This window comes from Pseudomonas sp. SHLD1 (genome assembly GCF_028640935.1).
GTDB lineage: Bacteria > Pseudomonadota > Gammaproteobacteria > Pseudomonadales > Pseudomonadaceae > Chryseomonas > Chryseomonas aestiva.
This window is the reverse complement of sequence record NZ_JAQZAD010000023.1, coordinates 508443-564200: the sequence shown is the minus strand read 5'-3', so window position 1 is coordinate 564200 and position 55758 is coordinate 508443. Positions and strand designations below refer to the sequence as shown.

Genomic DNA, 55758 nt, shown 5'->3' with positions numbered 1-55758 from the left:
GCACCGAGCATGCGCCACTGGTAGTAGCCGTTGCCACTGCCGACGTCCAGGACGCGCTTGCCCTGCAGATCCAGGTGGGGGGCGACCCGGTCCCACTTCCAGTCGGAGCGCCACTCGGTGTCCAGATGGAGATCGAACAACTGGAAGGGCCCCTTGCGCCAGGGCCGCAGTTGCAGCAGTGCCTCGCGCAGGGCCTGGTGCTGCTCAGCGGTAGGCGCGCCGGCGAGGCGCACGGCATACCGCAGATCGACAGCTGCTACAGCGATTTCAGGGAGCGCATCGATACCCGCTTGCCAGCGCTGCAGATCGCCATGGCCACGGGCGTACTTGGCGGCCAGGACGGCTTCGAGGGACTGGGACCAGGTAGCCAGCGAGGTAGCCGCCAGCGCCTGTTGCAGGGCTGCGAGGTAAGGATGCTGGGTCATGGCAGGGCGATCAGGGAGGTGAAGTTGAGGCATTGGAACCAGGGCACGACGGTGGTGAAGCCAGCGGCCTGCAGGCGTGCCCGGTGTTCGTCCAGGGTGTCGGTGAGCATGACGTTTTCCAGCGCGGTGCGTTTCTGGGCGATTTCCAGTTCGCTGTAGCCGTTGGCTCTCTTGAAGTCCAGGTGCAGGCCGTTGAGCAGTGCCTGGGTTTGAGCGTCCGGGAAACGGATCTTTTCCGATAGCAGCAGGGCTCCTCCTGGCAGCAGGCTGTTGCGCAGACGGCTGAGCAGGTCCAGGCGCTGTTCCGGAGCAATGAACTGCAGGGTGAAGTTGAGCGCGATCACCGAAGCCGATGCGAGCGGAACCTCGAGGATGTCGCCTTCCACGACTTCGACTGGCAGCAACTCCTCGTGCATCGAATCCTGGGCGCTGAGGTATTCGCGGCAGCGGGTGACCATGGCAGTGGAGTTGTCGATGGCTACCACCCGGGTACCCTCGGCGCGGACATGACGGCGCAGGGCCTGGGTCACGGCGCCGAGGGAGCAGCCGAGGTCATAGAGGCGGCTATGAGGCTGGGCGAAACGCGCAGCGATGACGCCGAGATTTTCGACGATGGTGGGATAGCCCGGCACGGATCTCTTGATCATGTCGGGAAAGACGCGCACCACGTCTTCGTTGAAGGTGAAGTCGGCAGGAGGTTGCGGCGACGCGAACAGGCGGTCGGCTTCGCTCATGGGCGGTACCTGGAAAATCGAAAGGGAGCATTGTACCCCCGGCAGGCATTGCAGGACGTGGCGTCAACGGATTTCGATACGGCAGTCGAAGCGCGCCTGGGGCTCGGCTTCGGCATCCCAGGGCTGGCGGGCCTGGAGTTCGAGATGGGCGCTGCCGGCGCTCTGGGCGCGGAAGCGCCAGAGGGACTGACCGGCGCTGCCGATGCCGCCCTGATCCTGGCGCTGTTCGCGGAAGACTTCCGGGCCGAGTTGCCTGAGATTGTCGCTGCGCTGGAGGACAGCCCAGCGATAGCCGCTGGTGGGATCGCTGGGCAGGGTCAGGGTCAGTTCCTGGCCCGTGTGCATGGCCAGCGGGGTGCAGTCGCTGTCGTCGCCCAGGATGAGGTTGCCACTCGGCTGGGTACTGCTGCAGCCGGCCAGGAGCAGACAGCCGCAGAACAATAGACGGTTGGACATGAAAACCTCCGGGGTATGACGGCAAAACGCAGAGCATACCCCAAGAGATTGGCCGGTCGGACTAGAAGAGCACCTTGGCCACGTCGGCGAAGCGCTTGGCGAAGTGGACGGTCAGCCCTTCCCTGAGATAGGCGGGCAGCTCTTCGAAGTCACCACGATTGGGCTCCGGCAGGATCAGTTCGCTGATCTTCTGCCGCCGCGCCGCTATGACCTTTTCCCGTACCCCGCCGATGGGCAGTACCTGACCGGTGAGGGTCAGTTCGCCGGTCATGGCCACGTTCTTCTTCGGCGCCTGGTTGCGGGCCAGCGACAGCAGGGCGGAGGCCATGGTGACGCCGGCGCTGGGACCGTCCTTGGGCGTGGCGCCTTCGGGGACGTGCAGGTGGACGAAGGCCTGGTCGAAGAAATTCGGATCGCCCTTGAAGTCCTTGAGGTGCGCGGTGACGTAGCTGTAAGCGATCTCGGCGGATTCCTTCATGACGTCACCCAGCTTGCCGGTGAGCTTGAAGCCGCGATTCAGGGTATGAATGCGCGTCGCCTCGATCGGCAGGGTGGCGCCGCCCATGCTGGTCCAGGCCAGGCCGGTGATGATGCCGACTCCGGACAGCACCTGCTCCTTGCGGAAAGGCGGTATGCCCAGGTAGTCCTCGAGATCCGAGGCACCAATCTTCACCTTGAGCTTGGGATCCTCGATGAGCCTGACCACCGCCTTGCGCACCAGCTTGCCCAGCTGCTTCTCCAGCTGGCGCACGCCGGCTTCGCGGGCATAGCCCTCCACCAGGGCCTTTAGGGCGCTGTCGGTGAGTGTCAGACGATCCTTGGGCACCCCGGCCTTGTCCAGCTGCTTGGGCCAGAGGTGGCGCTTGGCAATGGCCTGCTTCTCCTCGGCGATGTAGCCGGAGAGGCGGATGACCTCCATGCGGTCCAGCAGGGGGCCGGGGATGGAATCGAGGGTGTTGGCGGTACAGACGAACAGCACCTTGGACAGGTCCAGGCGCAGATCCAGGTAGTGGTCGAGGAAGTCGACGTTCTGTTCCGGATCCAGGGTCTCCAGCAGCGCCGAGGCCGGATCGCCCTGGTAGCTCTGGCCCATCTTGTCGATCTCGTCGAGCATGATGACCGGATTCATCACCTTGACGTCGCGCAGCGCCTGGACGAGCTTGCCGGGCATGGCACCGATATAGGTGCGCCGGTGCCCCTTGATCTCGGCTTCGTCCCTCATGCCGCCGACGCTGAAGCGATAGAAGGGACGGCCGAGGGATTCGGCGATGGACTTGCCGATGCTGGTCTTGCCCACCCCGGGCGGGCCCACCAGCAGCACTATGGAGCCAGTCACCTCACCCTTGAAGGCGCCCACGGCGAGGAATTCGAGGATGCGATTCTTGATGTCGTCGAGCCCGGCGTGATGGCGGTCGAGTACCTTGCGCGCGTGCTTGAGGTCCAGTTTGTCCTGGCCGTGGACGCCCCAGGGCAGGTCGGTGGCCCAATCCAGGTAGTTGCGGGTGACACCGTATTCCGGCGAGCCGGTCTCGAGGATGGACAGCTTGTTCAGCTCGTCCTCGATACGCTTCTGGGCGGCTTCGGGCAGGATCTTGCCTTCCAGGCGCTGGCGGAAGCTTTCGATGTCGCTGCTGCGATCATCCTTGGTGATGCCCAGTTCCTGCTGGATCAGCTTGAGCTGCTCCTTGAGGAAGAATTCGCGCTGGCGCTCGTTGATCTTGCGATTGACCTCGGCGGACAGCTCCTTCTGCAGGCGGGCGACCTCGACCTCCTTACGCAGCAGCGGCAGGACCTTTTCCATGCGCTGCAGCATGGGCACGGTATCGAGCACCTGCTGCAGTTCGTCGCCCGGCGCGGTGGTGAGGGCGGCGGCGAAGTCGGTCAGCGGCGAGGGATCATTGGGGCTGAAGCGATTGAGATAGTTCTTCAGCTCTTCGCTGTAGAGCGGATTGAGCGGCAGGAGCTCCTTGATGGCGTTGATCAGCGCCATGCCGTAGGCCTTCACCTCGTCGCTGGGATCGGGGTTTGGGCGCAGGTGCTCGACCTCCACCAGGTAGGGCGGCCGCTGCCGGCGCAGCCAGCTGCGGATACGCACCCGCGACAGGCCCTGGGCGACGAACTGCAGCTTGCCGTCCTGACGGGTGGCATGGTGGATGCGCACCAGGGTGCCGTGCTGCGGCAGCTGGTCGGGATCGAAACCCTCGGCATCGCCGGGCTGCTGCTCCATGTAGAACAGCGCCAGGCAGTGGTGGTCGGTCTTGGCCACCAGTTCCAGGGTTTCCGCCCAGGGCTCTTCATTGACGATGACGGGCAGGACCTGGGCCGGGAAGAAGGGCCGGTTGTGGATGGGAATGACGTAGAGCTTGTCGGGAAGATTCTGTCCAGGCAGGACCAGGCCGGTCTGGCCGGCTTCTTCGCTGAGAATATCCGCTTGATTGTCCTGATCGCTCATTGGCGTACCTTGGGCTTGGATGTGAGGCCAACATGGGGCGAGGGCGGCGCTTTTTCAACGCAGGCAAAGACCTGTCCTTCTTGACCGCCGGGTACCGCTCGAAGTGCGACGACCGGAACGAAGCCTGGCCACCGCGACGATAAAGATTCCCCCGGCACTGCCGCTAAAGCTGAAGTCACGCCGCGAAGCCGGCGGGAGTTTCCAAGGGCGCGTGGTGGAGAGCAGCGGGTGAACAAGCATTGGTTTGTGGCGGGATGGCTGGCTTTGGGCCTGGGAGCTGCGCAAGCGGCCGAGGTCGCGGTGCAGGTGGTCGACGGTCAGGGGGCACCTCTGGCCGATGCCGTGGTGATGCTGTCGGGCCAGGGCCTGGTGCCCGAGCGACAGCCCGCGGCGATCGATCAGCAGAATCGGCGGTTCGTCCCCCATGTCCTGGTGGTGGCCACCGGCACGGCGGTGAGCTTTCCCAATACCGATGACATTCGCCATCAGGTGTATTCCTTTTCCAGTCCCAAGCGCTTCGAGCTGCCGCTCTACCACGGGCTGCCCAGCACGCCGGTGGTGTTCGACCAGCCCGGCGTGGTGGTGGTGGGCTGCAACATCCACGACTGGATGGTGGGTTACGTCTACGTGACCACCGCCGGGCGCTCCGCGGTGACCGACAGTCAGGGCCGGGTCCGACTGGAGGCGCCGGACGGTCATTATCAGCTGGCACTGTGGCACCCCGACCTCAGCGACAAGCAGGAGGTTGCCCAGCCTGCGCTGGATGTGGCGGGCAAGCCGGTGACCCTGAAACTCCAGCTGGCGGTCCAGCCGAAGCCGCAGCCTGCGGAACCGGCGAGCTCGGCTTTCGAGGATGCCTTCCACAAGGCCACGCACGATGAAGCTCATCCATAGTTTCCAGACCCGCATCGCCGGCAGCCTCTTCCTGCTGATGCTGGTGGTCATCACCCTGGTCTATCTGACGGTCAAGGCTGCCACCGAGGCCAGTGCCGTGCGCCAGTCCTATGACCAGCTCGACACTGGGGCGCGGGTATTCCGCCAGGTGCTGGACGGCCGCTGCCGCCGGCTGAACGATGCCGTGCGGGTGCTCGCCGCCGATTTCGGCTTTCGCGATGCCGTGGCCAGTGGCGATGTGCCGACGCTGAGGTCGGTGCTGGCCAACCATGGCGCCCGGGTGGGCGCGGGCGATACCTACCTGCTGGACCTGGACGGCCGGCTGATCGCCAGCACCGTGGCGGCGCATAGCGAAGGCGAGCGTCTGCCCGTCGCGATGGCATCGGGCAATGACGGCAGTTGCGTGCAGGCCGGTACCGGCCTGCCGCAGTTGCGGGTCACGGTGCAGGTCCGTGCCCCCGTGCCCATCGCCCAGGTGGTGATGAGTTTCGCCATGGATCAGGCCATGGCCGAGGAATTTCGCTCGCTGATCAATCTGGACGTGGTGTTTCTCGGCGAAGCCGCGCTGATGGCCAGTACCCTGCCGGAGGAGCAGGGACGGCTGCTGCTGCATGGGCTGGCGACCTCACCCCAGGGCAGCGACATCTGGCAGCTGACCCTGGACGGCCGGCTCTATCAGGTCAAGCGGCTGACCCTCGGGACCGCCGATCATCCGGTACAGGTCTATCTGCTGCGTTCGCTGGACGTCGCTATGGCGGAGTTCGAACCCCTGCTCGGGCAACTGGCGCTGATCGCCGGCGGTGCCCTGCTGGCGGCCCTGCTAGGTGCCCTCTGGCTTGCGCGCAACCTGGCCCAGCCGCTGCGGCAGCTGTCGCTGATGTCCTGGCGCATCGGCCAGGGGGACTATGGGGTCAAGGTGGAGGTCCAGCGCCGCGATGAATTCGGCCGGCTGGCACAGGTGCTCGAGGAGATGCGCCAGGGGATCGCCGAGCGCGAGCAGCGGCTCAACCACAATGCCCTGCACGACGCCCTGACCGGACTGCCCAATCGCATCCTGGCCGAGGAGCGGCTGCGGGTCTTTATCGCCACCCAGTCCCAGGTGTCGCTGCTGTACCTGGGGCTGGATGGCTTCCAGGCGATCAATGAAAGCGCCGGGGTCGCCGGGGGCGATCGCATCCTCCGGATGGTGGCCGAGCGGGCCCAGGTGCTGCTGGCCGGGCGCGGCTGCGTGTCGCGCCCGGTGGGCGACGAATTTCTCGTGCAGTTCTGCCGTGTCGGCCTGGAAGGCGCGGTGGGTCTGGCTGAGCAACTGCGCCTGTCACTGGCCGAACCGATCGAATGGGAAGGTCAGCTGTTTCGTCTGAGTTGCCGGATCGGCGTCGTCGAGTATCCCCGCCATGGCGACGACCCGACCCTGCTGATCGAGCGCGCGCGCAGTGCCATGCTCGATGCCGGCCAGGTGCCGGATCGCCTGCGGGTCTATGATGAGGGTCGGGATGCGGCCCAGCAGCGGCGTCTGCAACTGGTTCACGATCTGCCGCTGGCGGGCGAGCGGGGTGAATTGATGCTGGTGTTCCAACCCAAGGTGGCCCTGCAGGGCAGTGGGCCGCACCAGGCCGAGGTGCTGCTGCGCTGGCGCCATGCCGAGCTGGGCATGGTCTCGCCGGGTGAATTCATTCCACTGGCCGAGCGCAGTGGCAGCATGGCCGGACTCACCCGCTGGGTGATCCAGGCGACCATCCGGCAACTGGCGCTCTGGCAGACCCAGGACCGCGAGGTAAAGGTGTCGGTGAACGTCTCGGCGGTCGACCTGGCCGATGCCCGGTTGCCCGAGCGCGTCATGGGCTGGCTCGATGACGCCGGCGTCTCGGCGCGGCAGTTGACCTTCGAGATCACCGAGAGCGCCATCATGGACGATCCCGAGGCGGCCATCGCGTTGCTGACGCAGCTGTCCGTGCTGGGCATCCGGCTGTCGGTGGACGACTACGGTACCGGGCATGCCTCGCTGGCGCACCTGAAGCGGCTGCCGGTGGACGAATTGAAGATCGACCAGTCCTTCGTGAAGGAACTGGCGCCAGGCAACGATGACGCCGTCATCGTCCGCTCGACCATCGAGATGGGCCACAACCTGGGTCTGGAGGTGGTCGCCGAGGGGGTCGAGGAAGCCCGGGCCCTGGCGCTGTTGCGCAGTTGGGGCTGCGATGTGATCCAGGGTTACTACATCAGCCGCCCGGTACCGGCCGCGGAATTCGAGGCCTGGATGGAGCGGCAGAGCCAGCCGGTGCTGGAGGCGTTGTCATGAATCACGGCTGGCTGCTGGCTGGCCTGCTGCTGGCGACCGGTGCCCAGGCCGACGGCGGCAAGCTGCTGGCCACCGGCGGCGCCAGCAGTCTGGAAGGCGCGGCGGGCGGCGGTATCACGCCCTGGGCGGTGATCGGTGGCTATGGCGAAAGCGGCCAGCCCGGCGCCACGGCCTTTGCCACCCGGGTGTGGACCGGTGACTACCGGCTCGATGCGGCCGGCGTGGCGGTGGCCTACGACAATCGGGTGGAAGTCTCCTATGCCCGCCAGCGCCTGGACATGCCGACCCTGCGCCGCTTGATGAAGCTCGAGGAAGACAGCCTGAGCCAGGACATCGTCGGCGCCAAGGTGCGCCTGGCGGGTGACCTGATCTACGACCGGATGCCGCAGATAGCCGTGGGGGTGCAGTACAAGCATCAACGGGATTTCGACATACCTGCCGCCGTGGGCGCGCGGCGCGACAGCGATGTCGAGGGCTACCTGGGCGCCAGTCGGCTGTTGCTGGGCGGTGCCTTCGGCTACAACCTCCTGGTCAACGTCGGTCTCAGGTACAGCCGCGCCAACGAGATGGGGCTGCTGGGCTTCGGTGGCGACCGCAACGACAGCCGTCAATGGCTCAAGGAAGGCTCGGCCGCGGTGTTCTTCAATCCTCGCTGGGCGGTAGGCATGGAGTACCGCGAGAAGCCGCGGAATCTGTCCTTCACCCGGGAGAGCGACTGGATGGATACCTTCGTCGGTTACTTCCCCAACAAGCACCTGTCGCTGGTGCTGGCCTATGCCTGGCTGGGCGAGATCGCCACCCTGGACGATCAGCAGGGTCTCTATCTGTCGCTGCAGGGGAGCTACTGATGCAGGGGAAAACACTGGTACTGGCGGCGCTGCTGCTGATACTGGGGTGCGCGCCCCAGCCGCCGGCGGGTGATCGGCTCTATCAGGAGCTGGGTGGCCAGCCCGGCATCACCCGGATCGTCGAGGGGATGCTGCTCAATGTGGCGCGTGACGGGCGGATCCGGCACTACTTCGCCAACGTCGACATCGCGCGCCTGCGCAGTCTGCTCATCCAGAAATTCTGCGTCGATGCAGGCGGTCCCTGTCGCTATGGAGGGGCGAGCATGGCAGAAAGTCATCGCGGTCTGAATCTGCAACCCGCCGACTTCAATGCCCTGGTGGAAGACCTGCAGCTGGCCATGCGGCGTGAGGGCGTCCCGGAGCGGGCGCAGAATGCCCTGCTGGCACGCCTGGCCCCGCAACGCGGCGAGGTGATCCGCCAGTAGCCTGCCGGCTGTCGCTGCTTTCGAACCTCAGCCGTGCGAGAGCCTCCCTAGGCAAGACGCCTGACGCGAGGGATACGGCTTGAGCAAGACGACTTCAGCGGCCGATCTCGGCCTGACGCTAACGGTGGACGACGAACCGGCACTGTTCGGTTGGTTCCTGGCGAGCTACCTGTTCGGCAAGCGCATCTCCCAGTCCATCGCTGCCCAGGCCTGGAAGGTGCTCTATCGCAAATACGGTCGCGACACGCCGCGCAAGCTGCTCAATCTGGGCCGGCAGCAATTGGTCGACTACCTTGGTGAGGGGCATTACCGACGTTATGACGAGAGCACGGCCATGCGCCTGCTGGACGTCTGCCGCCACCTGCAGGAGGACTATGGTGGCAGCTTTCTCCGCCTGCGCGAGGCCAGCGTCGATCGTGCAGAGTTCGAGCGGCGTTTGCAGACCCTGAAGGGGGTAGGCCCCAAGACCTGCGAGATCTTCATGCGCGAGGCGGGTCCCTTGCTGTTTCCAGGATGACTGCATACCGCCGGCGCGGAGCCGGCGGTATGCAGAACGAACAAGCTGTGGTTACTTGCCCAGATCGGCCTTGAGACGGCTGCCGGCATAGGCCTGGGCGTCCTTGGCCTTCTGCACTACGGCAGCGGTGCCAAAGAACTCGTGGGTTACGCCCGGATAGACCTTGCGCTCCACCTGGACGCCGGCCTGACGCAGGGCAGTCTCCAGGAAGCCGCCGTCATCACGCAGGGGATCGATCTCGGCATTGACGATGGTCACCGGCGGCAGGCCGGCGAGGTCGGCACGGGTCAGGTCCAGGCGCGGATCCTTGAGGTCGGTAGGCGTACGGGTCACCTGCTCGACGAACCACAGCATCATCGGCCGATTGAGCGGCTTGGCGTCGTCATACTGTTCGTAGGACTGGGTATGGGTGTTGGTCTGGGCCACCGGATAGACCGACAGCACGTGCTTGGGCGCGGTGAGACCGGCCTTGCGCGCCGCCACGGCGGTCGCCACCGCCAGGTTGCCCCCGGCGCTTTCGCCGGCCAGGGCCAGGCGCTGCGGATCACCATTCAGCGAGCCGGCATGGGTGGTCACCCAGCGATAGGCCGCCAGGGCATCGTCATGGGCGGCCGGAAACTTGTATTCGGGCGCCTGGCGATAGTCCACCGACACCACGATGGCATTGGCCTGCTTGGCCAGACCACGGGCGCCACCGTCGTAGACGTTGCGATCGGCGAACACCCAGCCGCCGCCATGGAAATACAGGATGACCGGGAAGGGACCCTGGCCTTCGGGGGTGTAGATACGGGCGGGCAATACCCCGGCGGCACCGTCGACGGCGCGGTCGACGCTGGTCACGCCGGGCACCAGGGCCTCGGGCTGGGTGGGACGACCTTCGTCCTGCAGGACGCCCTTGACCGCATCGGCGATGGTAGGCTGCTTGCGGGCCTGCTGGGCGGTGAGCTTTTCCACGGCCTTGGGATCGAAGCTGGCGTACTTGTCGAGCACCTTCTGCATGTCGGCATCGGTACGCGCCATGCTCTTGGCATTGCTGACCGCTTCGGCACCCAGCGAGCGTTTTTCCGGATCGCGGGCGCAGCCGGTCAGGGCGAGGCCGGCGCCAACCAGGGCCAGGGCGAGGAGGGTGGGTTTGCTACGCAAGACGGACAGCGGCATGGCGAAAATCCTGTGCGAATTCGAGGGGACTACCCTCAAACCGACATGCTTATCGCGCGAGAGGTTCCGGCGAGCCGCCGGCAGGACCCTGATGATCGTCCTGCTGGGGCTGCTGGGGCTGCTGGGTACCCACGCCTTCGCCGAGCCGGCGGCCTACTGGCGCTGGCGCAGCAACACGGATGGCCAGGAGTTCTGTACCCAGACGCCGCCGGGCGCGGGCTGGGTGCGGGTCGCGGGGCCCTTTCGCGATCTGCAGTGCCGCGAGCCGGGCAACCTGCCCTTGCGCCGCTGGGCCGTACCGCCGCAACAGCGCTTCTAGTTGGAGGTCTCGGCGGCCTTGAGCAGGGAGGCGCCGAGCTCGCCTTCGTAGCGTTGCCACACCGGGCGCATGGCCTCGCGCCAGCGTGTCCGTTGCTCGGGGGTAAGGGTGATGATCTCGCTGCCGCCCGCGGCGGCGATGCGCGCGCGATCGTGCTGGTTTTCCGCCTCGGATTGCTTCTTCACCTCGAAGGTCACCTGGTCGATGATTTCCTCCAGGGTGCTACGTATGGCGAAGGGCAGGGTGCGCCAGCGATCCGCCTTGACGATCAGCATGTAGTCCAGGGCGCCGTGATTGCTTTCGGTGAAATAGCGCTGCTGCTGATCGAGGCGCTGGCTCCAGTAGTTGGACCAGGTGTTCTCGGTGGCATTGACGGTGCCCGTGGTGAGCGCCTGCAGGGTCTGGTTGAAGGGCAGCCTGACCGCGGTGGCGCCGAGGGCCTCGAACTGGCTCTGGAGGACGTCGGAATTCTGGATGCGGAATACCAGCCCCCTGGCATCGCCGGGTTCGCGCAAGGGCTTGCGCGCCGCCAGCTGCTTGAGGCCGTTGGGCCAGTAGGCCAGGCCGATGATGCCGGCCGGCTCCAGACTGTGCAGCAGCTGGCGACCACTGGGGCGCGCCTGGAAGTGATCGAGGGCCGCGCGACTCTCGAACAGGAAGGGCAGGTCGAACAGCTTGAGTTTGGGACTGAGTTCGGTGAGCTTGCTGATCGCCGGCGCCAGGATGTCGACCTTGCCGTCCTGCAGCGCCTGGAGTTCGTCGGCATCGGTGAAGGCCGTGCCGCTGGGCATCACCTCCAGCTGGACCTGCTCGGCGAGGCGCTGCGCCACCAGTTGCTGGAACAGTTGAGCGCCCTTGCCCTTGGGGGTCTCCGGTGCCACCACATGGGAAAACCTCAGAGTAATGACATCAGCGTAGCTGGACGTCATGGGCAGGGCAGCAGAGAGCAGGGCGCAAAGGCCCAGGATCGACGGTTTCATGGCAGGTCCTGGTGGTTATTCTTGGAATCCTTATAGGCGTACTTTACCAGTGCGACGTCAGGTCGCAGGCCTGTGGGAAGGCGTGGGCTGCCGTTTGGCGGATCACCGGGAGAATCGGCGTCGCGCTGGCGTTCCAACGTCCACACCCAAGAGAAGGATGCGTCCATGAATACCGCTCAAACCGTTCGTTTGCCCGATGGCACTACCGTTCCGGCGCTGGGCCAGGGAACCTGGCGCATGGGCGAGAACGCCGATCTGCATCGCCAGGAGGTCAGCGCCCTGCGCCAGGGCCTGGACCTGGGACTCACCCTGATCGACACCGCCGAGATGTATGGCGAAGGCCGCGCCGAGGAACTGGTTGGCGAAGCCATCGCCGGACGGCGCGACGAAGTGTTCCTGGTGAGCAAGTTCTATCCGAAGAATGCCACCGAAGCCGGCGTGCCCCTGGCGTGCGAACGCAGCCTGAAACGCCTGGGTACCGATGTCATCGACCTCTATCTGCTGCACTGGCGCGGCCAGGTGCCGCTGATCGAGACGGTCATGGCGCTGGAGAAGCTGCGTGACGAAGGCAAGATCCGCCACTGGGGCGTGTCCAATCTCGACACCAGCGACATGCTCGAATTGAACGATGATCGCTGCAGCGCCAACCAGGTGCTCTACAACCTGGAGCAGCGCGGCATCGAGCATGACCTGCTGCCCTGGAGTCAGCGTCAGCAGATGCCGGTGATGGCCTATTGTCCGCTGGGGCAGGGTGGCGATCTCTTGCGGCACCCCACCCTGGCAACCCTGGCCGAGCGGCATCAGGCCACCCCGGCGCAGATCGCCCTGGCCTGGGTGCTGCGTCAGCCGGGCGTGATCGCCATTCCCAAGGCAGGCGATGCCGGACATCTCGAAGAGAATGCGCGGGCCCTGGATCTGCGCTTGAGCGAAGAAGACTTCGCCCTGCTCGACGGTGCCTTTCCGCCGCCGCAAAGCAAGACGCCGCTGGCGATCATCTAGCCGCCGCGGATCAGCCGGCGCAGGGGAAAGCGAGTGGGGTGGCAGGCTTCGGCCACCCGGCGGGCCACCGGCAGGGGTTCGTCCTCCAGCCAGGCCGCCAGCAGTTCGGCGGCCAGCGGGGTGGTGACCAGGCCGCGCGAACCGTGCGCCAGATTCACGTAGAGCCCCGTACGCCAGGGCGCCGCCCGCTCGGGCACCTGGCGGGCGTCGTAGGCCAGCGCCTGATACTGCCGGGCGAAGGCGACTTCATCCACGACCGGCCCGACCAGGGGCAGATAGTCCGGCGAGGTGCAGCGAAAGGCCACGCGGCCGTCGAGTGCCTCGGCCTGGTAGCGGGTGGCCAGCTCGGGCGACAGCTCGGCGAGCAGCTGCAGATTGCTCTGGTGTTCCGCCTGGCTGGGCTCGGTGTCGTCCCGGTCGAAGACGAAGCTGGCGCCCAGGCAATGCCGCCCGTCACGGGCCGGCGCGAGATAGCCTTCGCCGCACACCACGGTCGCCAGCACCTGGCTGTCGGGGGTTTCCGGCAGCGCGGACAATTGCCCACGGATCGCCTTGAGTGGCAGCTCAGGTAGCAGCGTCCTGGCCTGGGCGGCACTGGCCACCACGACCACCGTCGCCGCCAGCGGCGCACTCTGGGTGCTGGCCTGCCAGCCCTGCTCGGTTCGCTGCAGGGCGGTCACCTCGGTATGGGTGACCAGCTCGATATTGGGATGGGTCAGCCAGTGCGCGCACAGGGCAGGCGGATGCACCCAGCCCCCTTCCGGAAAGAACAGGCCGCCCGCCGTCAGGCCGATTCCGGCCTTGTCGCTGGCGGCTTCCCTGTCCAGCGGGTGCAGCAGATCGGCGGGGAAGTGCGCCGCCAATTGCGCCTGCCGCTGGGCGTCCTTGTCCGTCGGCGCCAGTTGCAGCACCCCGCAGGGTGACCAGGCCGCGCCCGTCGGCAGGGCCTGCAATTCGCGCAGGGTCAGGCCGAAGCCATCGAGGATCAGCCGGCTGAGCGGGGTGTCATGGGCCGACAGCTTGAGATAGAGCACCCCCTGGGGATTGCCGGAGGCTTCCTGGGCGGGCGCCCCGTGGCGCTCGACGACCCTGACCTGCCAGCCGCGACGCGCGAGACTGGCAGCGGTGGCGCAACCGGCCAGGCCGGCGCCTATGACCAGCGCCGTGCGCGGGCCCTGGGGACGCGGGGGGCGGGCATACCAGGGCACGGCGGCCGGGATGACCGGGCGTTCCAGGGCGCCGGCCAGCATCTCCCGCTTGTGGCCGAAGCCGGGCACCTTGGCCATGGCGAAGCCGGCCTCGTTCAGGCCGCGGCGGACGAAGCCGGCGCAGGTGAAGGTCGCCAGGGTGGTACCGGCGCGGGACAGCCGCGCCAGTTCGGCAAACAGCGCGGGCGTCCACATCTCGGGATTCTTGGCCGGGGCGAAGCCGTCCAAGAACCAGGCATCGCAACGGGCATCCAGTTCGGGCAGGCGCTCCAGCACATCACCGACCAGCAGGGTCAGGGTGACGCGCCCGTCGTCCAGAATCAGCCGCTGGAAACCCGGGTGGATGGCCTGGTACTGCCGCTGCAGCGCCGCGCTGTAGGGGGCGAGTTCCGGCCAGAGGGTCAGCGCCTGAGCGAGATCGGTGGCGGTCAAGGGGAAGCGCTCGACACTGACGAAATGCAGGCGCGCAGCCCTGGGTGCCTGGACGGCGAAGAGTTGCCAGGCGCAGAGGAAATTGAGGCCGGTGCCGAAGCCCGTCTCGCCTATGGTGAAGACTTCTCCTGCCGCCAGCGCGGCGAAGCGTTCGGCCAGGCGATTCTGCTGCAGGAAGACGTAGCGCGTCTCTTCCAGGCCGCTGGCGCGGGAAAAGTAGACATCGCCAAAGGTACGGGAGAGGGGTTGCCCGGAGGCATCCCAGTCGAGCTGGGCGTGCTGGAAGTCGGTCATGAGCGGCGCGGCCTGGAGATCAGGGCGCGCAGTCTAATGGATCAGGGGCAGCCGGTCAGACGTTGCTGACGGATTGGCGCATCAGGCCCTCGGAGGTTTGCAGCCGCTCGACATAGCGATCGATCTGGTTGAGGGCTTCCTCGCGGCTGAAGAAGGGGCCTTCCAGGGTGCCTTCGCGGGTGGTGAAGAAAAACTGGCCGTTGACCACGCTGACGCGCTCGCTACGGAAATGGGTGCTGGCACCCGGGTCGTCATTGCGTTTGCCGAACATGAGAATCTCCTCCTCGTCTTGCCTACAGACCATGGCGAGCGCTGCGGGTTGCCCCGCTCGGCCGAATTGCGGTCCGTCGATCTTCCTTAGGTGTAGCACCCTAGCGGGCGCTGCGCCCGGGTGGAAAAAGCGCGACGGAATTGTGAGGGTGATCACGCGGCACATGGCGTCGCGATCGTGGGATGGCCCAGGAGGGGTCGGCTTTCGCGTTATAACCACAGCGTGATCCGATCTTTCCCGCCCACTCTGGTGGGCGGCATAGTGCCGCTATCCCTACCTGCATCAGGAGAACTGCCAATGACCATCCGTCTGGGCGACATCGCCCCCGATTTCCAACAGGATTCCAGCCTGGGTCGCATCCGCTTCCACGAGTGGCTGGGCGACAGCTGGGGCGTGCTCTTCTCCCATCCGGCCGACTTCACCCCGGTCTGCACCACCGAACTGGGCCTCACCGCCAAGCTCAAGGACGAATTCGCCAAGCGCGACGTCAAGGTGATCGCCCTCTCGGTGGACGGCCTGGAATCGCACCAGGGCTGGATCAAGGACATCGAGGAAACCCAGGCCACCGCCGTGGGCTTTCCGATCCTGGCCGACGCCGATCGCAGCGTCTCGACCCTCTACGACATGATTCACCCCAACGCCAACGACACCCTCACCGTGCGCTCGCTGTTCATCATCGATCCGCAGAAGAAGGTGCGGCTGTCGATCACCTATCCGGCCAGCACCGGGCGCAACTTCGACGAGATCCTGCGGGTGATCGATTCCCTGCAGCTCACCGACAACCACAAGGTAGCGACCCCGGGCAACTGGAAGGATGGCGACGACGTGGTCATCGTGCCGTCGCTCAAGGACGAGGAAGAACTCAAGCGGCGCTTCCCCAAGGGCTACACCGCGGTGAAACCCTATCTGCGCCTGACGCCCCAGCCGAATCGCTGAAATCTCCTGCGACAACCAGACCCCGGCCCAGGCCGGGGTTTTGTTTTTCTGGTTATAACCAAGTGCCGAAAGGGTATTTTTAGGGAATAAACACCCGCTGCTAAGGTCCGCTCATTCCTTTTTCGAGCGGCGCGACACCGCTCTTTTTTCTCTAGGAGACGGCGATGCAGGTGGTGACTTTGGCGGGCAGTCCGGCAGCGCGGTCGCGCTCCAGCGGCGTGCTGGATCTGGCAGCGAACTGGCTGCAGGGGCGCGGCGTGGAACTGTCCCGCTGGCGCATCCAGGACTTTCCCGCCGCCGACCTCATCGGCGCCCGTTTCGACAGCCCGCCAGTGGTGGAACTGATCGCCCAGCTGCAGGCCGCCGATGGCCTGGTGATCGCCACCCCGGTGTACAAGGCCTCCCTGGCCGGCGCCCTCAAGACGCTGCTGGACCTGCTGCCCGAACGCGCCCTGGCACTCAAGGTGGTGCTGCCGCTGGCCACCGCCGGCTCCAGCGGTCACCTGCTGGCCATCGACTACGCGCTGAAGCCGGTGCTCTCGGCGCTCAAGGCCCAGGAAATCCTTAACGGCGTCTTCGCCGACGACAGCCAGGTCAGCTACACCGAGACCGGGGTCGCCCTGACCCCGGCGCTGGAGCAGCGCCTGCACGAATCCCTCGAACAATTTCACGCGGCCCTGGTGCGGCGTCCCCAACCCCTGACCCCCGAGCTGCTGGCCGATCGCATCGGCCAGGCGCGCTGGGGCATCTGACCAGGAGCGTTAGTCATGCAGTTCTCCTTCACGCGTTCGCTGCTCGCCGTTTCCATGCTGACACTGGCCGCCGGCCTGGCCCAGGCGCAAGAGACGGTACGCATCGGCTACCAGAAGTACGGCACCCTGATCACCCTCAAGGCCCGCGGCACCCTGGAGCAGCGCCTGGCCAAGGACGGCGTCAAGGTGCAGTGGACCGAATTCCCCGGCGGCCCGCAGCTGCTGGAAGGCCTCAACGTCGGCAGCATCGACTTCGGCGTGACCGGGGAGACCCCGCCGGTGTTCGCCCAGGCCGCCGGCGCCGACCTGGTCTATGTGGCCCACGAGCCGCCGGCGCCCACCAGCGAAGCCATCCTGGTGCCCAAGGATTCACCCATCCAGTCGCTGAATGATCTCAAGGGCAAGAAGATCGCCCTGAACAAGGGCTCCAACGTCCACTACCTGCTGGTGCAGGCGCTGGCCAAGGCCGGCATCGCCTACAAGGACATCCAGCCGGTCTACCTGCCGCCCGCCGATGCCCGCGCCGCCTTCGAACGCGGCGCGGTGGATGCCTGGGTGATCTGGGATCCCTACCAGGCCGCCGCCGAGACCCAGTTGCAGGCGCGCACCCTGACCGATGCCACCGGCCTGGCCGACAACCACCAGTTCTATCTGGCCACCCGAAGCTTCGCCACGGCCCATCCCGAACAGGTCGGTGCCATCGTCGACGAGGTGCGTTCGGTGGGTGAGTGGGCCAAGGCCCACCCGGATGAAGTCGCCGCCCAGGTGGCGCCGCTGCTGAACCTGCCGCTGGACACCGCCGAGCGGGTGGTCAAGCGCCAGGGCTATGGCGCCCGGTTCATCAGTCCCGAGGTGGCCGCGCAGCAGCAGAAGATCGCCGACGCCTTCGCCGCCCTCAAGTTGATTCCCAAGCCGTTGGTCATCCGCGACGTGGTGTGGACCCCACCCGCCGGTCTGCGGACCGCTGCCGCCCAACCCTGATTTCGCCTGCTGGAGAAAGTCCCCATGAGTCTCGATATCTTCTGGTTCCTGCCGACCCACGGCGATGGCCACTACCTGGGTACCGCCGAAGGCGCCCGCGCCGTCGACCACGGCTACCTGGCCCAGGTCGCCCAGGCCGCCGACCGCCTGGGCTTCGGCGGGGTGCTGATCCCCACCGGCCGCAGTTGCGAGGATTCCTGGCTGGTGGCCGCCTCGCTGATCCCGGTCACCCAGAAACTCAAGTTCCTGGTGGCCTTGCGCCCCGGGATCATCTCGCCCACCGTGGCAGCGCGGCAGGCGGCCACCCTGGATCGCCTCTCCGGCGGCCGGGCGCTGTTCAACCTGGTCACCGGCGGCGATCCGGACGAACTGGCCGGTGATGGCCTGCACCTGTCCCACAGCGAAAGATACGAAGCCTCGGTGGAGTTCACCCGCATCTGGCGTCGCGTGCTGGAAGGCGAGACGGTGGACTACGACGGCAAGCACATCCAGGTGAAGGGCGCCAAGCTGCTCTATCCGCCGCTGCAGCAACCGCGCCCGCCGCTGTACTTCGGCGGTTCCTCCGATGCCGCCCAGGACCTGGCCGCCGAGCAGGTGGAGCTCTACCTGACCTGGGGCGAGCCCCTGGACGCGGTGCGCGAGAAGATCGAGGCGGTCAGGGCCAAGGCCGCCGCCCAGGGCCGCACGGTACGCTTCGGCATCCGTCTGCACGTGATCGTCCGCGAGACCAATGAAGAGGCCTGGCGGGCCGCCGACCGGCTGATCGCCAACCTGGACGATGCCACCATCGAAAAGGCCCAGGCCGCCTTCGCCCGCTTCGATTCCGTCGGCCAGCAGCGCATGGCGGCCCTGCACGGGGGCCGTCGCGACAAGCTGGAGATCGCTCCCAACCTCTGGGCCGGTGTCGGCCTGGTGCGGGGCGGTGCCGGGACCGCGCTGGTCGGCGACGGTCCCACCGTGGCCGCGCGGGTCAAGGAATACGCCGCCCTGGGCATCGATACCTTCATCTTTTCCGGCTACCCGCACCTGGAGGAGTCCTATCGGGTGGCGGAGCTGCTGTTCCCGCACCTGCCGGTCAAGCGACCGACCCAGGTGGAAGGCGCCAACTACGTGAGTCCCTTCGGCGAGATGGTGGCCAACGACATCCTGCCGCAGAAAGCGGCGCAGAGCTGAGGGGGCCGACATGAACAGCACGACCGAACGTCAACTGCAGCGCCTGGCGCCCTGGGTGGTGCCAGTGGCCCTGATCGTCGCCTGGCAGCTGGCGGTCAGCAGCGGCCTGCTGTCCAGTCGCATCCTGCCGTCGCCGGCGGCGGTACTGGAAGCGGGGTGGAGCCTGGTCAAGAGCGGTGAACTCTGGCAACACCTGGCCATCAGCGGCTGGCGCGCCGGCATCGGCTTCGCCATCGGCGGCAGCATCGGCCTGGCGCTGGGCTTCATCACCGGGCTGTCGAAATGGGGCGAGCGGCTGCTCGACAGCACCTTGCAGATGGTGCGCAACGTGCCGCACCTGGCGCTGATCCCGCTGGTGATCCTCTGGTTCGGCATCGACGAGTCGGCCAAGCTGTTCCTGGTGGCCCTGGGGGTGTTCTTCCCCATCTACCTCAACACCTACCATGGCATCCGCAACGTCGATCCGGCGCTGGTGGAGATGGCCCGCAGCTACGGCCTCTCCGGGGCGCGGCTGTTCTGGCACGTGGTGCTGCCGGGCGCCTTGCCGGCCATCCTGGTGGGGGTGCGCTTCGCCCTCGGCCTGATGTGGCTGACGCTGATCGTCGCCGAGACCATTTCCGCCAGTTCCGGCATCGGCTACCTGGCAATGAACGCCCGGGAATTCCTGCAAACCGACATCGTGGTGCTGGCCATCCTGCTCTACGCCATCCTCGGCAAGCTGGCGGATCTCGCCGCCCGCGGCCTGGAGCGTGCCTGGCTGCGCTGGCACCCGGCCTATCAGAAGGGAGCCCGCGCATGACCAGTCTGCAAGCCGTTCCGCCGCTCTCGCGCGGCATCGCCCTGAAGCTGCAACAGGTGGTCAAGACCTTTGGCGAGCGCACCGTGCTCCATGGGATCGATCTGGAGATCCCGGCCGGCCAGTTCGTCGCCGTGGTGGGCCGCAGTGGCTGCGGCAAGAGCACCCTGCTGCGCCTGGTGGCCGGTCTCGACCGCGCCAGTGGCGGCACCCTGCTGGGGCAGGACGAGCCCCTGGCGGAGCACCGCGAAGACACCCGGCTGATGTTCCAGGACGCACGCCTGCTGCCCTGGAAACGCATCATCGACAACGTTGGCCTGGGCCTCAGGGGTGACTGGAAACCGCGGGCGCTGGAAGCCCTGGCGGCGGTCGGCCTGGCCGATCGCGCGCAGGAGTGGCCCTCGGCGCTGTCCGGCGGCCAGAAGCAGCGGGTGGCCCTGGCCCGCGCCCTGATCCACCAGCCGCGCCTGCTGCTGCTGGACGAACCGCTGGGCGCCCTGGATGCCCTGACCCGCATCGAGATGCAGCAGCTCATCGAAGGCCTCTGGCAGCGTCATGGCTTCACAGTGCTGCTGGTGACCCATGACGTGGGCGAGGCGGTGGCCCTGGCCGACCGCGTGGTACTCATCGAAGACGGCCATGTCGGCCTAGATCTCGACGTCAACCTGGCACGCCCCCGGGCCGCCGGCGACGCCCAGCTGGCCCGCCTGGAAGCCGAGGTGCTGGCCCGGGTGCTGCAGCAACCGCTCAACCCCGATCTACCCGAAATCGTGCAACCCCTGCCCACGCAACTGCGCTGGGCCTACTGATCGTACATCCGAGGAGTTCTGCCATGACCATCAAGGCCATCAACGTTCGCAACCAGTTCAAGGGCACCATCAAGGAAATCATCGAGGGCTCGGTGCTCTCCGAGATCGACGTCCAGACCGCCGCCGGCATCGTCACCTCCGTCATCACCACCCGCTCGGTCAAGGAGCTGGAGCTGGTGGTGGGCAGCGAGGTGATCGCCTTCGTCAAATCCACCGAGGTGTCCATCGCCAAGCTGTGATGGGATCTGGTGGTGAGCAAACCCGCCCTGGTGGCGGGTTTTTTGTTGGGGCCTCGGGGCGTTGGGCTTCGCTGGCGCTCAACCAACCTACGGGTGAGCGCGAGGGCGCGGATTGGGTTGAGCGCAGCTAAGCCCAGGGTATTCCAGGTTCGAGAGGGCAAAAACGCCAACGCCCCGACTGAGCCAGGGAAGCGCCTGGGGCCGGGGCGTCGTGAAAGATTCGGAAGGGCAGGGATCAGGCGACGCGCAGGCCCTGGCTCGACCCCAGCTTCGCCAGATGGATCAGGCCTTCTTCCCACTGCCGGTGCCCGGAGCGGGTGTTGATATGGCCGGCACCCGGGAGGATGTCCAACTCGCTGCCCCAGGCCTGGGCCAGGACTTCGGCCCGGAGGAGGCTGATGGCGTGGTCGTTGTCCGAGGTCACTATTCTGGAAGGGAAGGGCAGTGGCTGCCGCGGCAAGGGCGCAAAACCCATGAGTTCCGCCGGGCAACCCGGGCGCTCGACGTCGGCCGGTGCCACCAGCAAGGCCGCCAGCACCCGCTGCCGGCGCGCCACCGGGGCAACGGCCGCCCAACGGGCGACGGTCACGCAGCCCAGGCTATGGGCGATCAGCACCACCGGGGCGCCGGCCTGGGCGATGGCCGCATCCAGGGCGGCGACCCAGCGCTGCGGATCGGGATGTTGCCAGTCCTCCTGTTCGACCCGCCGGGCATCCGGCAAGCGGCGCTGCCAGTGGCTCTGCCAGTGATCGGGGCCGGAGCCTTGCCAGCCGGGAAGGATGAGATAGCGGGTCATGGCGGTGCTCCGCGGGAGAAAGGGGAGCGTTGATAGTGCCGGCGGTTGATCCGCGGGAGAAAGAATAAAAGGCGCTTTGGTTATGCCCGGAGCTCAGGCCTTGACTGGCCGCGGTAGACCCGTAGGTTGGGTTGAGACAGCTCTATCGCCGAAGCCCAACAAGGCCGGTATCGAGTTGCTGTTGGGCTTCGCTGGCGCTCCACCCAACTTGCAAAGGCGCCTGGCTGGACTACTCGTTGCGCCCCAACCGCTCCACTTCCTGCAACCAGCGCAGCCGCTGTTCCTCGTCCGCCGCCCGCACCGGCGAGTACTCATGAACCTGCAGCACCTGGATGCCACAGGCCTCGAGGCCTTCCTGAATGCCCTGGCGATGGGGGGCCTGGTTGCGCAGGCGCTGCCAGGGAGAAGGTGGGGTGTCGGAGGTGACCAGCAACTCGGCGCTGCGGCCGGTCAGCAGAGGCTCGCCGCCCCAGGTCTGGTCGCGCTGGGCAAAGGCGAAGCCCGGTTGCAGGACGCGTTCGAGAAAGCCCGCCAGCACCGCTGGCAGGCCGTTCCACCACACTGGGTAGATGAATACCAGGTGCTCCGCCCAGTGGATCTGGCGCTGGGCTTCCAGCAGGTCCGGCTCCAGCGTCTGGGAGAGGTCATAGCCCTCGCGCAGCACCGGATCGAACTGGGCGTCGGCCAGTTTGAGCTGGCGCACCACCTGGCCGCTGGCCTGGGCGCCCAGGACATAGGCGTCTGCCAGCGACTGGCAGAAACTGGTGCGCTTGGGATTGCCCTGGATGACCAGCAGGCGCCGGCCATCTCCCTCTAGCGGCGTGGCGCCGCGGGCCTCACCCACGGCCACCGGCTTCCAGCATGGTTTCCGGGCGTACCCACTGATCGAACTGCTCGTCGGTCAGATAGCCAAGCTCCAGCGCGGCGGCGCGCAGGGTCTTGTTCTCGGCATAGGCCTTCTTGGCGATCTCGGCGGCCTTGTCGTAGCCGATGTGCGGATTGAGCGCCGTCACCAGCATCAGCCCCTGTTCCAGGTGCTCGGCCATCTTGTGCTCGTCCGGCTCCATGCCGGTGACGCAGTGGGTGTTGAAGTTGCGGCTGCCATCGGCCAGCAGGCGGATGGATTCCAGCACGTTGTGGGCGATCACCGGCTTGTAGACGTTGAGCTGCAGATGGCCCTGGCTGGCTGCGAAGCCGACGGTGACATCGTTGCCGATCACCTGGCAGGCCAGCATCGACAGGGCCTCGCACTGGGTCGGGTTGACCTTGCCCGGCATGATGGAGCTGCCCGGTTCGTTGGCCGGCAGCTTCACCTCGGCGAAACCGGCGCGCGGACCGGAGCCCAGCAGGCGCAGGTCGTTGGCGATCTTCATCAGCGCCACGGCCAGGGTCTTGAGACCACCGTGCAGGGCCACCAGCGGTTCATGGCCGGCGAGGGCGGCGAACTTGTTCGGTGCGGTGACGAAGGGCAGGCCGGTGAGTTCGGCGATTTCCTTGGCGATGGCTTCGTCGAAGCCCTTGGGCGCATTGAGACCGGTGCCCACGGCGGTGCCGCCCTGGGCCAGTTCCATGACCGCCGGCAGGGCGTTGCGGATGGCGCGCTCGGCCAGATCCAGCTGGGCGACGAAGGCCGACAGCTCCTGGCCGAAGGTCACCGGGGTGGCATCCATCATGTGGGTACGACCGGTCTTGACCAGGTTCTGGTAGCGCGCCGATTGCAGCGCCAGGCCGCCCGACAGCTCGGCGATGGCCGGCAGCAGGTCGTTCTGTACCGCCAGGGCGGTGGCAATGTGCATGGCGGTGGGAAAGCAGTCATTGGAGCTCTGGCCGCGATTGACGTGATCGTTGGGATGGACCGGCTGCTTGCCGCCCATGCCGTTGCCGGCCAGTTCGTTGCTGCGCCCGGCGATGACCTCGTTGACGTTCATGTTGCTCTGGGTGCCGCTGCCGGTCTGCCAGACCACCAGGGGAAACTGGTCATCGTGGAAGCCGTCGAGGATCTCGCTGCTGGCCTTCTCGATCAGGGTGGCGACGTCTTCCGGCAGTTCGCCAAGGCGCAGGTTGACCCGTGCGGCCGCCTTCTTCACCGTCGCCAGGGCATGCACCACCGCCAGCGGCATCTGCTGGTTGCCGATGGCGAAGTTCTCCAGCGATCTCTGGGTCTGGGCACCCCAGTAGACGTCGTCGGCTACTTCGATGGGGCCGATGCTATCGGTTTCGGTACGGCTCATGGCGGTCTCCGCATATAGAAGTGTGGGTCCAGCTAACTTGGGCAGCAGGTTAGCGCCAGGGTTCCCAAATGGGAAGTATTCTCAACTTTACGGCGGTCCTCGATAAGTTCAGGCCAGGTTCAGCCGCTCTGTGGCACACTCGCGGTCCATTTTCAGCCTCCTGAAGGATGCCCATGAAGAAGACCCTCCGTACGCTTGGCGCCGTCGTTGTGCTCGCCAGCGCCAGCAGCTTCGCCCTGGCCGATGCCAAGAGCCACGCGGCCGACGCGGAGCGCTTTCTCAAGCTGGCCAACGCCGACAAGCTGACCACGCCGGTCTACGCCCAGGTCCAGCAGCTCTTCGCCCAGCACTTCGAGCAGGCCAAGTCGCCGGCCAAGAAAGCCGTGCTGGAAAGCTACACCGCCCGCGCCAACCAGGCGCTGGACAGCACCATCGGCTGGGAAAAGATCAAGCCCGAGATGGTCAAGCTGTACACCGACAACTTCACCGAAGACGAGCTGGAGGGCCTGATCAAGTTCTACCAGTCCGATCTGGGCAAGAAGATGATCGCCACCCTGCCGCGCCTGTCGGCGCAGTCCGCCCAGCTGACCCAGGCCAAGCTGGAGCAGGCGGTACCCAAGGTCAACGGCATCCTCGCCGAGATGGACAAGGAGCTGGGCGTGAAGCCGCCGGCCGGTGCCGAGAACGCACCCCCGCCCGCCAAGCGCTGATTCAGCCTTGCCCCAAGGCCCGGACCCGTTCCGGGCTTTGTCGTTTCCGGGCGGCGCCCAGGCTCGCTAGAATGACCCCTCTCACAGTCGAGGTATCCCCATGAGCATGCGCGAACGTATCCAGTCCAGCCTGGGCCTGTTGCAACCCGAGCACCTGGAGGTGCTGGACGAGAGCCACATGCACAGCCGCGGTCAGGAGACCCACTACAAGGCGGTGGTGGTCAGCGAGCACTTCGCCAGCCTCAACGCGGTGAAGCGCCACCAGAAGGTCTATGGCACCTTGGGCGAACTCATGGGCCAGTTCCATGCCCTGGCGCTGCACACCTATACCCCCGAAGAGTGGGCGGCCCAGGGCCAGGCACCGGATTCGCCCACCTGCCGCGGCGGCAGCAAGCACGACCTGGCGGGCTGATCTCAGGGCGCCATTGTTCAGCACCGCGCTAATTGGTTAAAATTTGACCGCGCCGGCACCCTTGCCGGCGTTTTCGTCTAACCGGTCCGCCCTTTGCGAGGGCGACCCCTGGGAACTCGAAGATGACCGACAAGATTGTCGTGGCGGCCTTGTACAAGTTCGTCACCCTGGACGACTACGTCCAATTGCGTGAACCCCTCCTGCAGACCCTCCTGGCCCATGACGTCAAGGGCACTCTGCTGCTGGCCCAGGAAGGCATCAACGGCACCGTCTCCGGCAGCCGCGAAGGCATCGATGCCGTGCTCGCCTGGCTGCGCGCCGACGCGCGCCTGGTCGACATCGACCACAAGGAATCTTACTGCGCCGAGCAGCCCTTCTATCGCACCAAGGTCAAGCTGAAGAAGGAGATCGTCACCCTGGGCGTGCCCGGCGTCGATCCCAACCGCCGCGTGGGTACCTATGTCGAACCCCGGGACTGGAACGCCCTGGTGGACGATCCCGAGGTGCTGGTGATCGACACCCGCAACGACTACGAGGTGGGCATCGGCAGCTTCAAGGGTGCCATCGATCCCCAGACCAAGAGCTTTCGCGATTTCCCGGCCTATGTTCGCGAGCACTTCGATCCGGCCCGGCACAGGAAGGTCGCCATGTTCTGCACCGGCGGCATCCGCTGCGAGAAGGCGTCGAGCTTCATGCTGCAGGAAGGCTTTCCCGAGGTCTTCCACCTCAAGGGCGGCATCCTCAAGTACCTCGAAGAGGTGCCCGCGGCCGAGTCGCGCTGGGAAGGCGAGTGCTTCGTCTTCGACAACCGGGTGACCGTGACCCATGATCTCGCCGAAGGGGTCTATGACCAGTGCCATGCCTGCCGCACGCCGGTCTCGCCGGAAGACATGCAGTCAGCGCATTACAGCCCCGGCATCAGTTGCCCGCACTGCTGGGATTCGCTGTCGGAAAAGACCCGCGCCGGCGCCCGCGAGCGGCAGAAGCAGATCGAGCTCGCGCGCCTGCGCAACGAACCCCATCCCATCGGCCGCGATCCGCGGCTGAACGCCCTGCCCAGCCCCGAGGAGGCCTAGGATGTCCGGTCGCCTGCTCTATGTGATGGACCCCATGTGCTCCTGGTGCTGGGGCTTCGCGCCGGTGGTCGAGCGCCTGGCCGAGCGAGCGGCCGCCCAGGGCATTCCCCTGCACCTGGTCGTGGGCGGCCTGCGTCGCGAGCGGGTGGCCCAGGACACCGCCAGCCGGGTGCGCACCCTGGCCTACTGGCAGGCGGTGCAGGAGACCACTGGCCAGCCCTTCGCCCTGGACCAGGGGCCGCCGGAAGGCCTGGTGTACGACACCGAGCCGGCCTGCCGCGCCCTGGTCGCCGCCCGCCAGCTCGACGAAGAGGCCGTCTGGCCACTGGCCAAGCGTATCCAGCGGGCCTTCTATGTCGAGGCCCGCGACGTTACCCAGCCGGCGCTGCTGGTGGAGCTGGCCGAAGCCTGTGGCCTGCCGCGCATCGAATTCGCGCCGCTGTTCGACGGCGAGCCGGCGCACCAGGCGACCCAGGCCGACTTCGACTGGGCCTTGAATCTGGGTATCGCCGGCTTCCCCACGCTGCTGGCCGAGCGTGACGGCCAACTGGCGCTGGTCACCAACGGCTACCAGCCGCTGGAGGAACTGGAACCGCTGCTGGACGCCTGGCTCAGCCGCGGCGCGCACCCGGCGTGAGTCTGGTCATCGACGAGCATCTGACGCTGCCCGAGCAGGAAATCCAGCTCACTGCGGTTCGCGCCCAGGGCGCGGGCGGGCAGAACGTCAACAAGGTCTCCAGCGCCGTCCACCTGAGATTCGACATCCAGGCCTCGTCGCTGCCGGAAGCGCTCAAGGAGCGGCTGCTGGGGCTGCGCGACGGCCGTATCAGCCGCGACGGCGTGGTGGTGATCAAGGCACAGCAATACCGCACCCAGGAACAGAATCGCGCCGACGCCCTGGAACGCCTGGCCGCGCTGATCGCCACGGCCAATGTCCAGGAAAAGCCGCGGCGTCCGACCAAGCCCACCTACGGCTCCAAGCAGCGCCGCCTGGAAGGCAAGTCGCGCCGCAGCGGCCTCAAGGCCAGTCGCGGGCGGGTGGATTTCTAGGCGGCGCAGCCTGCGCTAGCGCACCACGATCAGCGCACTGCCGGCGGCTTCCAGCATGTTGCGGGTGTTGCTGCCCATGAAGAAGTGGCGCAGGCGGGAGTGGCCGAAGGCGCCCATCACCACCAGTTCCAGGCCGTGCTGCTTGCGATAGCGCTCGAGGCCCAGTTCCACGTCGCCGTCGGTAATGGCGGTGGTGACCGTGCGGCCCCGGGCCCTGAGTTCGTCGGCGGCGCGGGCGAGGGCGGCGCGGCGTTCTTCGCGGTCGCGGCCGACGGTCACCAGATGGCAGGCCAGGCCGTCGAACAGCCGGCAGGTGGCCACCCAGGTCACCGCCTTGCGCGCGCTGTTGCTGTCATCGTAGGCCAGCAGCACGCCGCTGGGTTTGACGAACAGGTGGCCGGCCACCAGCAGGGGGCGATGCAGGAGGCGGATGGCGCTTTCCAGGTGGCGGCCGATCAGTCGCTTGGGCGGACTGTCCTCGCCCTGGCGGCCCAGCACGATGAGGTCGAAATCCTCCTGCAGACTTTCCAGCGAACCTATCAGGTCACCATGCTGCAGCACGGCCCCGGCGCAGCGCGCCTGCTGCTCCTCCACCCGCAGCTGGGCCGCATCGAGCAGCAGCCGACCCTGGTCTTCCGCCAGGGTGCCGCGCTGGGCATCCAGCGCCGCCAGCTCGGTCAGCAGGTGCTCGCGGTTGACCAGCAGGGGCGGCGTGGCCTGGCCCGGTCGCGGAAAGCGGCGCTGATCCAGCACGTGCAGCAGGGTGAGCGGGGCATCCAGGGTGGTGCCGGCCCAGGCGGCGAAGTCGCAGACGGCGGCGCTGACGGCCGAGCCGTCGAGGCAGGCGAGGATCTTGGACATGGCCGCGGGTCTCCAGGAGCAGGACATTGCTGGGAGAGACCCGGGCGCGCCGTTGCGGGTTCAATCGTCGAGGGCGAGCTCGTCCGTCATGCCGCCGCGGCGCAGCAACTGCTTGCAGCGCTGGGACAGGTGCAGCACCCGCACCCGCTTGCCGGCCTTGGCATAGCGTTCGTGCAGGGTGCGCAGCGCGGCCACGGCGGAGTAGTCGACGAAACTCAGGTGGCGGCAGTCCACCACGACCCTGGCGGGGTCGCCGGCCGGATCGAACTGGTTCAAGAAGGTGGCGGTGGAAGCGAAGAACAGGGTGCCGTGTACCTGGTACCTCTTGCTGCCGTCGGCTTCCAGGTGGCTGTCGGCATAGAGCCGGCGGGCGTGCTGCCAGGCGAAGTTGAGCGCGGCCAGGACGATGCCGCAGAGCACCGCGGTGGCGAGGTCGGCGAAGACGGTGATCACGGTGACGGCAATGATCATCAGCATGTCGCTGCGCGGCACCCGGTGCAGCACCCGCAGCGAGGCCCAGGCGAAGGTCTGCTGGGCGACCACGAACATGGTACCGACCAGTGCCGCGAGCGGAATGCGCTCGATCAGTGGCGAGAGAAACAGCACGAACAGCAACATCAGCATGCCGGCGACCACCCCCGACAGCCGGCCGCGGCCACCCGAACTCAGGTTGATCATGGTCTGGCCGATCATGGCGCAACCGCCCATGCCGCCGAACAGCCCCGAGGCCATGTTGGCCGCGCCGAGGGCCACGCACTCGCGATTGGGCAGGCCGCGGCTCTCGGTGATCTCGTCGGTGAGATTCAGCGTCAGCAGGGTCTCCAGCAGGCCGACCAGGGCCATCAGCACTGCATAGGGCAGGATGATCTGCAGCGTTTCCAGATTCCAGGGGATGTCGGGCAGCGCCAGTTGCGGCAGGCCACCGGCGATATGGGCCATGTCACCCAGGGTGCGGGTGGGCAGGTCGAGGAAATGCACCGCCAGCCCCACGCCGAGGATGGCGGCCAGGGCCGGCGGCACGGCGCGGGTCAGCCGCGGCAAGAGCCAGATGATGGCCATGGTCACGGCGGTCAGACCGATCATCAGGTACAGCGGCGTGCCGCTGCGCCAGGTCTCGCCCTGCTTGAAGTGTTCCAGCTGGGCCAGGGCGATGACGATGGCCAGGCCGTTGACGAACCCCAGCATGACCGGATGCGGCACCATGCGGATCAGCTTGCCCAGGCGCAGCAGGCCGAAGCCGATCATCAGCAGGCCGCCGAGCACCACCGTGGCCAGCAGGTACTGCACACCGTGCTGTACCACCAGGGCGATGATGACCACCGCCATGGAGCCGGCGGCGCCGGAGACCATGCCGGGGCGGCCACCGAAGAGGGCCGTGAGGGTACAGATGAAGAAGGCGCCATAGAGACCCATCAGCGGATTGAGGTGGGCGACCAGGGCGAAGGCGATGCACTCGGGCACCAGCGCGAAGGACGTGGTGAGACCGGCCAGGAGGTCGGCGCGGGGAGAGACACTTTTCATGGCGTATCCAGAACGGGCGACCGCACGGCGGGGCGCGATCGCGGAGAGACGACAGGGCAGCAGGACTCGGGTACAGGCCGCAGCGGCAGTACCAGGGGAGGGGTGGCGCTATGGCGGCGTCGGCAGGTGCTTGGACATGGTGAGGGGTCCGCAGGCAGCGCGAGGAAAGTTAGCGAGCTTAGCATGACTTTCCCGGGCTGCCGAGTCGCCGGGATCGCCGGACCGCTCTACTGGATACCTTTCGCCGGGCCCTGGCCTTGCGCACCCGCTCACCGAGTGGCGGCTGGCCGGCGCTGATCCGCTGCCAACGGCAGGGTACCCGTTAGTGCTGGATCCCAGGCCATGCGTCAGGCCACGGCGGCTCAGGGGACGGAAGGCCGACTTCCATTGATCGGCGACAACAGCTGAGCGCTCGATAAGCCAGGCGGTTGGGTTACTCTCTGTGCAGGGTTCGGCTACGCACCGGACCCAGCCTGAACGAGGATAAGAATCGTGGATATGAACCGTCGGCAATTCTTCAAGGTCGCTGGAGTCGGCCTTGCGGGATCCAGCCTGGCGGCGTTAGGCATGGCTCCCACAGCCGCCTTTGCCGACCAGGTGCGCCATTTCAAACTGGCGCACACCGTGGAAACCCGTAACACCTGTCCCTACTGCTCGGTCGGCTGCGGCCTGATCATGTACAGCATGGGCGACCGGGCCAAGAACGTGGCCCAGAACATCATTCACATCGAGGGCGACGCCGACCATCCGGTCAATCGCGGCACCCTTTGCCCGAAGGGCGCCGGCCTGCTGGATTTCATCCACAGCCCCAATCGCCTCAAGTACCCTGAAGTCCGCAAGCCCGGCAGCAACGAGTGGACCCGCATCAGCTGGGACGAGGCGCTCGGGCGCATCGCCACCCTGATGAAGGAAGACCGCGACGCCAACTTCATCGCCACCAACGACAAGGGCCAGACGGTCAATCGCTGGTTGACCACGGGCTTCCTGGCCGCCTCGGCGTCCTCCAATGAAACCGGTTATCTGACGCACAAGATCGCACGGAGTCTGGGCCTGCTGGCCTTCGACAACCAGGCGCGCGTTTGACACGGCCCGACGGTGGCAGGTCTTGCCCCGACGTTTGGCCGTGGTGCGATGACGAATCATTGGAGCGACATCAAGAACGCCAATCTCGTCCTCATCATGGGCGGCAATGCCGCTGAAGCCCATCCGTGCGGCTTCAAATGGGTCACCGAGGCCAAGGCGCACAACAACGCCCGGCTGATCGTGGTCGATCCGCGTTTCACCCGTTCCGCCTCGGTGGCGGATTACTATGCGCCGATCCGCACCGGCAGCGACATCGCCTTCCTCGGCGGGCTGATCAATTACCTGATCACCCACGACAAGATCCAGCAGGAGTACGTCCGCAACTACACCGACGCCGGCTTCCTGGTGAAGGAAGGCTTTACCTTCGAGGACGGCCTGTACAACGGCTACGACGCCGAGAAACGGACCTACACCGACAAGGTGAACTGGGGCTATCAGATCGGCGACGACGGCTTCGTCAAGATCGATCCGACCCTGCAGGATCCGCGCTGCGTCTTCCAGCTGATGAAGCAGCACTACAGCCGCTACACCCTGGAAGTGGCCAGCCAGACCTGCGGCACGCCGCCCGACGCGATCCAGAAGGTCTGGGCCGAAATCGCCGAGACCTCGGCGCCCGGTCGCGTCATGACCATCCTCTATGCCCTGGGCTGGACCCAGCACTCCATCGGGGCGCAGATCATCCGCTGCGGCGCCATGGTGCAGTTGCTGCTGGGCAACATCGGCCTGCCGGGTGGCGGCATGAACGCCCTGCGCGGCCACTCCAACATCCAGGGCCTCACCGACCTGGGCCTGCTGTCGATCCAGCTGCCCGGCTACCTGACCATCGGTGGCGACGGCGAGCAGGATTACAACGCCTTCATTGCCCGCCGCGCCAGCAAGCCGCTGCGCCCGGGACAGATGAGCTACTGGCAGAACTACGGCAAGTTCCACGTCAGCCTGATGAAGGCCTGGTACGGCGACAAGGCCACCAAGGACAACGACTGGTGCTACCACTGGTTGCCCAAGGTCGACGTCACCGGTGCCGGCTATGACGTCCTGCGCTACTTCGACATGATGGGCAAGGGCCAGGTCAACGGCTATGTCTGCCAGGGCTTCAACCCCATCGCCGCCTTCCCCAACAAGGCCAAGGTGATGCGCGGGCTGTCCAAGCTCAAGTGGCTGGTGATCATGGACCCGCTAGCCACCGAGACCTCCGAGTTCTGGCGCAACCACGGCGATCACAATGATGTGAACACCGCGGAAATCCAGACCGAGGTGTTCCGCCTGCCCACCACCTGCTTCGCCGAGGAAGACGGCTCCCTGGTCAACTCCAGCCGCTGGCTGCAGTGGCACTTCAAGGGCGCCGAGGCACCCGGGGAAGGGCGTAGCGACATCGCCATCATGTCCGAACTGTTCCTCAAGCTGCGCGAGGCCTATGCGAAGGAAGGCGGGGCCTTCCCCGATCCGATCCTGGGGCTGTCCTGGCCCTACGCCAAGCCCGAGGAGCCGGCGCCGGAAGAACTCGCCAAGGAGTTCAACGGCTACGCCGTCACCGATGTGCTGGACGCCAAGGGCGCGGTCTCGGCCAAGGCCGGTCAGCAGCTCGCCGGCTTCGGCCAGTTGATGGACGACGGCAGCACGGCGTCGGGTTGCTGGATCTTCTGCGGCGCCTGGACCGAGCAGGGCAACCAGATGGCGCGGCGCGACAACAGCGATCCGTTCCACATGGGGCAGACCCTGGGCTGGGCCTGGTCGTGGCCGAACAACAGACGCATCCTCTACAACCGCGCCTCCTCGGATCTCAGCGGCAAGCCCTGGGACCCGAGCAAGAAGCTGGTGTGGTGGAACGACAAGGCGCAGAAGTGGGGCGGCACCGACGTGCCCGACTACAAGATCGACGCCAAGCCGGCCGACGGCATGAGTCCCTTCATCATGAACCCCGAAGGGGTGGCGCGCTTCTTCGCCCTGGACAAGATGGCCGAAGGGCCCTTCCCGGAGCATTACGAGCCGTTCGAGACGCCCATCGGCGTCAACCCGCTGCATCCCAACAACCGCAAGGCGCTCAACAGCCCGGCGGCGCGGGTGCTCAAGGACGACTGGGCGGACTTCGGCGATCGCAAGGACTTCCCCTATGCGGCCACCACCTACCGCCTGACCGAGCACTTCCACTACTGGAGCAAGCACTGCCGCCTCAACGCCATCATCCAGCCGGAGCAGTTCGTCGAGATCGGCGAGGTGCTGGCCAAGCAGAAGGGCATCGCCGCGGGTGATCTCGTGCGCGTCACCTCCAAGCGCGGCCACATCGTCTGCAAGGCGGTAGTGACCAAGCGGATCCGTCCGCTGCAGGTCAACGGCGAGACGGTGCACCACGTCGGCATCCCCATCCACTGGGGTTTCTCCGGTGTGGCGCGGATGGGTTACCTGGCCAACACCCTGACCCCCTTCGTGGGTGACGGGAATACCCAGACGCCCGAGTTCAAGTCGTTCCTCGTCAACGTGGAGAAAGCGTGATGGCCAGCCAAGATATCTACGCCCGCTCCGCGACCACCACGACCTATACGTCGGTGCGCACCCAGGCGGAAGTGGCCAAGCTGATCGATGTGTCCAAGTGCATCGGCTGCAAGGCCTGCCAGGTCGCCTGTTCGGAATGGAACGAGTTGCGCGACGAGGTGGGCCACACCCACGGCACCTACGACAACCCGGCGGACCTCACCGCGGACTCCTGGACGCTGATGCGTTTCACCGAGCACGAGGACGAGGCCGGCAAGCTGGAGTGGCTGATCCGCAAGGACGGCTGCATGCACTGCGCCGAGCCGGGTTGCCTGAAGGCCTGTCCGAGTCCGGGGGCCATCGTCAAGTACGCCAACGGCATCGTCGACTTCAACCAGGACCACTGCATCGGTTGCGGCTACTGCATCGCCGGTTGCCCCTTCGACATCCCGCGGATCTCGAAGAAGGACAACAAGGCCTACAAGTGCTCCCTGTGTTCGGACCGGGTCGGGGTCGGCCTGGAGCCGGCCTGCGTGAAGACCTGCCCGACCGGCGCCATCGTGTTCGGCACCAAGGACGCCATGAAGGAGCACGCCGCCGAGCGCATCGTCGATCTCAAGAGCCGCGGCTACGAGAATGCCGGCCTGTACGACCCGGTTGGGGTAGGGGGCACCCACGTCATGTACGTGCTGCACCATGCCGACCAGCCGCAGCTGTACAACCACCTGCCCAAGGATCCCACCATCAGCCCCACCGTGGGCCTGTGGAAGGGCTTCACCAAACCCCTGGCGCTGTTCGCCATGGGCGCGGCGGTGCTGGCCGGTTTCTTCCACTACGTGCGTGTCGGCCCCAACCGGACCGATGACGACGACGAAGTGGTCGAGGCGCCGCCCCGTCACGAGGGCGATGCGCCCAGGGGCGAGGTCAAGCAGCTGAGTCCGTCCGTGCAGATCTTCGATCCGCACGACAAGCAGCCCTAGCAGGGGCACGCCCCCGGTTTGGCCGGGGGCGTCCTGGGAGATCGAGATGAAACCTGAAATCCAGCGTTACAACGCCAACGAGCGGACCAACCACTGGATCGTGGCGATCCTGTTCTTCATGGCCGGGCTGTCGGGGCTGGCGCTGTTCCACCCGGCGCTGTTTCCCCTGTCGAACCTGTTCGGCGGCGGCACCTGGACGCGCATCCTGCATCCCTTCATGGGCGTGGCGATGTTCGTGTTCTTCGCCTTCCTGGTGATCCGCTTCTGGCGGCACAACAAGATCGGTCGCGAAGACGCCCAGTGGCTCAAGCAGATCAACGACGTGCTGAACAACCGCGAGGAGAAGCTGCCGCCGATCGACAAGTACAACCCCGGGCAGAAGATCCTGTTCTGGGTACTGCTGGCCTGCATGCTGGTCCTGCTGGTCAGCGGCGTGGTCATCTGGCGGCAGTACTTCGCCCACCTGTTCCCCATCCCGGTGATCCGCCTGGGCGCCCTGGCCCATGCCGTCGCCGCCTTCGTGCTGGTGCTGTCGATCATCGTGCACATCTATGCCGGGATCTGGATCAAGGGTTCGGTGACCGCGATGATGACCGGCTGGGTGAGCCGGGCCTGGGCCAAGAAGCACCACTCGCTGTGGTACGAGAAGGTCACCCGCGAGAAGAAGTGAGGTGTCTCTGCTGTTGGGCTTCGCTGCGCTCAACCCAACCTACGGATGAGGGGCGCGGGCTTTCTCCCGCGCACCGATCTGACCCCCTCTCCCTCCGGGAGAGGGGGTGGGGTGAGGGCAGCGGAGCCCAACCTCCCGACCCGCCCGCTATCCTGAATCCTCTATCTTCCACCGTTCTGCTAAGGAGCCCTGCCATGGCGGGCCAGATCCTCGAGCCCGGCGAAATCGAAGCCGCGGCCGTCAATCCCGATTTCATCCTGCTGCCCGGTGGCGAGCTGTTCGGCTATCGCGCCGACCGCCTGCGCCTGCTGGCCGCCGGCAATGCGCTGAGTGACTACCTGCTGCTGATGGCCGAGCTTTGCGAAGCCCAGCAAGGGGTCTTCGACCGCCTCGCCCCCCTGCCGCTGGACGAGGCGCGCAGCGCCCAGAGTCTGCAGCATGGTCTGCCACCCCTGGGTTACGACACCCTGGTCCGCGAAGGCGACTGGTTGCCCGCGCTGGATGCCCTGCTGGAGACCCTCACGCTCGCCCAGGCGCCGGTGCGGGCCGCCCTGGACGAGTTGCGCCAGGCCGATGCCGGCCAGCGCAAGGCCTGGGCCATCGCCCTGCTGGCCGGCAGCTACGAGCTGGTGCCCGCTGGCGTGGTGCCCTTTCTCGGCGCCGCCCTGCAGGTGGCCTGGACCCACTGGCTGCAGCGCAGTGACTTCACCGCCCTGCGCGAACAGGGTAGCCAGACGTCCTGCCCCTGCTGCGGTGCGCCGCCCATGGCCGGCATCATCCATCACCTGGGCAAGGCCAATGGCCTACGGTATCTCACCTGCTCGCTGTGCGCCTGCGAGTGGCACTTCGTGCGGGTCAAGTGCAGCCACTGCGAGACTGGCAAGGGCCTGGGCTACTACTCCCTGAGCACCGACGACGCCAACGCCCAGAAGGCCCCGTTGCGCGCCGAGACCTGTGCCCACTGCAAGACCTACCTCAAGCACCTCTATCGCGACCATGACGCCCGCAGCGAACCCCTGTCCGCCGATCTCGCCAGCCTGGCGCTGGACGTGCGCCTGGCAGAAGAGGGTTACGAGCGCCACGCGCCCAATCTGCTGTTCGCCCCGGGCTAGACCGGGCAGGGCGACCGCCCGGGGCAGGGCGGTCGCTGCCTCTGTTTCCGCCTAGGGCGGTCTGCTCCGCCCGGGCCTCTTTAGGCGCGCGCTCCCCGGTTGCGCTTCGTGAAGCCAAGCCGCGCGAACCTCGGCGAAGCGGTCGCCAACGTTGCTTATCGCGCCAAGAGTCGCTCGAGGATGCCTTGTCACCTCCGGGTCATCTTGCAGAGCCAGTCTATCGCGGGGCACAAAACCTTCTATCACGCCGGGCAGCGAAGCCGTCTAGTATGGAGATTGCGCCGATTCGTCGGTGTGCCCATCTGATGAGGGGATAACAATGACCGCAACGTCCGCTTCGCCCATGGTGGGGCTCTACCCGGAGCCGGCTCGACGCCGGCTTCGGCGCCTGTCGAGCCCCTAGGCCGACGCGACCGGAACCACGCCTTCTGCAGGCCGTGCTGCTGTCGCGGCTGACAACCGGATGAACAAGACCCTGAGGTAGCCAAGAAGATGTCGACCGAATCCAAGTGCCCGTTCAATCACGCCGCCGGCGGTGGTACCACCAACAAGGATTGGTGGCCGAATCAGCTCAATCTCAACTTCCTGCACCAGCATTCCTCGCTCTCCGATCCCATGGGCGAGGAGTTCGACTACGCCACCGAATTCAAGAGCCTGGACCTCGAAGCGGTAAAGGCCGACCTGCGCGCCGTGATGACCGATTCCCAGGACTGGTGGCCGGCCGACTTCGGCCACTACGGCCCGCTGTTCGTGCGCATGGCCTGGCACAGCGCCGGCACCTATCGCGTCGGTGATGGCCGTGGCGGCGCCGGTCAGGGTCAGCAGCGCTTCGCGCCGCTCAACAGCTGGCCGGACAACGTCAGCCTGGACAAGGCGCGCCGGCTGATCTGGCCGGTCAAGCAGAAGTACGGCCGCAAGATCTCCTGGGCCGACCTCATCGTCCTCACCGGCAACGTCGCCCTGGAATCCATGGGCTTCAAGACCTTCGGCTTCTCCGGCGGGCGCCAGGACGTCTGGGAACCGGACGATGCGGTGTTCTGGGGTTCGGAAACCGTCTGGCTGGGTGGCGACGTCCGCTACGGCGCCCACAAGAAGATGGAGCAGCCCGGTGACGGTGTGCTGACCGCCCAGCCCGAGCAGCATCCGGTGGAGCACAGTCGCAACGACAATCCGCAGCGCACCCTGGAAAATCCTCTGGGCGCGGTGCAGATGGGCCTGATCTACGTGAACCCCGAAGGCCCGGACGGCAATCCCGATCCGGTGGCCTCGGCCCACGACATCCGCGAAACCTTTGGCCGCATGGCCATGAACGATGAGGAAACCGTCGCCCTCATCGCCGGCGGCCACGCCTTCGGCAAGACCCATGGCGCCGGGCCCGCCACCAGCGTCGGTGCCGAGCCGGAAGCGGCCGACCTCGAACAGCAGGGCCTCGGCTGGCACAACAGCTATGGCACCGGCAAGGGCGCCGACACCATCACCAGCGGCCTCGAAGTGACCTGGACCTCCACGCCCACCCGCTGGAGCAACGAGTACTTCGAGAACATGTTCAAGTTCGAGTGGGAGCTGTTCAAGAGTCCGGCCGGCGCCCACCAGTGGCGACCGAAGGACGGCGCCGGTGCCAATGCCGTGCCCGATGCCCACGATTCCAGCAAGCGTCACCAGCCGACCATGCTCACCTCGGACCTGGCACTGCGCTTCGATCCGGCCTACGAGAAGATCTCCCGCCGCTTCCTGGAAAATCCGGACCAGCTGGCCGATGCCTTCGCCCGTGCCTGGTTCAAGCTGACCCACAGGGACATGGGCCCCCTGGCCCGCTACCTCGGCCCGGAAACCCCGGCCGAAGAACTGCTGTGGCAAGACCCGCTGCCCAAGGCCGCAGGCGCGCCCCTGGGCGAGGCCGAGGTCAAGGTGCTCAAGGACAAACTGGCCGCGTCCGGCCTGAGCGTGTCCGAACTGGTCGGCACCGCCTGGGCGGCTGCCTCCACCTTCCGTGGTTCCGACAAGCGCGGCGGGGCCAATGGCGGCCGTCTGCGCCTGGCGCCGCAAAAGGACTGGGAGGTCAACCAGCCGGCGCAACTGGCCAAGGTGCTGGGGGTGCTGGAAGGCATCCAGCACGCTTTTCAAAGCGAGGGCCAGGGCAGGCAGGTCTCCATCGCCGACCTGATCGTGCTGGCTGGTAGCGTCGGGGTGGAAAAGGCCGCCCAGGCGGCGGGTCACTCGATCAGCGTGCCCTTCACCCCAGGTCGCGTGGATGCCTCCCAGGAGCAGACCGATGTGCATTCCTTCGGGCATCTGGAGCCCTGGGCCGATGGCTTCCGCAACTATGTGGGCGGGGAATTCAAGGTCAAGCCGGAATTCCTGCTGGTGGACAAGGCGCACCTGCTGAACCTGACCGCGCCCGAGTTGACGGTGCTGCTGGGCGGCCTGCGCGTGCTGGACATCAACGTAGGCGGCGCCAAGCACGGCGTCTTCACCCAGCGGCCGCAGACCCTGACCAACGACTTCTTCGTCAACCTGCTGGACATGGCCACCGAATGGAAGGCCACCGGTCCGGACAAGGCCACGTTCGAAGGTCGCGATCGCCAGACCGGTGCGGTGAAGTGGACCGGTACCCGGGTCGATCTGGTGTTCGGCTCCCACGCCCAGCTGCGGGCGCTGAGCGAGGTCTACGGCAGTGCCGACGCCCTGGAGAAGTTCGTCAAGGACTTCGTCAAGGTCTGGACCAAGGTGATGGAACTGGATCGTTTCGATCTGCGCTGATCGCCATGCGGTAATTGAAAACGCCTCCCTCGGGAGGCGTTTTTTTTGGCCTCGCCAGCGAACCGCCGTCCATCGCCGATCAGTGGAGAATCAATGACAGGCGCAGTTCAGAGCTGTTCCGGCGTCTGCGGCGCGAGGGCCCGCCAGCCTTAAGCAAACCCTAAGCGCCCCTTAAGGAGCGCGTAACCCGGGAGCTACACACTGCGCCAAACACCCAGAGGCTGTCCCCATGGAAGCGCTTGCCGAACTCTCCCTCAGTCTGGTCGAAGGCCCCATCCGCCCCGATCTGTGCCGCGATGAAGTCCTCGCCGATCTGTTCGAGGCCACCGCGGCGCGGGCGCCGGAGCGGCCCGCCCTGCTCGAAGGCGAGCGCAGCCTGAGCTATGGTGAACTGAACGCCTGGGCCGATCGCGCCGCGTCGCGGCTGCTGGCGGCTGGCGCCGGGCCTGGCCGCGTGGTCGGCCTCTGGCTGCCGCGCGGTATCGAGCTGCTGGTGATGCAGTTGGCCATCGCCAAGACCGGCGCCGCCTGGCTGCCCTGCGATGCCGAAACCCCGGCCGATCGCGTGGCCCTGTGCCTGGAGGATGCCCAGGCGGTGGGCGTGATCACCGGGGCGCCCTTCGCCGATCTGCTGGCGCGTCCCGGGCTTGGCTGCTGGACCCCCGACGAGCTGGGCGTCGCCTTGGCTCAGGGCGAGACCCTGCGCCGGCGTGGCCAGGTCTCCCCGGACCACCTGGCCTACCTGATCTACACCTCCGGCTCCACCGGCAAGCCCAAGGGCATCGGCATTCGTCAGGACAGCATCTGCCACTTCCTGCGTAGCGAGAATTCGCTGCTCGGCATAGAGGCCGGCGATCGGGTCTATCAGGGTTTCTCGGTGGCCTTCGACATGTCCTTCGAAGAGATCTGGATCAGCTACCTGGTGGGCGCCACCCTCTGGCTGGCACCGCGCGAGATCACCGCCGACCCCGAGGCCCTGGCCCGCGCCCTGACCGCCAATCGCATCAGCGTGCTGCACGTGGTACCGACCCTGCTGGCGCTGTTGCCGGAAGACGTCCCCAGCCTGCGCCTGATCAACCTCGGCGGCGAGATGTGCCCCGAACCCCTGGTGGCGCGCTGGAGTCGGCCGCAGCGGCGGCTGTTCAATACCTATGGCCCGAGCGAGGCCACTGTCTCGGCGAGTCTGGCGCACCTGCAACCGGGCGAGCCGGTGACCATTGGCCGGCCGCTGCCCAACTACAGCCTGCTGGTGGTGCACGCCGATGCCAGCCAGCCGCTGGCGCTGCTGCCGCGCGATCAGGTGGGCGAACTCTGCATCACCGGTCCGGGCGTGGCCGATGGCTACCTCGGGCGGCCGGAACTGACCGCCGAGAAATTCCTGCCCAATCCCTGGAGCACCGGCAGCCACGACCTCAAGCTCTATCGCACCGGCGATCTGGCACGGGTCGACGAACACGGCCAGGTGCACTGCCTGGGCCGCGTCGACGACCAGGTCAAGATCCGCGGCTATCGGGTCGAGCTGGGCGAGATCGAAGCCACCCTGGCGCGGCAACCCGGCGTCGGTACCGTGGCCGTGGTGCTGCGCGAAGAGGGCGGCGTGGAGCAACTGGTGGCCTTCCTGGTCGGCGATGGCGGTCCGCTGCCGCGCAGCGACCTGCTGCGGACCGAGCTGGCCGGCTGCCTGCCGCTGTACATGGTGCCCAGCCGCTTCGAGTGGCTCGGCGAGATGCCGCGGCTGAACTCCGGCAAGATCGACCGCAAGCAACTGCGAGCCCGGCCCCTAGCCATTGCCGTGGTGGCGCCGGTCACTCCGGCCAGTGGCGCCCTGGGTGCGCTGCTGGCGGCCACCGCCGAGCTGTTTCCCGGTCAGCCCCTGCACGCCGAGATGGATTTCTTCGACGACCTGGGCGGGCACTCGCTGTTTGCCGCTCGCCTGGTCTCGCGCCTGCGCCAGGACCCGCGCTATGCCAGCGCCACGGTCAAGGCGGTCTATGCCGGCCGCACCCTGGGCGCCATTGCCGAGGCCCTGGAGGCGGATGCCGCCGAGGCGGGCACGGCGACGATCACCGAGGCCTGGGCGCCGCCCAGCCGCTGGCGACGCTGGCGCTGTGGCCTGGCCCAGGCGGTGGCCCTGCCGCCGCTCCTGACCCTGCGCCTGGGCCGCTGGCTGGCACCCTTCCTGGCCTTTCCGCTGCTGATCCATTCCGGTACCGCGCTGCCCCTGGCCATGCTGACCGCCCTGAGTCTGTTCGTCCTGGCCATCGGCCTGGAATTCGCCGTGGCCCTGCTGGGCAAGCGCCTCACCGGTCGCCTGCAGCCCGGTCGCTATCCGCTGTGGGGCCTGACCTACTACCGCTGGTGGCTGGGTGAGCGCTTCCTCGCCCTGGCGCCGGCCTACCTGCTCAATGGTTCGCCCCTGGCCCGTGGCTGGCTACGGCTGCTGGGCGCCCAGGTCGGCGCCGAGGCCTTCGTCGGCACCCTGACCCTGCGCGTCCCCGAGTTGCTGACCCTGGGGCAGGGCGCCAGCCTGGGCAACGGCGTCAACTTCGAAAACGCCCGGGTGCTGCGCGGTGAACTGCTGCTCGGCGCCGTGACCCTGGGTCGCGAGGCCCAGGTCGGCTCCTATGCCATCCTCGAAGGCGACACCGCCCTCGGTGACGGTGCGCGCCTGCAGGCCCAATCCGCCCTGCGCAGCGGCCAGCGCATCCCGGCCGGACGCAACTGGGGCGGTGCGCCGGCCCATGACCAGGGCGCCGCCGGTGCCCGCGTCCTGCCGCCGGCCCCGGTATCCCGTGCCCAGCGCGCCGTGCTGAAGGGACTCTATGCCGTCAGTGGCCTGGTGGTCTCGGTGCTGTTCTTCATGCCGCTGTTTCCCCTGGCGCTGCTGATCGACGAACTGGAAAGCTTCGGTGGACTGCCCTGGTGGCACACCTCTTCGCTGCTGCTCGATGCCCTGCAATACGGCGTACTGGCCCTGCCGCTGGGCGTGGTCAGCGTCGCCCTGACCCTGCTTGGCTGCGCCCTGGCACGGCGGTTGATCCTGCCGCGGCTGGAAGAAGGCCAGTGGTCGATCGACAGCCTCTTCTACTGGCGCAAGTGGCTGGCCAACCTGATCCAGGAGTCGGCGCTGCAGAGTCTGCAAGGCCTCTATGCCACGGTCTATTCGGCGCTCTGGTATCGCCTGCTGGGTGCCCGGGTCGGCCGTGATGCGGAGATTTCCACCGCCCAGGGCCCGGTCTCCTCGCTGCTGGAACTGGGCGCCGAGACCTTTATCGCCGATGCCGTGATGCTCGGGGACGAACAGGTCGCCCAGGGCTGGATGACCCTCAGGCGCACCTCCATCGCCCGCCGCAGTTTCGTCGGCAACGGTGCCTATGTCGCCGACGGCTGCCACCTCCCCGAAGACGCCCTGATCGGTGTCCTGGGTCGGCTCGACGAAGGCGTGCCCCTGCGCCAGGGCGAAACCTGGCTCGGCTCGCCGGCGGTCCGGCTGCCGGCGCGGGAGACCCTGACCGGCTACCCGGAAAGCCTGACCTTCCGCCCGGCACCCTGGCGCCGGGTGGCGCGTGGCCTGATCGAGGCCCTGCGCATCGTGCTGCCCACCGGCTTCACCGTCGCCGCCGGCTGCGCCATCGCCGAAGCCCTGGTGCCGCTGTGGCAGGCCGGCGCCTGGCTGCCACTGCTCGGCGAGACCCTGCTGGCCGGCAGCGCCTTCGCCCTTGCCAGCTTCGGGGTGGTGCTGGGGCTCAAGTGGCTGGTGGTCGGTCGTTATCGCCCGCGCTCGGCGCCCATGTGGACCTTTTTCGTCTGGCGCAGCGAAGCCATCACCAGCCTCTACGAAACCCTGGCGGTGCCCAATCTGCTCGGCACCCTGCGCGGTACGCCCTGGCTGCCGCTGGCGCTGCGCCTGCTCGGCGCCCGCCTGGGGCGCGGCACCTACCTGGATACCACCGACCTCACCGAATTCGACTGCGTGCGCCTCGGTGACCATGGCGAACTCAATGCATTGGCCGGGCCCCAGACCCACCTGTTCGAAGACCGGGTGATGAAGGTGGGCGAAGTCGAGCTGGGAGCCGGGGTCAACCTGGGGCCGCGCAGCGTGGTGCTCTATGGCGCCCGCGTCGGCGACGACGTGGAGCTGGGTCCGCTGTCGCTGGTGATGAAGGGCGAAACCCTGCCGGGTCGCTCGCGCTGGGAGGGCAACCCCGTTCAGCCTCGGCGCTAGGACTGTCATACAACCATAAAGACAGCCCCGGATACTCCGCCCCGTACAACAATGACGGGGCAAGGCGATGACGGCGTGGGTACGACGGATCAGGATCGGACGGGCCGGCTGGCTGCTGGCCCTGGCGCTGCTGCTGGCATTGGGGGTGACCCAGGGTCTGCGCAGCAGCCATCTGGACAGTCAATTGCTGTTCTGGCTCGGCCAGCAGTGGCAGAGCGAACCCCGAACCTCCCTGGAACTCGGTCGCTACCGGGTGGCGGTGGAAGCCAGGCCGGTGGCCGGCGTCACCGAGAATCTGTCCGACCTCAGCTATGACCCGGAGCGGGATCGGCTCTGGGCGGTGGTCAACAATCCGCCGGAATTGCTGGCGCTGAGCCGGGACGGCGAGCTGCTGCAACGCCATCGCCTGGAAGGCTTCGACGACGTCGAAGGCGTGACCTATCTGGGCAACGACCGCCTGCTGCTGGCGGAAGAGGGCGCCAACGCCCTGACCCTGGTAGGTATCCCCGAAGGAGACGACGTACTCAGGCGCAAGGACTACCGCAGCCTGACCCTGGATCTCTTCCCCCGCGCCAACCAGGGCTTCGAGGGCCTGGACTACGATGCCGCCCGCGATCGCCTGTTCGTGGTCAAGGAGCACTCGCCGCGCAAGCTCTATGAAATCCGTGGCCTGCTCAGGAGCTTCGACGGCGACTTCGCCCTGCGCATCATCGATCGCCAGGCCTGGCTGGACCAGGCGCCCAGCACCGGCGACCTGTCCGCGGTCCATGTCGACCGCCGCACCGGCCACCTGCTGCTGCTCAGCGACGAGTCGCGGGTGCTGATCGAACTCGACGACCAGGGCCATACCCTGGATACCCGTTCCCTGGTGGCGCCCTTCGGCGGCCTGTCACGACGCATCCGCCAGCCCGAAGGCGTCACCCTGGATACGGCCGGCAACCTCTATGTGGTCAGCGAGCCCAACCTGTTCTATCGCTACCAGAAGCGCTAAGAGCCTGTTCAAAGCCTGCTGCGCGTCGGCCAAACGGCGTTGAAAATGCCCTGGAAGGCCAGCCCCGCCTGGGCGGCCCCGTCGCAATGCTCATTTACCACTCGTAAACTCGCGCGCGAGCCCGGTCGAGCGCGAGTCCGATCCGCTTCCTCAGGCATTTTCGCGGGGCCGCCTAGGCCTTGTTTGTCTCTAGCTCGCGAGCCTTCGAATAGGCTCTTATCAGACGCCGCCCAGTCGCTCCAGCACGGCGGGGGTATCCTTGGCGCCCATGGCGCGGGCCACGCTCAGCGCCGTGTTGCCGGCGGCGTCCCGGGCCTTGGGGTCGGCGCCGCGGGCGACCAGCAGTTCCACCATCTGCACATGATTGAACATGGCCGCCATCATCAGCGCGGTCTTACCGTCGGGCATGGCGCCCTCCACGGCGGCGCCGTGCTCCAGCAGCAGTTCGGCCATCGGCAGGTTGTTCTTGAAGGCCGCCCCGGCCAGCGGCGACTGGCCCATGTCGTTGGCCAGATTCGGATCGGCCCGGTGCTCCAGCAGGACGCGACTGGCCTCCAGGTGACCGTGGTAGCTGGCCAGCATCAGCAGGCTGTCGCCCTTGTGGTTGCGCAGATTGGGCGTCAGCCCCTTCTCCAGCACCAGGGCCAGCACCTCGGCATTGCCGGTGCGCGCGAGGTTGAACACCTCGGTGGCGAATTCCTGGGCTTCTTCATCGGTCATGCGCTGGGGACCCTCTGCGGTCATGGTGCTCTCCTGGACTAAGGCGGGCGGGACCTTCTGGATCCCGGGCGATAGGAGGGCAGACCCGAACGGCAGGGGGGAGTTCTCCCGCGGCGGCGAAAGAAGACCGCCGCGCGAAGGCGTGAGTCGGTTATAAAACGTCGCGAGCGGTTGTCAGACAGGTGTGTGCGGCGCGCAGGAACCGGAGTGTACGAGAGTAGTACATGAGGATTCCGAGCACCGCACGTGCCTGTATGGCGGACGCGCAGTAGTTTTATAAGCGGCTCTCAGCCGAAGGTCGCGTGGGTCTCGGCGAAGGCCTGCAACTCCGCCACGCTGTAGTTGCCGACCATCAGCACCGGGCCATGGGCCGTACCGATCTGCGCGGGTAGGGTGTCGAGAAAACCCCCGGTAGGGGTCACCCCGAGGTTGGTGTATTCGGCGGCCGGCAGATGGAATTCGGCGATCAGGCGCGCCGCTTCGGCGATCCCGGCGGCCACGCTGACTGGATGCAGGGCGGCCCCCAGCGGATTGACCTGGCCACCGTTGTCGCCGCTGAACAGGTGGCCGACCTTGGCTGCCGCCTGGGTCAGGTCGTGCTGGTCGGCCTGGGCGCCGATCAGGAACAGCGAACCATAGTGCGGCAGGCTGCCGCCGCCCTCGGCCTGGCTGACGAAGCTGGGCGCGAAGGGCTGCTCGCCGCGGATGTCGGAGCTGTAGTTGGCCACCGGATCGCCGAGGGTGACCACATTGACGAAGTTGCCTCCGTGACCCGCCGCGTGCGCATCGCGGGGAATGCCCGAGGCCTCGAAGCTGATGCCGCCAAGACCGGTCTGCTGGGCGACGTAGGCCGCCGAGATGCCGCCCAGGGAGTGGCCGGTGACGAAGATGTCCTGGGTGCCATAGCCCTGCTTGGCCGCCGCCTCGATCACCTGGTGGGCGAAGTCCAGCGACTGGCGCTGGGCGCTGGAGACCTGCTGGCCGAGGATCTGCAGATCGCTCAGCAGGCCACCGGCGGTGGACAGGGGATCGATCAGCAGATTCTCGCCTCTGGTCGTGCCGGCATAGCTGATGAGCACCTGGTTCTCGGCGGTGATCCAGGTGTGGGCCGTCGCGCCGTTGAGCGAGTTGTGCAGCGTCAGCTGCTGGCCATCGACCAGGAACGGCCGCATGCCGTCGGGCGTGCCACCCAGCACGTACTCGCTGATGGCGCCGTTGAGGAATTCGCTGACTGTGGGGGTGCTGGCCGAACTGGTCTGCGCCAGCGGCGTGACCGCGGCGCTCTTCAGCGTGTGCAGGTAGGTAAAGTTGCCGAGGCTGACGATGTCGCTGTTGTCGAGCAGGCCATCGCTGGCCCAGGGGGAGGTTTTCTTGGACATGACGGCACCCTTGTTATTGTCGTGAGGTGGACGCGGTGGCCAGGGCCTTCCACGCCAGGACCACGATAGGCGCCAGGGAAAAGCCCGCGAAAACCATCCTAGGACGGGCTCTGGCACGCGGCAAACCGGGAACCCGGGGGTCATTTTCGGACGCCCCGGGTCCGGGTTCGGGCCACCCCACGCCGGGACGGGCCAGGTCTGCGGTAGCGCGGCGCGCCCTGGTCGACCCGCCGCGGGTTCGGGCTACACTGGGGGTCGAATCGATCCAAGAGGCTCCCATGACCGCCATTCGCCTGCCGTCCATCGACCGCCTGCTGCGCCATCCCGCTTCGCGTCCGCTGGAGGAGCGCCACGGTCGCGAGCTGGTCCTTGGCGGTTATCGTTCGCTGCTGGACGATCTGCGCGACGCCCTGAGAGCCGGCACCCTGACCGCCGTGGAGGTGGAGGAAGGCGTGCTGGCCGGTCGCCTGGGCGAGCGCCTGGCGTTGCACAGCCAGCCGCGGGTGCGGCGGGTGTTCAATCTCACCGGCACGGTGCTGCACACCAACCTGGGACGGGCGCTGCTGGCGGAAGAGGCGATCGCCGCGGTGACCGAGGCCGCGCGTCAGCCGATGAATCTGGAATTCGACCTGGCCACCGGCAAGCGCGGCGATCGCGACGACCTGGTTGCCGACCTGGTGCGCGAACTCACCGGCGCCGAGGCTGTGACCGTTGTCAACAACAACGCCGCGGCGGTCCTGCTGGCCCTGCATGCCATAGGGGCCCGCAAGGAAGGGGTGCTGTCCCGCGGCGAGCTGATCGAGATCGGCGGTGCCTTCCGCATCCCCGACATCATGGCCCGCGCCGGGGTCAAGCTGGTGGAGGTGGGCACCACCAACCGCACCCATGCCCGCGACTACGAAGCCGCCATCGGCCCGCGTACCGCGCTGCTGATGCGGGTGCACACCAGCAACTACAGCGTCCAGGGCTTTACCGCCAGCGTGGCCACGGCGGAGCTGGCCGCCATTGCCCGCGCCCATAACGTCCCCCTGCTGGAAGACCTCGGCAGCGGCACCCTGGTGGACCTGACCCGTTGGGGGCTGCCCGCCGAACCCACGGTTCAGCAGGTGCTGCGCGATGGCGCGGACCTGGTGACCTTCAGTGGCGACAAGCTGCTCGGCGGCCCCCAGTGCGGCCTCATCGTCGGTCGCCGTGACCTCATCGAGCGCATCAAGAAGAATCCGCTCAAGCGGGCGTTGCGGGTCGACAAGCTGACCCTGGCCGCCCTGGAAGCGACCCTCGCGCTCTATCGCGATCCGGATCGACTGGCCGAACGGTTGCCCAGCCTGCGCCTGCTATCCCGCCCGGCCGAGGCCATCACCGCCCAGGCCGAGCGGCTGCTGCCGGCCTTCGCCGCCGTGCTGGGCGCGACCTATGCGGTCAGCGTGGAGCCGGCGCTGGGCATGATCGGCAGTGGCGCCCAGCCGGTGGCACGGCTGCCCGGGGCGGCGCTGTGCTGTCGCCCCCAGGTCAGCAAGCGCCTGCGTGGGCGCGCCCTGCGGCAATTGGAAGAGGGCCTGCGCCAGCTACCCATTCCGGTGGTGGGGCGCATCGATGCCGATGCGCTCTGGCTGGATCTGCGTCAGCTCGACGACGAAGCCGCCTTTCTGGCGCAGTTGCCAGCGCTGCTGCTGCCAGAGATTCGTTAAGAGTCTGTTCAAAGGCTCGCGAGCTAGAGGCAAACAAGGCCTAGGCGGCCCCGCGAAAATGACTGAGGAAGCGGAGTTTATATAGGATAAATGAGCATTCCGAAGGCATTTTTAACGCAGTTTGGCCGACGCGTAGCAGCCTTTGAATAGGCTCTAACGAACGACCCAGCGCTGCCGGGCCCAATTGCTCAGCCCATCCACGCCCAGCACCAGCACCAGCATGCCGAGGATCACGGTGGCGGCCTGGGCCTGCTGGAACAGGCTCAGGCTGAAGTACAGCTGCTGCCCCAGGCCGCCGGCGCCGACGAAGCCGAGGATGCTGGCCATGCGGATGTTGTTTTCCCAGCGATAGAGCACGTAGGCCAGCAACTGTGGCCAGACCGCCGGCAGGGTGCCGTAGAGAAAGGCCGCCAGCGCGCCACTGCCGGCCAGGCGAATGGCCTCGGCGGGCGCCTTGGGGGTGTTTTCCAGGGCTTCGGCGAACAGCCGGCCGAGTACCCCGGCGGTATGCAGGGCCAGGGCCAGGGTCCCGGCGTTGGGTCCCAGGCCGGCGGCTAGCACCATCAGCGCCGCCCAGACCAGTTCCGGCACGGCGCGCAGGGCATTGAGCAGCAGCCGCGCCAGCGCCAAGGCGCCCAGGCCCAGGCGACCGGCCGCCGGCAGCGCCAGCAGGATGCCGAGCAGCCCGGCGAGCAGGGTGCCCAGGGCCGACATGGCCAGGGTCTCCACCGCGCCGTGGGCCACGGCCGATAGCTGGGTAACCGAGAAGTCCGGCTTGAGAAAATCGGCCAGGAAGCTGCCCATCTGCGCCAGGGCGCGCGTGCTCAGCAATTCGCCGAAGGCGGTACCCAGGTAGCTGGCGGACGCCACCAGGGCGGCGCCCATGGCCAGCACCGTCAGAGCGCCGCGGCCGCCGCCCTGACTGCGCTCCACCTGGCGCAGCAGGCGACTGAGCACATCGGCCAGGAGCACCAGCACCAGGAAGGTCAGCAGCAGGCTGGCCACCTCGCCACCGGCGAACATGCGCAGCGACAGGTCCACCTGCTGACCGAGACCGCCGGCACCGACGAAGCCCATCACCACCGAGGCGCGGATGGCGCATTCCCAGCGGTAGACGCTGTAGGAAATCATCTCGCCCGCGGCATTGGGCAGCACGCCATAGACGAAGGCCTGCAGGCGACCGGCGCCCTGCAGCAGCAGAGCCCGCGCCGGGCGGGGATCGACCGATTCGAAGATCTCCGCATAGACCTTGCCCAGCATGCCGCCGTAGGTGATGGCGATGGCCAGCACCCCGGCGGTGGGACCCAGGCCTACGGCGCGGACGAACAGCAGCGCCCAGACGATCTCCGGCACGCTGCGCAGGACGATCAGCACCCCGCGGACCAGGCCGCGGAGCAGGCGCGGCAAGCGGCCTGGACGTCCGCCGCGGGGCAGGGCGGAGATCGACAGCACGCGAGTGGCGAGCAGAGCGGCGGGCAGGGCGATCAGCGCCGCCAGGGCCATGCCCAGGGTGGCGATGGCCAGGGTTTCCAGGGTGGCGCGCCCGAGCACGGCGAGAAAGTCGGCGTCATGGGCGGGTGGCCAGAAGCCGGCGAGAAAGTTGCCCATGGTGCGGGCGTTGTCGCCGGTGAAGAGTCCGAAGAGATCGAACTCCGCCAGGCGCAGCGTCGGCCAGGCCAGCAGCAGGGCCAGCAGGGTGAGCAGCAGACGGGGCCGGGCGGCCGGGTCCTGGCGGGGCGAGGTCAGCATCGCGGCAGGTCGAGCGGCGTCTCGGCCGGGGCCGGTGCGGCGGGCGCCAGTGTGGCGCTCAGCCCCTCGTTGGCATAGAGCGCGGCGAGATCGGCCGGGGTGACGGCGCTCGCGGGTTTGTCCCACAGCAAGCGGCCGGCCCGTAGGCCGAGGATGCGTGGAAAGCGCTGCAACGCCAGCTCCACATTGTGCAGGCTGGTGACCAGGGTGGTGCCCTGGCGCGCCGCGGCGTCGCTCAGCACCTCCAGGGTATGGCCGGCCAGCACCGGGTCCATGGCCGACACGGGTTCGTCGGCGAGCAGCAGCTGCGGCTGCTGATAGAGCGCCCGGGCGATGCCGATGCGCTGCAGCTGGCCACCGGACAGCTGATCGCAGGAGGAATAGAGGCGATCGGCGAGATCCAGCGGCGCCAGGGCGGCGGCGGCGCCGTCACGATCCAGCGGATGCACCAGGCTGACCAGGCTGCGCGCCAGCGACCACTGGCCGAGGCGTCCGGCCAGTACCGCGGTGATGACGCGCTGGCGCGCCGGCAAGGGCGGCGCCTGATGGATGAGGCCGATGCGGGCGCGCAACTGGCGCCGCGCGCGGTTGCCCAGGCTCCAGGGCTCCTGGCCGAGCAGCTCCAGCTCACCCGCGATCGGTCGCAGGCCGGTGGCCAGCAGGCGCAACAGGCTGGTCTTGCCCGCCCCGGACGGGCCGATCAGCGCGACCTGCTCACCCTGTTGCAGGCTGAGGTCGAGATCGGCCAGGGCGGGCGAGCCGTCGGCGTGTACCAGCGTCACGCCCCTGAGGGCGAGACTCACTTGAGCAGGCCGGCTGCCAGGGCGGAAGCCTCGATGCTCTTGTAGTTGTCCGGCGAGGTCGGCACGAAGCGGCTGGCCGCCTGCAGGTCGAGGATCGCCTTGTCGGCCGGCTTGGCCGGATCCAGGTCGAGGAAGGCCTGCTTGATCTTGGCCGCCAGTTGCGGATCCAGATTGCCGCGCACCGTCCAGTTGTAGTCGTAGTAGGTCGGGGTCGTGGAGATGACCCGGACCTTGCTGGTATCGACCTTGCCGGCGTCGACCAGCTTCTTCCACACCGAGGCATTGAGCACGCCGGCATCGGCCTTGCCCGCGGCGACCCAGGCGACGGTGGCGTCATGGGCGCCGGAATAGGCCACCCGCGAGAAGAACTGCTCGGGGACGATGCCCTCCTGCTGCATGAAGTAGCGCGGCATCAGGCTGCCCGAGGTGGAAGAGACCGAACCGAAGGCGAAGGTCTTGCCCTTGAGGTCCTGCAGGGTCTTCACGGCCGGGTCGGCGGTGATGAATTTGCTGGTGAATTTTTGATCTTCTTCGCGCTGCACCAGGGGGATCATCGGCGCCTTGCGCTGCGCCTGGACGAAGGTGAAGCCGCCGAACCAGGCCAGGTCCAGGCGATCCGAGGCCATGGCTTCCACCACGCCGGCATAGTCGGACACCGGGACGAATTTCACCGGCATGCCCAGGCGCTGCTCCAGGTATTCACCCAGCGGCTTGAACTTGCGGATCAGCTCGGTGGGCGCCTCGTCGGGAATGGCCGAGACGCGCAGTTCGGCGGCGGCGTGGGAGAGCAGGGACGTCAGGGACAGGGCCAGGCCTGCTGCCAGGGCCAGCGAACGCTTGAGCATGGGTTTCTCCGGTTCAATAGCGGAAAAAAAGGGGCTGCAGTATAGGGGGTGGCGCTGTTTTGCGCAGCTGTCACGGGGCCTAAGGCCTGGCAGGATGCTGCTGCCAGTGGCCCAGGCCCTCTGGGCGGCCACTGTGCAGCGGACCCGAACAGGCGTCCGAGTCCGCTGCGGTGGTATCAGGGCGGGCCCGCGAGCGCTCAGGTCTCGTCGAAGAAGCGCTCGTTCCAGTCGACCAGGGGTTGCGGCGCATTAAGCTTCTGGCCGTAGATCACTGCGTAGGCCAGCACGTTCTGCACGTATTGCCGCGTCTCATCGAAGGGAATGGTTTCCACCCAGACGTCGAAGGCCAGGTGGCGAGCGCCCGTCAGCCAGCGCTTCACCCGCCCCGGGCCGGCGTTGTAGGCCGCCGAGGCCAATACCCGGTTACCGTTGAACTGGGCATGGACCATCGACAGATAGGCGGTGCCCAGCTGGATGTTCTTTTCCGGGGTCAGCGCCTGCTGCGGCGAGGCCAGGGGAATGGCGAACTTGCTGGCGGTATGACTGGCGGTGGCCGGCATCAGCTGCATCAGGCCCATGGCGCCCACCCCGGAGCGTGCATCGGCCATGAAGCCGCTTTCCTGGCGGGTGATGGCGAACACCCAGCTGCTGTGTAGACCGCGGGTCTGGGCCTCGCGCACGAAGCTTTCGCGATAGGCGATGGGGAAACGGATGTCCAGGTCGTCCCAGTACTTGGCCAGGCTGATGGTGCGGATCGCCGGGAAATACCACTGCATGTCATAGGCCATGCGCGCCTGGGCCACCAGTTCGTCGCGGTTGAAGTGGCGGCTGACGTAGAACCACTCGCGGCGGGCGTTGATCGGTTCGCCGCGGGCGATGAATTCCAGGGCGCGCTGCACGCCAGGGGTATTGCGCACCTTGCGTTTGAGGGCGTCGCTGAGCATCAGCGGCTTGTTGTTGAGCTGATAGGGCGCCTTGCTGCGGTCGGCGGCAAGGAAACCATAGTAGTCACGCTCGCGACTGACCTCGGCGTATTCGCGCAGCACCGCCGGACTCTGTGGCTGCATCAGCTCCAGGGTGCGGGCCCGCCAGTATTCCCAGCGATTGGCCTTGGCCAGACTCGGCGGAAAGCGTTCGATCAGGGCGTGGGCATCGCTCCAGCGACCCAGGCGCAGCAGCAGCCGGGCACGCCATTCGCTGACGTCGTCGTCCCGCAGTTCGGGGTCATAGCGCTCCATCAGCGGCAGGGCGCGCGGATCGAAGTTCTTCGCCAGGGTCAGGCCGATCTGGCGGGCGATGGCGACCTTTTCATCGCGGGTGAAGGGCATGCGCTGGCTGTAGACGTCGAGCAGGCCCATGGCCTGTTCCGGGTCCTGGCGCGCCAGCTTGCGCAGGCCCAGGCCGACCACGTCGGCGAGGCTTTCGCTGGCCGGGGCGAAGGCCTGGACATTGGCGATCTGCTGCGGCTTCTGGGCCACGTCGATCAGCCGCTGGGCCTGGCCGGAGAGCGTCGGCAACTGGGCGGACAGGGTGCGCACCAGGCCGTATTCACCCTTGTCGGCGGCCAGCTTGGCGCGCTCCCAGACCCGCTCCTCGGTGAGCTGGCCGCGCGCTGCCCAGGCCTGGAACAGGCCGTCGCAGGTGGTCGGCTGGGCCTTGCCCACCAGCCAGTATTTCTCCGCCAGCTTGAAGCCCTCGCTGGCATTGCCCTGGGCGATCAGGTACTGGCCGTGCAGACAGTCCAGTTCGGTGAAGTTGAAGTCCGGCGAATAGTATTTCTCGAAGCGATTCCAGTCGCCGCGATCGGCGAGGCTGCGCAGCCAGCGCAGGCGCAGCCAGTTGGACTGCGGCAGATCGCCATGCTCGGCGAGAAAGCCCTCGATCTCGGCATCGCTGGCACCGGGGACGCGCTTGATCAGCTCGTCGTAGGCCAGATAGGGCTCCAGCGGATAGGTCCGCAATTCGCCGCGATTGGCCAGGTAGACGCTGGCATCACCGCGGTCCAGCGCCGCCTTGGCCTGGTCGTAGAGTTGCCGCTGCTGCTCCAGGGGAGCGGCTTGCGAGGTGGTGGAGCCGATCAGGGGAGCGAGGAGCAGGGGCAGGATGACGAACAGGCGACCGCGCATGGGAATTCCGTAAAAGCTGGATGCGGAGGGGGCGGCGCGCCAGGCTCAGGGCAGGCGGCCGACCGTCACGGGGCAGTCTAGCTTACGTGCCGGCGGCAGGTGGCGAAAGCGTCGGCCATGGCCTGCCGTCGGGCGGTCCGGGCGTTTCGCCGGCTCGTGCAGACCGGCGCCGGGCTAGGCGTCTCTGCTAGACTGGCTGGCCTTTTTCGCGGAGAAACCCATGGCGCTGCTCAAGTTCACCAACGTATCCCTGGCCTTTGGCGTCACCCCCTTGCTGGACGGGGTGTCCTGGCAGATCGAGCGGGGCGAGCGGGTATGCATCATCGGCCGCAACGGCACCGGCAAATCCAGCCTGCTGCGCATCGTCAAGGGCGAGCAGCAGGCCGACGACGGCGAGGTCTGGCGCGCCCCGGCGATCAAGATCGGCGAATTGCCGCAGGAATTGCCCCGCGCCGACGACCGCTCGGTGTTCGACGTGGTGGCCGCGGGCCTGGCCGGTGTCGGCGAATTGCTCGCCGAGTATCACCACCTGACCCAGGACACCAGCGGCGAACTGGACATGGAGCGGCTCATGCACGTCCAGCAGGAGTTGGAGGCCCGCGATGGCTGGCGCCTGCAGCAACTGGTGGACAGCACCCTGAGCCGGCTGCAGCTGCCGGCGGAAAAGACCCTCGCCGAACTCTCCGGCGGCTGGCGGCGGCGCGTGCTGCTGGCCCAGGCGCTGGTGGCCGAGCCGGATCTGCTGCTGCTCGACGAACCCACCAACCACCTGGACATCGGCGCCATCGCCTGGCTGGAAGACGCCCTGCGCGGCTATCCCGGCGCCGTGCTGTTCATTACCCACGACCGCGCCTTCCTCCAGGCCCTGGCCACCCGCATCCTCGAACTGGATCGCGGCAACCTGATCGACTGGCAGGGCGACTACGCCAGCTTCCTGGTGCACAAGGAGCAGCAGCTGGCGGCGGAAGAGACCGCCAATGCCCTGTTCGACAAGCGCCTGGCCCAGGAAGAGGTCTGGATCCGCCAGGGCATCAAGGCCCGGCGTACCCGCAACGAAGGCCGGGTCCGTGCCCTCAAGGCCATGCGCAACGAGCGCAGCGAGCGCCGTGAGCGCCAGGGCAAGGCCAACCTCCTGCTGGAAACGGCCGACAAGTCCGGCAAGCAGGTCATCCTCGCCGAGCACATGAGCTATGCCCATCCCGGTGGCGAACCGCTGATCCGTGACCTGACCCTGCTGATCCAGCGCGGCGATCGCATCGGCCTGCTCGGCCCCAACGGCTCCGGCAAGACCACCCTGCTCAAGCTGCTGCTGGGTGACCTGCAGCCGACCACCGGCAAGATCCAGTACGGCACCAAGCTGGAGATCGCCTACTTCGACCAGCTGCGCCTGCAACTGGAGCCGGAAAAGACGGTGATCGACAACCTCGCCGAGGGTCGCGAATTCATCACCATCAACGGCCAGGATCGGCATGTGCTGAGCTACCTGGGCGACTTCCTGTTCAGCCCCCAGCGTGCCCGCACCCCGGTCAAGGCGCTGTCCGGTGGCGAGCGGGCGCGCCTGCTGCTGGCCAAGCTGTTCAGCAAGCCGGCCAACCTGCTGGTGCTGGACGAACCGACCAACGACCTCGACGTCGAGACCCTGGAACTGCTCGAAGAGGTACTGCTGAGTTTCGAGGGCACGGTGCTGATGGTCAGCCACGACCGGGCCTTCCTCGACAACGTGGTGACCAGCACCTTGGTGTTCGAAGGGGAAGGGCGGGTACGCGAATACGTCGGCGGCTACCAGGACTGGTTGCGCCAGGGCGGCTCGCCGCGCCTGTTGGGTGTGCAGACCCGCGAGGACAGCAAGCCGGCGCCAGCGGCTGCCAAGGCTGAGCCCGCAACCGCTGCGGCACCCGTGGCCGCGGCAGCCGCACCGGCCAAGCGCAAGCTCAGCTACAAGGAGCAGCGTGAGCTGGACGCCCTGCCAGGTGCCATCGAAACCGCGGAAATCGAACTGGAAGCCCTGCAGACCGCCATCGCCGATCCCGGCTTCTACCAGCTGCCGGGCGAAGTCACCCAGGCCAAGCTTGCCCGCATGGACGCGCTGCAGGCCGAGCTGGATCGGCTCATCGAGCGCTGGGCCGAGCTGGAGTGATCCAGCCCGGCCGCGGGATTAAGCCTTGTCTTTCTTCAGGGCCACCGCGAGGGTATCGCAGGGCGCGCCGTGCAACAGGTCGTTGGACGTCGAGCCCAGCAGCAGCGCCAGACCGTGACGACCATGGCTGCCGACCACGATCAGGTCGCAGCCCTGCTCCTTGGCCATGCGGTGGATCTCCTGGCGTGGCTGTCCGTAGGCCAGCACGCAGTTGCCGGCCAGCTCGGCATACTGGGTGGTAAAGCCATCCAGCCGCTCGCGAGCCTGCTCGATCTGCTGCTGCTGCAGCGACGACAGATCCATGGGCACATCACCGCCAAAGGCCATGGCCATGGGTTCGACCACATGCACCAGGGACACCTTGCTGCCACAGCACTGACCCAGGGCCACGGCGCGACGGATCACCGGTTGGCAATCTTCGGTCAGGTCGACGGCAACCAATATGTGTTGGTAGGCCATACACATCTCTCCTTCATGATGGGGCGCCAGGCCATACCGTGGCTGGCGCTCGATTCGCAGGCTTCAGGTGCTGGCCGGACAGAACCGGCTGTCGCTCGGCAACTGTTCAGGCAGACGCTTGCCCACTTGTAGTTTCGACTCCAGGAGTCGGGGATAGCTCCACGGCTATCTTGCACAGAAGCGCGCCAAGCTCAAGCACTCACCACTCGAACCCCCGGTCGCGCTTTCCCCGTGCGTCCCAATTGACAAGCGCCCGCTTTTGCCAGAAGGTTGTGCGAACCGTTCAAACGGTTGTATGAATTTTCGCCCCGGCCCGGCCGGTGCCCTCCACAGAACAATATCGGGGCTGGCGATTTTCGGCTTCCATCCGAAGCTGCCGCCCGCCTTGCGACCAGGACTCAAGGGAGACCCGCTGATGATTTTCGAAGGCAAAGCCCTTTCGGTGCGCGACGTGGAGGACGGCATCGCCGAACTTCGCTTCGACCTCCAAGGCGAATCGGTCAAC

General features: G+C 67.0%; 49 protein-coding genes, 1 other RNA gene and 1 pseudogene (2 of these 51 running past the window's edge). 29 read left to right on the top strand and 22 right to left on the bottom strand.

From position 1 onward, the window contains the following. From cmoB to lon, 4 genes are all read right to left on the bottom strand, one after another. Nucleotides 1–425: the start of a tRNA 5-methoxyuridine(34)/uridine 5-oxyacetic acid(34) synthase CmoB gene (gene cmoB / locus PVZ77_RS18715; RefSeq protein WP_273808037.1), read on the bottom strand. Its footprint begins 544 nt before the window's first position; only the first 425 of its 969 coding nucleotides appear in the window; its start codon is at nucleotides 423–425; the stop codon falls past the left edge of the window. Next, nucleotides 422–1159, bottom strand: a complete 738-nt coding sequence (cmoA, locus tag PVZ77_RS18710; protein ID WP_273808036.1) for a carboxy-S-adenosyl-L-methionine synthase CmoA — start codon at nucleotides 1157–1159, stop codon at nucleotides 422–424. The genes cmoB and cmoA overlap by 4 nt, the downstream gene beginning before the upstream one ends. A gap of 63 nt (nucleotides 1160–1222) precedes the next feature. Beyond that, nucleotides 1223–1615, bottom strand: a complete 393-nt coding sequence (locus PVZ77_RS18705) for a protease inhibitor I42 family protein (RefSeq protein ID WP_273808035.1) — start codon at nucleotides 1613–1615, stop codon at nucleotides 1223–1225. A 61-nt stretch (nucleotides 1616–1676) separates the two neighbouring features. Continuing rightward, nucleotides 1677–4067: an endopeptidase La gene (lon, locus tag PVZ77_RS18700; RefSeq protein ID WP_273808034.1), complete on the bottom strand. Its 2391-nt coding sequence runs from the start codon at nucleotides 4065–4067 to the stop codon at nucleotides 1677–1679. 228 nt (nucleotides 4068–4295) lie between these two features. Here lon and PVZ77_RS18695 point away from each other — a divergent pair, with 228 nt between their 5' ends. The 5 genes from PVZ77_RS18695 to PVZ77_RS18675 all read left to right on the top strand — a co-directional run bounded on the left by PVZ77_RS18695 (nucleotide 4296) and on the right by PVZ77_RS18675 (nucleotide 9053). Continuing rightward, entirely contained in the window at nucleotides 4296–4961 is a 666-nt protein-coding gene (locus PVZ77_RS18695; protein WP_273808033.1) for a methylamine utilization protein, read from the top strand. After that, nucleotides 4945–7263: a putative bifunctional diguanylate cyclase/phosphodiesterase gene (locus PVZ77_RS18690; RefSeq protein WP_273808032.1), complete on the top strand. Its 2319-nt coding sequence runs from the start codon at nucleotides 4945–4947 to the stop codon at nucleotides 7261–7263. The genes PVZ77_RS18695 and PVZ77_RS18690 overlap by 17 nt, the downstream gene beginning before the upstream one ends. Continuing rightward, a complete protein-coding gene (locus PVZ77_RS18685; RefSeq protein WP_273808031.1) occupies nucleotides 7260–8111 on the top strand; it encodes a DUF3034 family protein in 852 nt (283 codons plus the stop codon). Before PVZ77_RS18690 ends, PVZ77_RS18685 begins: the two co-directional genes overlap by 4 nt. Continuing rightward, nucleotides 8111–8536 (top strand): group I truncated hemoglobin, encoded by a 426-nt coding sequence (locus PVZ77_RS18680; protein ID WP_273808030.1) that lies wholly within the window; start codon nucleotides 8111–8113, stop codon nucleotides 8534–8536. The genes PVZ77_RS18685 and PVZ77_RS18680 overlap by 1 nt, the downstream gene beginning before the upstream one ends. A gap of 79 nt (nucleotides 8537–8615) precedes the next feature. After that, on the top strand, nucleotides 8616–9053 hold the full coding sequence (locus PVZ77_RS18675) for a DNA methylase (RefSeq protein ID WP_273808029.1): 438 nt from the start codon (nucleotides 8616–8618) through the stop codon (nucleotides 9051–9053). A gap of 51 nt (nucleotides 9054–9104) precedes the next feature. Here PVZ77_RS18675 and PVZ77_RS18670 read toward each other — a convergent pair whose 3' ends face one another. Then, nucleotides 9105–10211 carry an alpha/beta hydrolase gene (locus PVZ77_RS18670; RefSeq protein ID WP_273808028.1) on the bottom strand — a complete coding sequence of 369 codons (1107 nt, stop codon included), beginning with the start codon at nucleotides 10209–10211 and terminating at the stop codon, nucleotides 9105–9107. A 91-nt stretch (nucleotides 10212–10302) separates the two neighbouring features. On the opposite strand from PVZ77_RS18670, the gene PVZ77_RS18665 reads away from it, so the two are divergent. Then, a complete protein-coding gene (locus tag PVZ77_RS18665) occupies nucleotides 10303–10530 on the top strand; it encodes a hypothetical protein (protein ID WP_273808027.1) in 228 nt (75 codons plus the stop codon). Here the strand turns inward: PVZ77_RS18665 and PVZ77_RS18660 are convergent. Next, nucleotides 10527–11510: a DctP family TRAP transporter solute-binding subunit gene (locus PVZ77_RS18660; RefSeq protein ID WP_273808026.1), complete on the bottom strand. Its 984-nt coding sequence runs from the start codon at nucleotides 11508–11510 to the stop codon at nucleotides 10527–10529. The two genes, PVZ77_RS18665 and PVZ77_RS18660, sit on opposite strands and share 4 nt — an antisense overlap. 165 nt (nucleotides 11511–11675) lie before the next feature. Here PVZ77_RS18660 and PVZ77_RS18655 point away from each other — a divergent pair, with 165 nt between their 5' ends. Next, entirely contained in the window at nucleotides 11676–12509 is an 834-nt protein-coding gene (locus PVZ77_RS18655; RefSeq protein WP_133862833.1) for an aldo/keto reductase, read from the top strand. On the opposite strand, the gene mnmC is transcribed toward PVZ77_RS18655, so the two are convergent. Together mnmC and PVZ77_RS18645 are read right to left on the bottom strand one after the other, a co-directional pair. Beyond that, entirely contained in the window at nucleotides 12506–14443 is a 1938-nt protein-coding gene (mnmC, locus tag PVZ77_RS18650) for a bifunctional tRNA (5-methylaminomethyl-2-thiouridine)(34)-methyltransferase MnmD/FAD-dependent 5-carboxymethylaminomethyl-2-thiouridine(34) oxidoreductase MnmC (RefSeq protein ID WP_273808025.1), read from the bottom strand. The genes PVZ77_RS18655 and mnmC overlap by 4 nt on opposite strands. A gap of 55 nt (nucleotides 14444–14498) precedes the next feature. Continuing rightward, nucleotides 14499–14714: a DUF6316 family protein gene (locus PVZ77_RS18645; RefSeq protein ID WP_273808023.1), complete on the bottom strand. Its 216-nt coding sequence runs from the start codon at nucleotides 14712–14714 to the stop codon at nucleotides 14499–14501. A gap of 297 nt (nucleotides 14715–15011) precedes the next feature. On the opposite strand from PVZ77_RS18645, the gene PVZ77_RS18640 reads away from it, so the two are divergent. From PVZ77_RS18640 to PVZ77_RS18610, 7 genes are all read left to right on the top strand, one after another. Beyond that, nucleotides 15012–15650 carry a peroxiredoxin gene (locus PVZ77_RS18640; RefSeq protein ID WP_273808022.1) on the top strand — a complete coding sequence of 213 codons (639 nt, stop codon included), beginning with the start codon at nucleotides 15012–15014 and terminating at the stop codon, nucleotides 15648–15650. A 164-nt stretch (nucleotides 15651–15814) separates the two neighbouring features. Beyond that, nucleotides 15815–16402 (top strand): NADPH-dependent FMN reductase, encoded by a 588-nt coding sequence (gene ssuE / locus PVZ77_RS18635; protein WP_208692342.1) that lies wholly within the window; start codon nucleotides 15815–15817, stop codon nucleotides 16400–16402. 15 nt (nucleotides 16403–16417) lie between these two features. After that, the gene (locus PVZ77_RS18630; protein ID WP_273808020.1) at nucleotides 16418–17383 is read left to right on the top strand and encodes a sulfonate ABC transporter substrate-binding protein; all 966 of its coding nucleotides are present in this window, start codon (nucleotides 16418–16420) and stop codon (nucleotides 17381–17383) included. A 24-nt stretch (nucleotides 17384–17407) separates the two neighbouring features. Continuing rightward, a complete protein-coding gene (gene ssuD, locus PVZ77_RS18625; protein ID WP_273808019.1) occupies nucleotides 17408–18556 on the top strand; it encodes an FMNH2-dependent alkanesulfonate monooxygenase in 1149 nt (382 codons plus the stop codon). 10 nt (nucleotides 18557–18566) lie between these two features. Further along, complete coding sequence (ssuC, locus tag PVZ77_RS18620; RefSeq protein ID WP_273808018.1) at nucleotides 18567–19355, top strand: aliphatic sulfonate ABC transporter permease SsuC; 789 nt, start codon at nucleotides 18567–18569, stop codon at nucleotides 19353–19355. Further along, the gene (gene ssuB, locus PVZ77_RS18615) at nucleotides 19352–20161 is read left to right on the top strand and encodes an aliphatic sulfonates ABC transporter ATP-binding protein (RefSeq protein ID WP_273808017.1); all 810 of its coding nucleotides are present in this window, start codon (nucleotides 19352–19354) and stop codon (nucleotides 20159–20161) included. The genes ssuC and ssuB overlap by 4 nt, the downstream gene beginning before the upstream one ends. Nucleotides 20162–20184: 23 nt before the next feature. Beyond that, nucleotides 20185–20400, top strand: coding sequence for a TOBE domain-containing protein (locus PVZ77_RS18610; RefSeq protein ID WP_010795839.1), 216 nt, complete (start codon nucleotides 20185–20187; stop codon nucleotides 20398–20400). 235 nt (nucleotides 20401–20635) lie between these two features. Here the strand turns inward: PVZ77_RS18610 and PVZ77_RS18605 are convergent, their stop codons facing one another. The 3 genes from PVZ77_RS18605 to PVZ77_RS18595 form a co-directional block, all read right to left on the bottom strand. Beyond that, nucleotides 20636–21196, bottom strand: a complete 561-nt coding sequence (locus PVZ77_RS18605) for an RBBP9/YdeN family alpha/beta hydrolase (RefSeq protein WP_273808014.1) — start codon at nucleotides 21194–21196, stop codon at nucleotides 20636–20638. 229 nt (nucleotides 21197–21425) lie between these two features. Further along, the gene (locus PVZ77_RS18600; RefSeq protein ID WP_273808013.1) at nucleotides 21426–22046 is read right to left on the bottom strand and encodes an NAD(P)H-dependent oxidoreductase; all 621 of its coding nucleotides are present in this window, start codon (nucleotides 22044–22046) and stop codon (nucleotides 21426–21428) included. After that, on the bottom strand, nucleotides 22033–23427 hold the full coding sequence (locus PVZ77_RS18595; protein WP_273808012.1) for a class II fumarate hydratase: 1395 nt from the start codon (nucleotides 23425–23427) through the stop codon (nucleotides 22033–22035). The genes PVZ77_RS18600 and PVZ77_RS18595 overlap by 14 nt, the downstream gene beginning before the upstream one ends. 173 nt (nucleotides 23428–23600) lie before the next feature. Here PVZ77_RS18595 and PVZ77_RS18590 point away from each other — a divergent pair, with 173 nt between their 5' ends. From PVZ77_RS18590 to arfB, 5 genes are all read left to right on the top strand, one after another. Continuing rightward, on the top strand, nucleotides 23601–24137 hold the full coding sequence (locus tag PVZ77_RS18590; protein WP_133862822.1) for a DUF2059 domain-containing protein: 537 nt from the start codon (nucleotides 23601–23603) through the stop codon (nucleotides 24135–24137). Nucleotides 24138–24237: 100 nt separating this feature from the next. Further along, nucleotides 24238–24549 (top strand): BolA family protein, encoded by a 312-nt coding sequence (locus PVZ77_RS18585; protein WP_273808011.1) that lies wholly within the window; start codon nucleotides 24238–24240, stop codon nucleotides 24547–24549. Nucleotides 24550–24671: 122 nt separating this feature from the next. Beyond that, entirely contained in the window at nucleotides 24672–25625 is a 954-nt protein-coding gene (trhO, locus tag PVZ77_RS18580; RefSeq protein WP_273808010.1) for an oxygen-dependent tRNA uridine(34) hydroxylase TrhO, read from the top strand. Between the two features lies 1 nt (nucleotide 25626). After that, complete coding sequence (locus PVZ77_RS18575; protein ID WP_273808008.1) at nucleotides 25627–26262, top strand: DsbA family protein; 636 nt, start codon at nucleotides 25627–25629, stop codon at nucleotides 26260–26262. Then, nucleotides 26259–26675 carry an alternative ribosome rescue aminoacyl-tRNA hydrolase ArfB gene (arfB, locus tag PVZ77_RS18570; RefSeq protein ID WP_405046252.1) on the top strand — a complete coding sequence of 139 codons (417 nt, stop codon included), beginning with the start codon at nucleotides 26259–26261 and terminating at the stop codon, nucleotides 26673–26675. The genes PVZ77_RS18575 and arfB overlap by 4 nt, the downstream gene beginning before the upstream one ends. A 15-nt stretch (nucleotides 26676–26690) precedes the next feature. On the opposite strand, the gene PVZ77_RS18565 is transcribed toward arfB, so the two are convergent. Then, nucleotides 26691–27536, bottom strand: coding sequence for a universal stress protein (locus tag PVZ77_RS18565; RefSeq protein WP_273808006.1), 846 nt, complete (start codon nucleotides 27534–27536; stop codon nucleotides 26691–26693). A 60-nt stretch (nucleotides 27537–27596) separates the two neighbouring features. Then, the gene (locus PVZ77_RS18560; RefSeq protein ID WP_273808005.1) at nucleotides 27597–29057 is read right to left on the bottom strand and encodes a SulP family inorganic anion transporter; all 1461 of its coding nucleotides are present in this window, start codon (nucleotides 29055–29057) and stop codon (nucleotides 27597–27599) included. Between the two features lie 492 nt (nucleotides 29058–29549). On the opposite strand from PVZ77_RS18560, the gene fdnG reads away from it, so the two are divergent. From fdnG to PVZ77_RS18525, 7 genes are all read left to right on the top strand, one after another. Continuing rightward, nucleotides 29550–32630, top strand: a complete 3081-nt coding sequence (fdnG, locus tag PVZ77_RS18555) for a formate dehydrogenase-N subunit alpha (RefSeq protein WP_273808004.1) — start codon at nucleotides 29550–29552, stop codon at nucleotides 32628–32630. After that, a complete protein-coding gene (fdxH, locus tag PVZ77_RS18550) occupies nucleotides 32630–33589 on the top strand; it encodes a formate dehydrogenase subunit beta (RefSeq protein WP_273808003.1) in 960 nt (319 codons plus the stop codon). Before fdnG ends, fdxH begins: the two co-directional genes overlap by 1 nt. Nucleotides 33590–33635: 46 nt before the next feature. Continuing rightward, nucleotides 33636–34259 (top strand): formate dehydrogenase subunit gamma, encoded by a 624-nt coding sequence (locus tag PVZ77_RS18545; RefSeq protein ID WP_132831718.1) that lies wholly within the window; start codon nucleotides 33636–33638, stop codon nucleotides 34257–34259. A 194-nt stretch (nucleotides 34260–34453) separates the two neighbouring features. After that, nucleotides 34454–35371, top strand: a complete 918-nt coding sequence (gene fdhE / locus PVZ77_RS18540) for a formate dehydrogenase accessory protein FdhE (RefSeq protein WP_273808001.1) — start codon at nucleotides 34454–34456, stop codon at nucleotides 35369–35371. Between the two features lie 492 nt (nucleotides 35372–35863). After that, entirely contained in the window at nucleotides 35864–38131 is a 2268-nt protein-coding gene (gene katG, locus PVZ77_RS18535; protein WP_273808000.1) for a catalase/peroxidase HPI, read from the top strand. Nucleotides 38132–38360: 229 nt separating this feature from the next. Continuing rightward, on the top strand, nucleotides 38361–42356 hold the full coding sequence (locus PVZ77_RS18530; protein ID WP_273807999.1) for a Pls/PosA family non-ribosomal peptide synthetase: 3996 nt from the start codon (nucleotides 38361–38363) through the stop codon (nucleotides 42354–42356). A 67-nt stretch (nucleotides 42357–42423) separates the two neighbouring features. Beyond that, nucleotides 42424–43347 carry an SdiA-regulated domain-containing protein gene (locus tag PVZ77_RS18525; RefSeq protein WP_273807997.1) on the top strand — a complete coding sequence of 308 codons (924 nt, stop codon included), beginning with the start codon at nucleotides 42424–42426 and terminating at the stop codon, nucleotides 43345–43347. 219 nt (nucleotides 43348–43566) lie between these two features. Here PVZ77_RS18525 and PVZ77_RS18520 read toward each other — a convergent pair whose 3' ends face one another. From PVZ77_RS18520 to PVZ77_RS18510, 3 genes are all read right to left on the bottom strand, one after another. After that, complete coding sequence (locus PVZ77_RS18520) at nucleotides 43567–44091, bottom strand: ankyrin repeat domain-containing protein (RefSeq protein ID WP_273807996.1); 525 nt, start codon at nucleotides 44089–44091, stop codon at nucleotides 43567–43569. Between the two features lie 125 nt (nucleotides 44092–44216). Beyond that, a non-coding RNA gene (locus PVZ77_RS18515) (sX9 sRNA) lies at nucleotides 44217–44293 on the bottom strand. A 61-nt stretch (nucleotides 44294–44354) separates the two neighbouring features. Then, entirely contained in the window at nucleotides 44355–45446 is a 1092-nt protein-coding gene (locus PVZ77_RS18510) for a lipase (protein ID WP_187980119.1), read from the bottom strand. 278 nt (nucleotides 45447–45724) lie between these two features. Here PVZ77_RS18510 and selA point away from each other — a divergent pair, with 278 nt between their 5' ends. After that, a complete protein-coding gene (gene selA, locus PVZ77_RS18505; protein ID WP_273807995.1) occupies nucleotides 45725–47134 on the top strand; it encodes an L-seryl-tRNA(Sec) selenium transferase in 1410 nt (469 codons plus the stop codon). A gap of 153 nt (nucleotides 47135–47287) precedes the next feature. On the opposite strand, the gene phnE is transcribed toward selA, so the two are convergent. From phnE to PVZ77_RS18480, 5 genes and pseudogenes are all read right to left on the bottom strand, one after another. Then, nucleotides 47288–48019 carry a phosphonate ABC transporter, permease protein PhnE gene (phnE, locus tag PVZ77_RS18500; RefSeq protein WP_273808052.1) on the bottom strand — a complete coding sequence of 244 codons (732 nt, stop codon included), beginning with the start codon at nucleotides 48017–48019 and terminating at the stop codon, nucleotides 47288–47290. Between the two features lie 51 nt (nucleotides 48020–48070). After that, nucleotides 48071–48883 (bottom strand): annotated as a pseudogene (locus PVZ77_RS18495) (PhnE/PtxC family ABC transporter permease); the annotation flags it as partial. Further along, nucleotides 48877–49686, bottom strand: coding sequence for a phosphonate ABC transporter ATP-binding protein (locus PVZ77_RS18490; protein WP_273807994.1), 810 nt, complete (start codon nucleotides 49684–49686; stop codon nucleotides 48877–48879). The pseudogene PVZ77_RS18495 and the gene PVZ77_RS18490, both read right to left, overlap by 7 nt. Beyond that, nucleotides 49683–50531, bottom strand: coding sequence for a putative selenate ABC transporter substrate-binding protein (locus PVZ77_RS18485; RefSeq protein WP_273807993.1), 849 nt, complete (start codon nucleotides 50529–50531; stop codon nucleotides 49683–49685). Before PVZ77_RS18485 ends, PVZ77_RS18490 begins: the two co-directional genes overlap by 4 nt. Before the next feature lie 197 nt (nucleotides 50532–50728). Continuing rightward, a complete protein-coding gene (locus PVZ77_RS18480; RefSeq protein WP_133862804.1) occupies nucleotides 50729–52657 on the bottom strand; it encodes a transglycosylase SLT domain-containing protein in 1929 nt (642 codons plus the stop codon). Nucleotides 52658–52877: 220 nt separating this feature from the next. Here PVZ77_RS18480 and PVZ77_RS18475 point away from each other — a divergent pair, with 220 nt between their 5' ends. After that, nucleotides 52878–54794 carry an ATP-binding cassette domain-containing protein gene (locus PVZ77_RS18475; RefSeq protein WP_273807991.1) on the top strand — a complete coding sequence of 639 codons (1917 nt, stop codon included), beginning with the start codon at nucleotides 52878–52880 and terminating at the stop codon, nucleotides 54792–54794. 18 nt (nucleotides 54795–54812) lie between these two features. On the opposite strand, the gene PVZ77_RS18470 is transcribed toward PVZ77_RS18475, so the two are convergent. After that, the gene (locus tag PVZ77_RS18470) at nucleotides 54813–55253 is read right to left on the bottom strand and encodes a universal stress protein (RefSeq protein WP_007162381.1); all 441 of its coding nucleotides are present in this window, start codon (nucleotides 55251–55253) and stop codon (nucleotides 54813–54815) included. Nucleotides 55254–55668: 415 nt separating this feature from the next. On the opposite strand from PVZ77_RS18470, the gene fadB reads away from it, so the two are divergent. After that, nucleotides 55669–55758: the 5' end (the start) of a fatty acid oxidation complex subunit alpha FadB gene (gene fadB, locus PVZ77_RS18465; protein ID WP_273807990.1), read on the top strand. 2058 nt of this gene lie beyond the right edge of the window; the window shows 90 of its 2148 coding nt (coding positions 1–90); its start codon is at nucleotides 55669–55671; its stop codon lies beyond the right edge, outside the window.

What these genes read in the sequence shown, in the direction of transcription:
- PVZ77_RS18630 (WP_273808020.1), top strand. Translation starts at nt 16,418, where the DNA reads ATGCAGTTCTCCTTCACGCGTTCGCTGCTCGCCGTTTCCATGCTGACA.
- lon (WP_273808034.1), bottom strand. Translation starts at nt 4,067, where the DNA reads ATGAGCGATCAGGACAATCAAGCGGATATTCTCAGCGAAGAAGCCGGC.
- PVZ77_RS18655 (WP_133862833.1), top strand. Translation starts at nt 11,676, where the DNA reads ATGAATACCGCTCAAACCGTTCGTTTGCCCGATGGCACTACCGTTCCG.
- PVZ77_RS18660 (WP_273808026.1), bottom strand. Translation starts at nt 11,510, where the DNA reads ATGAAACCGTCGATCCTGGGCCTTTGCGCCCTGCTCTCTGCTGCCCTG.
- PVZ77_RS18485 (WP_273807993.1), bottom strand. Translation starts at nt 50,531, where the DNA reads ATGCTCAAGCGTTCGCTGGCCCTGGCAGCAGGCCTGGCCCTGTCCCTG.
- PVZ77_RS18595 (WP_273808012.1), bottom strand. Translation starts at nt 23,427, where the DNA reads ATGAGCCGTACCGAAACCGATAGCATCGGCCCCATCGAAGTAGCCGAC.
- PVZ77_RS18525 (WP_273807997.1), top strand. Translation starts at nt 42,424, where the DNA reads ATGACGGCGTGGGTACGACGGATCAGGATCGGACGGGCCGGCTGGCTG.
- PVZ77_RS18690 (WP_273808032.1), top strand. Translation starts at nt 4,945, where the DNA reads ATGAAGCTCATCCATAGTTTCCAGACCCGCATCGCCGGCAGCCTCTTC.
- fdxH (WP_273808003.1), top strand. Translation starts at nt 32,630, where the DNA reads ATGGCCAGCCAAGATATCTACGCCCGCTCCGCGACCACCACGACCTAT.
- PVZ77_RS18605 (WP_273808014.1), bottom strand. Translation starts at nt 21,196, where the DNA reads ATGACCCGCTATCTCATCCTTCCCGGCTGGCAAGGCTCCGGCCCCGAT.
- PVZ77_RS18610 (WP_010795839.1), top strand. Translation starts at nt 20,185, where the DNA reads ATGACCATCAAGGCCATCAACGTTCGCAACCAGTTCAAGGGCACCATC.
- PVZ77_RS18670 (WP_273808028.1), bottom strand. Translation starts at nt 10,211, where the DNA reads ATGCCGCTGTCCGTCTTGCGTAGCAAACCCACCCTCCTCGCCCTGGCC.
- mnmC (WP_273808025.1), bottom strand. Translation starts at nt 14,443, where the DNA reads ATGACCGACTTCCAGCACGCCCAGCTCGACTGGGATGCCTCCGGGCAA.
- PVZ77_RS18680 (WP_273808030.1), top strand. Translation starts at nt 8,111, where the DNA reads ATGCAGGGGAAAACACTGGTACTGGCGGCGCTGCTGCTGATACTGGGG.
- PVZ77_RS18665 (WP_273808027.1), top strand. Translation starts at nt 10,303, where the DNA reads ATGATCGTCCTGCTGGGGCTGCTGGGGCTGCTGGGTACCCACGCCTTC.
- phnE (WP_273808052.1), bottom strand. Translation starts at nt 48,019, where the DNA reads ATGGGCGCCGCCCTGGTGGCGTCCGCCAGCTACCTGGGTACCGCCTTC.
- ssuB (WP_273808017.1), top strand. Translation starts at nt 19,352, where the DNA reads ATGACCAGTCTGCAAGCCGTTCCGCCGCTCTCGCGCGGCATCGCCCTG.
- PVZ77_RS18685 (WP_273808031.1), top strand. Translation starts at nt 7,260, where the DNA reads ATGAATCACGGCTGGCTGCTGGCTGGCCTGCTGCTGGCGACCGGTGCC.
- katG (WP_273808000.1), top strand. Translation starts at nt 35,864, where the DNA reads ATGTCGACCGAATCCAAGTGCCCGTTCAATCACGCCGCCGGCGGTGGT.
- PVZ77_RS18475 (WP_273807991.1), top strand. Translation starts at nt 52,878, where the DNA reads ATGGCGCTGCTCAAGTTCACCAACGTATCCCTGGCCTTTGGCGTCACC.
- PVZ77_RS18520 (WP_273807996.1), bottom strand. Translation starts at nt 44,091, where the DNA reads ATGACCGCAGAGGGTCCCCAGCGCATGACCGATGAAGAAGCCCAGGAA.
- trhO (WP_273808010.1), top strand. Translation starts at nt 24,672, where the DNA reads ATGACCGACAAGATTGTCGTGGCGGCCTTGTACAAGTTCGTCACCCTG.
- selA (WP_273807995.1), top strand. Translation starts at nt 45,725, where the DNA reads ATGACCGCCATTCGCCTGCCGTCCATCGACCGCCTGCTGCGCCATCCC.
- PVZ77_RS18510 (WP_187980119.1), bottom strand. Translation starts at nt 45,446, where the DNA reads ATGTCCAAGAAAACCTCCCCCTGGGCCAGCGATGGCCTGCTCGACAAC.
- PVZ77_RS18705 (WP_273808035.1), bottom strand. Translation starts at nt 1,615, where the DNA reads ATGTCCAACCGTCTATTGTTCTGCGGCTGTCTGCTCCTGGCCGGCTGC.
- PVZ77_RS18545 (WP_132831718.1), top strand. Translation starts at nt 33,636, where the DNA reads ATGAAACCTGAAATCCAGCGTTACAACGCCAACGAGCGGACCAACCAC.
- cmoA (WP_273808036.1), bottom strand. Translation starts at nt 1,159, where the DNA reads ATGAGCGAAGCCGACCGCCTGTTCGCGTCGCCGCAACCTCCTGCCGAC.
- PVZ77_RS18470 (WP_007162381.1), bottom strand. Translation starts at nt 55,253, where the DNA reads ATGGCCTACCAACACATATTGGTTGCCGTCGACCTGACCGAAGATTGC.
- PVZ77_RS18565 (WP_273808006.1), bottom strand. Translation starts at nt 27,536, where the DNA reads ATGTCCAAGATCCTCGCCTGCCTCGACGGCTCGGCCGTCAGCGCCGCC.
- PVZ77_RS18645 (WP_273808023.1), bottom strand. Translation starts at nt 14,714, where the DNA reads ATGTTCGGCAAACGCAATGACGACCCGGGTGCCAGCACCCATTTCCGT.
- PVZ77_RS18640 (WP_273808022.1), top strand. Translation starts at nt 15,012, where the DNA reads ATGACCATCCGTCTGGGCGACATCGCCCCCGATTTCCAACAGGATTCC.
- PVZ77_RS18585 (WP_273808011.1), top strand. Translation starts at nt 24,238, where the DNA reads ATGAGCATGCGCGAACGTATCCAGTCCAGCCTGGGCCTGTTGCAACCC.
- ssuD (WP_273808019.1), top strand. Translation starts at nt 17,408, where the DNA reads ATGAGTCTCGATATCTTCTGGTTCCTGCCGACCCACGGCGATGGCCAC.
- PVZ77_RS18480 (WP_133862804.1), bottom strand. Translation starts at nt 52,657, where the DNA reads ATGCGCGGTCGCCTGTTCGTCATCCTGCCCCTGCTCCTCGCTCCCCTG.
- PVZ77_RS18560 (WP_273808005.1), bottom strand. Translation starts at nt 29,057, where the DNA reads ATGAAAAGTGTCTCTCCCCGCGCCGACCTCCTGGCCGGTCTCACCACG.
- PVZ77_RS18530 (WP_273807999.1), top strand. Translation starts at nt 38,361, where the DNA reads ATGGAAGCGCTTGCCGAACTCTCCCTCAGTCTGGTCGAAGGCCCCATC.
- ssuC (WP_273808018.1), top strand. Translation starts at nt 18,567, where the DNA reads ATGAACAGCACGACCGAACGTCAACTGCAGCGCCTGGCGCCCTGGGTG.
- PVZ77_RS18575 (WP_273808008.1), top strand. Translation starts at nt 25,627, where the DNA reads ATGTCCGGTCGCCTGCTCTATGTGATGGACCCCATGTGCTCCTGGTGC.
- ssuE (WP_208692342.1), top strand. Translation starts at nt 15,815, where the DNA reads ATGCAGGTGGTGACTTTGGCGGGCAGTCCGGCAGCGCGGTCGCGCTCC.
- PVZ77_RS18590 (WP_133862822.1), top strand. Translation starts at nt 23,601, where the DNA reads ATGAAGAAGACCCTCCGTACGCTTGGCGCCGTCGTTGTGCTCGCCAGC.
- fdhE (WP_273808001.1), top strand. Translation starts at nt 34,454, where the DNA reads ATGGCGGGCCAGATCCTCGAGCCCGGCGAAATCGAAGCCGCGGCCGTC.